This window comes from Anaerococcus sp. NML200537, from assembly GCF_026131715.1.
In the GTDB taxonomy this organism is placed as follows: domain Bacteria; phylum Bacillota; class Clostridia; order Tissierellales; family Peptoniphilaceae; genus Anaerococcus; species Anaerococcus kampingae.
The window spans coordinates 1-57,671 of sequence record NZ_JAMXSL010000004.1 but is presented as its reverse complement, the minus strand read 5'-3'; the positions used below and the strand labels follow the sequence as shown (position 1 = coordinate 57,671).

At 33.3% G+C, this 57,671-nt stretch carries 61 protein-coding genes, 3 pseudogenes and 1 CRISPR repeat array (1 of these 65 running past the window's edge); of the genes and pseudogenes, 5 read left to right on the top strand and 59 right to left on the bottom strand.

Translation table 11 applies throughout. The annotated features are described in order from the left end of the window. The 4 genes from NH288_RS01980 to NH288_RS01965 form a co-directional block, all read right to left on the bottom strand. On the bottom strand, window positions 1-421 hold the 5' portion of the coding sequence (locus NH288_RS01980; protein WP_265212675.1) for an isocitrate/isopropylmalate dehydrogenase family protein. Its footprint begins 578 nt before the window's first position; only the first 421 of its 999 coding nucleotides appear in the window; it begins with the start codon at window positions 419-421; its stop codon lies beyond the left edge, outside the window. A 2-nt stretch (window positions 422-423) separates the two neighbouring features. Then, the gene (locus NH288_RS01975) at window positions 424-2,355 is read right to left on the bottom strand and encodes an aconitate hydratase (protein WP_265212674.1); all 1,932 of its coding nucleotides are present in this window, start codon (window positions 2,353-2,355) and stop codon (window positions 424-426) included. Between the two features lie 152 nt (window positions 2,356-2,507). Beyond that, the gene (gene guaB / locus NH288_RS01970; protein ID WP_265212673.1) at window positions 2,508-3,959 is read right to left on the bottom strand and encodes an IMP dehydrogenase; all 1,452 of its coding nucleotides are present in this window, start codon (window positions 3,957-3,959) and stop codon (window positions 2,508-2,510) included. A gap of 151 nt (window positions 3,960-4,110) precedes the next feature. Continuing rightward, window positions 4,111-4,980, bottom strand: a complete 870-nt coding sequence (locus tag NH288_RS01965) for a DegV family protein (RefSeq protein WP_265212672.1) — start codon at window positions 4,978-4,980, stop codon at window positions 4,111-4,113. A gap of 191 nt (window positions 4,981-5,171) precedes the next feature. Here NH288_RS01965 and selD point away from each other — a divergent pair, with 191 nt between their 5' ends. Beyond that, window positions 5,172-6,185: a selenide, water dikinase SelD gene (selD, locus tag NH288_RS01960; RefSeq protein WP_265212671.1), complete on the top strand. Its 1,014-nt coding sequence runs from the start codon at window positions 5,172-5,174 to the stop codon at window positions 6,183-6,185. A gap of 9 nt (window positions 6,186-6,194) precedes the next feature. Further along, complete coding sequence (yedF, locus tag NH288_RS01955) at window positions 6,195-6,794, top strand: sulfurtransferase-like selenium metabolism protein YedF (protein WP_265212670.1); 600 nt, start codon at window positions 6,195-6,197, stop codon at window positions 6,792-6,794. Here the strand turns inward: yedF and NH288_RS01950 are convergent. The 6 genes from NH288_RS01950 to dpaL all read right to left on the bottom strand — a co-directional run bounded on the left by NH288_RS01950 (window position 6,781) and on the right by dpaL (window position 14,499). Further along, a complete protein-coding gene (locus tag NH288_RS01950) occupies window positions 6,781-7,107 on the bottom strand; it encodes a hypothetical protein (protein ID WP_265212668.1) in 327 nt (108 codons plus the stop codon). The two genes, yedF and NH288_RS01950, sit on opposite strands and share 14 nt — an antisense overlap. 9 nt (window positions 7,108-7,116) lie before the next feature. Beyond that, window positions 7,117-9,681, bottom strand: a complete 2,565-nt coding sequence (locus tag NH288_RS01945) for an FAD-dependent oxidoreductase (protein WP_265212667.1) — start codon at window positions 9,679-9,681, stop codon at window positions 7,117-7,119. Between the two features lie 63 nt (window positions 9,682-9,744). Then, window positions 9,745-10,677 carry a carbamate kinase gene (gene arcC / locus NH288_RS01940; RefSeq protein WP_265212665.1) on the bottom strand — a complete coding sequence of 311 codons (933 nt, stop codon included), beginning with the start codon at window positions 10,675-10,677 and terminating at the stop codon, window positions 9,745-9,747. Further along, complete coding sequence (locus NH288_RS01935) at window positions 10,677-12,014, bottom strand: YgeY family selenium metabolism-linked hydrolase (protein WP_265212664.1); 1,338 nt, start codon at window positions 12,012-12,014, stop codon at window positions 10,677-10,679. Before NH288_RS01935 ends, arcC begins: the two co-directional genes overlap by 1 nt. Before the next feature lie 18 nt (window positions 12,015-12,032). Next, window positions 12,033-13,229 carry a knotted carbamoyltransferase YgeW gene (gene ygeW, locus NH288_RS01930; protein ID WP_265212663.1) on the bottom strand — a complete coding sequence of 399 codons (1,197 nt, stop codon included), beginning with the start codon at window positions 13,227-13,229 and terminating at the stop codon, window positions 12,033-12,035. A 28-nt stretch (window positions 13,230-13,257) separates the two neighbouring features. Next, on the bottom strand, window positions 13,258-14,499 hold the full coding sequence (dpaL, locus tag NH288_RS01925) for a diaminopropionate ammonia-lyase (protein ID WP_265212661.1): 1,242 nt from the start codon (window positions 14,497-14,499) through the stop codon (window positions 13,258-13,260). A gap of 201 nt (window positions 14,500-14,700) precedes the next feature. Here dpaL and NH288_RS01920 point away from each other — a divergent pair, with 201 nt between their 5' ends. Next, on the top strand, window positions 14,701-15,393 hold the full coding sequence (locus NH288_RS01920) for a GntR family transcriptional regulator (protein WP_106460440.1): 693 nt from the start codon (window positions 14,701-14,703) through the stop codon (window positions 15,391-15,393). A 51-nt stretch (window positions 15,394-15,444) separates the two neighbouring features. Here the strand turns inward: NH288_RS01920 and NH288_RS01915 are convergent, their stop codons facing one another. From NH288_RS01915 to NH288_RS01725, 41 genes and pseudogenes are all read right to left on the bottom strand, one after another. Further along, window positions 15,445-15,924, bottom strand: a complete 480-nt coding sequence (locus NH288_RS01915; RefSeq protein WP_265212658.1) for a molybdenum cofactor biosynthesis protein B — start codon at window positions 15,922-15,924, stop codon at window positions 15,445-15,447. Continuing rightward, window positions 15,921-16,895 carry a molybdopterin-binding protein gene (locus NH288_RS01910; RefSeq protein ID WP_265212657.1) on the bottom strand — a complete coding sequence of 325 codons (975 nt, stop codon included), beginning with the start codon at window positions 16,893-16,895 and terminating at the stop codon, window positions 15,921-15,923. Before NH288_RS01910 ends, NH288_RS01915 begins: the two co-directional genes overlap by 4 nt. Beyond that, entirely contained in the window at window positions 16,888-17,319 is a 432-nt protein-coding gene (locus NH288_RS01905; RefSeq protein WP_265212656.1) for an MOSC domain-containing protein, read from the bottom strand. Before NH288_RS01905 ends, NH288_RS01910 begins: the two co-directional genes overlap by 8 nt. Further along, window positions 17,300-17,788 (bottom strand): cyclic pyranopterin monophosphate synthase MoaC, encoded by a 489-nt coding sequence (gene moaC, locus NH288_RS01900; RefSeq protein WP_158698375.1) that lies wholly within the window; start codon window positions 17,786-17,788, stop codon window positions 17,300-17,302. Before moaC ends, NH288_RS01905 begins: the two co-directional genes overlap by 20 nt. After that, window positions 17,789-18,727 (bottom strand): GTP 3',8-cyclase MoaA, encoded by a 939-nt coding sequence (moaA, locus tag NH288_RS01895; protein WP_265212654.1) that lies wholly within the window; start codon window positions 18,725-18,727, stop codon window positions 17,789-17,791. Between the two features lies 1 nt (window position 18,728). Continuing rightward, window positions 18,729-19,757, bottom strand: coding sequence for a sulfate/molybdate ABC transporter ATP-binding protein (locus NH288_RS01890; protein ID WP_265212653.1), 1,029 nt, complete (start codon window positions 19,755-19,757; stop codon window positions 18,729-18,731). Next, on the bottom strand, window positions 19,757-20,413 hold the full coding sequence (modB, locus tag NH288_RS01885; protein WP_265212739.1) for a molybdate ABC transporter permease subunit: 657 nt from the start codon (window positions 20,411-20,413) through the stop codon (window positions 19,757-19,759). The genes NH288_RS01890 and modB overlap by 1 nt, the downstream gene beginning before the upstream one ends. After that, window positions 20,413-21,264 (bottom strand): molybdate ABC transporter substrate-binding protein, encoded by an 852-nt coding sequence (modA, locus tag NH288_RS01880; RefSeq protein WP_265212652.1) that lies wholly within the window; start codon window positions 21,262-21,264, stop codon window positions 20,413-20,415. The genes modB and modA overlap by 1 nt, the downstream gene beginning before the upstream one ends. Before the next feature lie 200 nt (window positions 21,265-21,464). Further along, window positions 21,465-22,042: a CRISPR direct-repeat array (repeat unit 29 nt; unit sequence AGGATCACCCCCGCGTGTGCGGGTAGTAC). Between the two features lie 60 nt (window positions 22,043-22,102). Then, a complete protein-coding gene (gene cas2e / locus NH288_RS01875) occupies window positions 22,103-22,990 on the bottom strand; it encodes a type I-E CRISPR-associated endoribonuclease Cas2e (RefSeq protein ID WP_265212651.1) in 888 nt (295 codons plus the stop codon). A 1-nt stretch (window position 22,991) separates the two neighbouring features. After that, window positions 22,992-23,930: a type I-E CRISPR-associated endonuclease Cas1e gene (gene cas1e, locus NH288_RS01870; RefSeq protein WP_265212649.1), complete on the bottom strand. Its 939-nt coding sequence runs from the start codon at window positions 23,928-23,930 to the stop codon at window positions 22,992-22,994. Then, a complete protein-coding gene (gene cas6e / locus NH288_RS01865; RefSeq protein WP_265212648.1) occupies window positions 23,927-24,577 on the bottom strand; it encodes a type I-E CRISPR-associated protein Cas6/Cse3/CasE in 651 nt (216 codons plus the stop codon). The genes cas1e and cas6e overlap by 4 nt, the downstream gene beginning before the upstream one ends. Window positions 24,578-24,580: 3 nt before the next feature. Continuing rightward, the gene (gene cas5e, locus NH288_RS01860; RefSeq protein WP_265212646.1) at window positions 24,581-25,285 is read right to left on the bottom strand and encodes a type I-E CRISPR-associated protein Cas5/CasD; all 705 of its coding nucleotides are present in this window, start codon (window positions 25,283-25,285) and stop codon (window positions 24,581-24,583) included. A 9-nt stretch (window positions 25,286-25,294) separates the two neighbouring features. After that, complete coding sequence (gene cas7e, locus NH288_RS01855) at window positions 25,295-26,497, bottom strand: type I-E CRISPR-associated protein Cas7/Cse4/CasC (protein ID WP_265212644.1); 1,203 nt, start codon at window positions 26,495-26,497, stop codon at window positions 25,295-25,297. Continuing rightward, window positions 26,481-27,092 (bottom strand): type I-E CRISPR-associated protein Cse2/CasB, encoded by a 612-nt coding sequence (gene casB / locus NH288_RS01850; RefSeq protein WP_265212642.1) that lies wholly within the window; start codon window positions 27,090-27,092, stop codon window positions 26,481-26,483. Before casB ends, cas7e begins: the two co-directional genes overlap by 17 nt. Window positions 27,093-27,103: 11 nt before the next feature. Beyond that, a pseudogene (locus NH288_RS01845) lies at window positions 27,104-28,825 on the bottom strand (type I-E CRISPR-associated protein Cse1/CasA). Further along, window positions 28,818-31,577, bottom strand: a complete 2,760-nt coding sequence (gene cas3 / locus NH288_RS01840; RefSeq protein ID WP_265212640.1) for a CRISPR-associated helicase Cas3' — start codon at window positions 31,575-31,577, stop codon at window positions 28,818-28,820. The pseudogene NH288_RS01845 and the gene cas3 overlap by 8 nt, the downstream one beginning before the upstream one ends. A gap of 311 nt (window positions 31,578-31,888) precedes the next feature. Beyond that, window positions 31,889-33,352, bottom strand: a pseudogene (locus NH288_RS01835) (IS1182 family transposase). 200 nt (window positions 33,353-33,552) lie between these two features. Then, on the bottom strand, window positions 33,553-33,864 hold the full coding sequence (locus NH288_RS01830) for a hypothetical protein (RefSeq protein ID WP_265212638.1): 312 nt from the start codon (window positions 33,862-33,864) through the stop codon (window positions 33,553-33,555). A gap of 220 nt (window positions 33,865-34,084) precedes the next feature. Further along, window positions 34,085-34,237, bottom strand: coding sequence for a 4Fe-4S dicluster domain-containing protein (locus NH288_RS11375; protein WP_414731746.1), 153 nt, complete (start codon window positions 34,235-34,237; stop codon window positions 34,085-34,087). After that, window positions 34,234-34,305 carry a hypothetical protein gene (locus NH288_RS11370; RefSeq protein ID WP_414731747.1) on the bottom strand — a complete coding sequence of 24 codons (72 nt, stop codon included), beginning with the start codon at window positions 34,303-34,305 and terminating at the stop codon, window positions 34,234-34,236. Before NH288_RS11370 ends, NH288_RS11375 begins: the two co-directional genes overlap by 4 nt. Before the next feature lie 44 nt (window positions 34,306-34,349). Beyond that, window positions 34,350-34,871, bottom strand: a pseudogene (locus tag NH288_RS01825) (EFR1 family ferrodoxin); the annotation flags it as partial. 153 nt (window positions 34,872-35,024) lie between these two features. Further along, window positions 35,025-35,693 (bottom strand): hypothetical protein, encoded by a 669-nt coding sequence (locus tag NH288_RS01820; RefSeq protein ID WP_265212634.1) that lies wholly within the window; start codon window positions 35,691-35,693, stop codon window positions 35,025-35,027. Beyond that, the gene (locus NH288_RS01815; protein WP_265212633.1) at window positions 35,690-36,058 is read right to left on the bottom strand and encodes a hypothetical protein; all 369 of its coding nucleotides are present in this window, start codon (window positions 36,056-36,058) and stop codon (window positions 35,690-35,692) included. The genes NH288_RS01820 and NH288_RS01815 overlap by 4 nt, the downstream gene beginning before the upstream one ends. Further along, the gene (locus tag NH288_RS01810) at window positions 36,039-36,161 is read right to left on the bottom strand and encodes a hypothetical protein (protein ID WP_265212632.1); all 123 of its coding nucleotides are present in this window, start codon (window positions 36,159-36,161) and stop codon (window positions 36,039-36,041) included. The genes NH288_RS01815 and NH288_RS01810 overlap by 20 nt, the downstream gene beginning before the upstream one ends. A gap of 8 nt (window positions 36,162-36,169) precedes the next feature. Continuing rightward, window positions 36,170-36,913 (bottom strand): alpha/beta fold hydrolase, encoded by a 744-nt coding sequence (locus NH288_RS01805; RefSeq protein ID WP_265212630.1) that lies wholly within the window; start codon window positions 36,911-36,913, stop codon window positions 36,170-36,172. A gap of 12 nt (window positions 36,914-36,925) precedes the next feature. Then, complete coding sequence (locus NH288_RS01800; RefSeq protein WP_265212628.1) at window positions 36,926-37,405, bottom strand: ABC transporter permease; 480 nt, start codon at window positions 37,403-37,405, stop codon at window positions 36,926-36,928. 49 nt (window positions 37,406-37,454) lie between these two features. Beyond that, window positions 37,455-38,393, bottom strand: a complete 939-nt coding sequence (locus NH288_RS01795) for an alpha/beta hydrolase (RefSeq protein WP_265212626.1) — start codon at window positions 38,391-38,393, stop codon at window positions 37,455-37,457. 150 nt (window positions 38,394-38,543) lie between these two features. Beyond that, window positions 38,544-38,954 carry a hypothetical protein gene (locus tag NH288_RS01790; RefSeq protein ID WP_265212624.1) on the bottom strand — a complete coding sequence of 137 codons (411 nt, stop codon included), beginning with the start codon at window positions 38,952-38,954 and terminating at the stop codon, window positions 38,544-38,546. Between the two features lie 82 nt (window positions 38,955-39,036). Then, window positions 39,037-39,651, bottom strand: coding sequence for a hypothetical protein (locus NH288_RS01785; RefSeq protein ID WP_265212622.1), 615 nt, complete (start codon window positions 39,649-39,651; stop codon window positions 39,037-39,039). 8 nt (window positions 39,652-39,659) lie between these two features. Next, on the bottom strand, window positions 39,660-40,061 hold the full coding sequence (locus tag NH288_RS01780; protein WP_265212620.1) for an HIRAN domain-containing protein: 402 nt from the start codon (window positions 40,059-40,061) through the stop codon (window positions 39,660-39,662). After that, window positions 40,054-40,647: a molecular chaperone DnaJ gene (locus NH288_RS01775; RefSeq protein WP_265212618.1), complete on the bottom strand. Its 594-nt coding sequence runs from the start codon at window positions 40,645-40,647 to the stop codon at window positions 40,054-40,056. Before NH288_RS01775 ends, NH288_RS01780 begins: the two co-directional genes overlap by 8 nt. 6 nt (window positions 40,648-40,653) lie before the next feature. After that, window positions 40,654-40,863: a hypothetical protein gene (locus NH288_RS01770; RefSeq protein ID WP_265212616.1), complete on the bottom strand. Its 210-nt coding sequence runs from the start codon at window positions 40,861-40,863 to the stop codon at window positions 40,654-40,656. A gap of 23 nt (window positions 40,864-40,886) precedes the next feature. Beyond that, window positions 40,887-41,801 (bottom strand): carotenoid biosynthesis protein, encoded by a 915-nt coding sequence (locus tag NH288_RS01765; RefSeq protein ID WP_265212614.1) that lies wholly within the window; start codon window positions 41,799-41,801, stop codon window positions 40,887-40,889. Window positions 41,802-42,005: 204 nt separating this feature from the next. Beyond that, window positions 42,006-43,490, bottom strand: coding sequence for a hypothetical protein (locus NH288_RS01760; protein WP_265212612.1), 1,485 nt, complete (start codon window positions 43,488-43,490; stop codon window positions 42,006-42,008). Between the two features lie 199 nt (window positions 43,491-43,689). Next, on the bottom strand, window positions 43,690-46,095 hold the full coding sequence (locus NH288_RS01755; RefSeq protein ID WP_265212610.1) for an ABC transporter permease: 2,406 nt from the start codon (window positions 46,093-46,095) through the stop codon (window positions 43,690-43,692). Beyond that, on the bottom strand, window positions 46,088-46,768 hold the full coding sequence (locus tag NH288_RS01750; protein WP_265212608.1) for an ABC transporter ATP-binding protein: 681 nt from the start codon (window positions 46,766-46,768) through the stop codon (window positions 46,088-46,090). Before NH288_RS01750 ends, NH288_RS01755 begins: the two co-directional genes overlap by 8 nt. Window positions 46,769-46,814: 46 nt before the next feature. Next, the gene (locus NH288_RS01745) at window positions 46,815-47,675 is read right to left on the bottom strand and encodes a sensor histidine kinase (RefSeq protein ID WP_265212607.1); all 861 of its coding nucleotides are present in this window, start codon (window positions 47,673-47,675) and stop codon (window positions 46,815-46,817) included. After that, window positions 47,676-48,326 (bottom strand): response regulator transcription factor, encoded by a 651-nt coding sequence (locus NH288_RS01740; RefSeq protein WP_106460470.1) that lies wholly within the window; start codon window positions 48,324-48,326, stop codon window positions 47,676-47,678. A 29-nt stretch (window positions 48,327-48,355) separates the two neighbouring features. Then, window positions 48,356-48,760 carry a GNAT family N-acetyltransferase gene (locus NH288_RS01735; protein ID WP_265212603.1) on the bottom strand — a complete coding sequence of 135 codons (405 nt, stop codon included), beginning with the start codon at window positions 48,758-48,760 and terminating at the stop codon, window positions 48,356-48,358. A 519-nt stretch (window positions 48,761-49,279) separates the two neighbouring features. Beyond that, window positions 49,280-50,239 carry an aromatic acid exporter family protein gene (locus NH288_RS01730; protein WP_265212601.1) on the bottom strand — a complete coding sequence of 320 codons (960 nt, stop codon included), beginning with the start codon at window positions 50,237-50,239 and terminating at the stop codon, window positions 49,280-49,282. Between the two features lie 131 nt (window positions 50,240-50,370). Beyond that, a complete protein-coding gene (locus NH288_RS01725; protein ID WP_265212599.1) occupies window positions 50,371-50,757 on the bottom strand; it encodes a ferritin family protein in 387 nt (128 codons plus the stop codon). A 335-nt stretch (window positions 50,758-51,092) separates the two neighbouring features. On the opposite strand from NH288_RS01725, the gene NH288_RS11365 reads away from it, so the two are divergent. Both NH288_RS11365 and NH288_RS01715 read left to right on the top strand, forming a co-directional pair. Next, complete coding sequence (locus tag NH288_RS11365; RefSeq protein WP_414731745.1) at window positions 51,093-51,488, top strand: hypothetical protein; 396 nt, start codon at window positions 51,093-51,095, stop codon at window positions 51,486-51,488. After that, window positions 51,476-51,898 carry a hypothetical protein gene (locus tag NH288_RS01715; protein ID WP_265212598.1) on the top strand — a complete coding sequence of 141 codons (423 nt, stop codon included), beginning with the start codon at window positions 51,476-51,478 and terminating at the stop codon, window positions 51,896-51,898. Before NH288_RS11365 ends, NH288_RS01715 begins: the two co-directional genes overlap by 13 nt. Before the next feature lie 96 nt (window positions 51,899-51,994). On the opposite strand, the gene NH288_RS01710 is transcribed toward NH288_RS01715, so the two are convergent. The 8 genes from NH288_RS01710 to NH288_RS01675 form a co-directional block, all read right to left on the bottom strand. Further along, complete coding sequence (locus tag NH288_RS01710) at window positions 51,995-52,486, bottom strand: hypothetical protein (protein ID WP_265212597.1); 492 nt, start codon at window positions 52,484-52,486, stop codon at window positions 51,995-51,997. Between the two features lie 119 nt (window positions 52,487-52,605). Then, window positions 52,606-53,013, bottom strand: coding sequence for a hypothetical protein (locus NH288_RS01705; RefSeq protein ID WP_265212595.1), 408 nt, complete (start codon window positions 53,011-53,013; stop codon window positions 52,606-52,608). 24 nt (window positions 53,014-53,037) lie between these two features. Beyond that, window positions 53,038-53,658, bottom strand: coding sequence for a class I SAM-dependent methyltransferase (locus tag NH288_RS01700; protein WP_265212593.1), 621 nt, complete (start codon window positions 53,656-53,658; stop codon window positions 53,038-53,040). A gap of 264 nt (window positions 53,659-53,922) precedes the next feature. Continuing rightward, window positions 53,923-54,339 carry an arsenate reductase ArsC gene (locus NH288_RS01695; RefSeq protein ID WP_265212592.1) on the bottom strand — a complete coding sequence of 139 codons (417 nt, stop codon included), beginning with the start codon at window positions 54,337-54,339 and terminating at the stop codon, window positions 53,923-53,925. 1 nt (window position 54,340) lies between these two features. Beyond that, complete coding sequence (locus tag NH288_RS01690; protein ID WP_265212591.1) at window positions 54,341-54,733, bottom strand: thioredoxin family protein; 393 nt, start codon at window positions 54,731-54,733, stop codon at window positions 54,341-54,343. A gap of 86 nt (window positions 54,734-54,819) precedes the next feature. Beyond that, window positions 54,820-55,809 (bottom strand): permease, encoded by a 990-nt coding sequence (locus NH288_RS01685; protein ID WP_265212590.1) that lies wholly within the window; start codon window positions 55,807-55,809, stop codon window positions 54,820-54,822. A 2-nt stretch (window positions 55,810-55,811) separates the two neighbouring features. Then, window positions 55,812-56,885, bottom strand: coding sequence for an ACR3 family arsenite efflux transporter (arsB, locus tag NH288_RS01680; protein ID WP_265212588.1), 1,074 nt, complete (start codon window positions 56,883-56,885; stop codon window positions 55,812-55,814). Between the two features lie 61 nt (window positions 56,886-56,946). Further along, the gene (locus NH288_RS01675) at window positions 56,947-57,405 is read right to left on the bottom strand and encodes a metalloregulator ArsR/SmtB family transcription factor (protein ID WP_321161875.1); all 459 of its coding nucleotides are present in this window, start codon (window positions 57,403-57,405) and stop codon (window positions 56,947-56,949) included. Between the last annotated feature and the right edge of the window lie 266 nt (window positions 57,406-57,671).

The window sequence follows — 57,671 nt, the reverse complement described above, 5'->3', positions numbered from 1 at the left end:
TGATTATCTTTATAGAGTGGGCTTCATTTTCTGAAATTTGCTCTTCAACTCCTGCGTAGAGGTCTTCGGTATTTTCTCTAAAGATTACCATGTCTACACCATCAAATTTTAACTCTAATGGGCCTGGGGCCTTGATTGGTCTGATATTAGCGTAAAGGTCAAATTTCTTCCTTAATTCTACATTTATAGACCTAAAACCATGGCCAATCGGTGTTGTTATAGGGCCTTTAATAGCGATTTTGTTTTTATTTATGGATTCAAAGAGGGCTTCTGGTATATAGGTGCCTTCCTTTTCAAAGACGGAAAGGCCTGCATTTATTTCTTCAAATTCTAGGTCAAGGTCTAGGGCCCCAACCACTTCCTTCATAGCTTGGCTTATTTCTGGGCCTATACCATCACCCTTTATTAGTGTTACTTTCATACTTACTCCAATACTAAATTTTTAGCATAAGCTAGGTAGCCTCCTTCTAGGAGAACTTGCTTTTCTCTTTCTGAAAAATCTGATTTTAATTTTATCTTGATATTTTTTGTCAAATCTTCTAAGATATAGGAATCTTTTTCTATAGATTCTTTCATATTTACAATTCTAATATCATCGTATTCGTCGATTTTATCATAGTCTGCAAGGTCTTCAAATACTAGTGGAAGAATTGCGTTATTTATGAGGTTTGACCTGTGAATTCGGGCAAAGGACTTGGCAACAACTGCCTTTATTTCTAGATATAGAGGAATTAGGGCTGCGTGCTCTCTAGATGAGCCTTGGCCGTAGTTTTCGCCTGCAAGGATTACTCCACCGTCCATGTCTTCACATCTTTTCTTAAAATCATCGATTTTAGTTGTGAAGGCATATTCTGATAGGTAGGCAATATTTGACCTGAATGGCAAAAGCTTAGCATTTGAAGGACAGATATCATCAGTTGTAATCCCATCTCCTGCCTTAAAGACAATCTTTTTATCTATGTCGCTTGCCTTGCTTGCCTTTGGAAAAGGCTTGATATTTTTTCCTTTTATAGTTTCTTTAATTCTTTTGGTATGGTCATCTTCTGGCCTTATAAAATAGGCATCTGTATGGTTAAAATCTACGTCTTTTGGAAAATTTTCCTGATAGTCAAGCTCGCTAGGATCTGCTATATAGCCAAGGACTGCACTTACTGCACAGGTTTCTGGACTTGCAAGATAGATTTTTGCATCCATGGTGCCAGACCTCCCCTTAAAGTTCCTATTAAAAGACCTTAGGGAAACGCCGTCTGATTTTGGTGCCTGACCCATACCTATACATGGACCACAGCCTGATTCTAGGATTCTTGCTCCAGCTTTTATCATTGTAGCAAGGGCACCATTTTCTGAAATCTTTTCTAAAATTGTAGCAGAACCTGGTGATATAACTAAAGATACATCTGGATGGACCTTCCTTCCATCAAGAATTGCCGCTACCTTCATTAGGTCCATATAGGATGAATTGGTACAAGATCCGATAGCAACTTGGTCAAGCTTTATCTTTTCTAGATCACCCACAACTGCATATTGGTCCGGATAATGTGGCTTGGCTACAGCTGGCACTATCTTACTTAAATCTATGTCTATAGTTTCATCATAAAAGGCTCCTGGGTCAGCTGATATTTCCACATAGTCTTCTTCCCTATTTTGGCTCTTAAGATAAGCCAAGGTATTTTCATCTGATGGGAAAATCGAGGTGGTCGCACCGAGCTCTGCTCCCATGTTGCAGATGGTTGCCCTGTCTGTTACAGAAAGGCTTTTTACTCCTTCTCCTGTATATTCCATGATATAGCCTGTACCACCCTTTACGGTGAGCTTGCCTAGGATATAGAGAATTATGTCCTTGGCATTGGCATTTTTATTTAGCTTATTGGTTAAATTTACCTTAAAAACCTTAGGGACCTTTACAAAATAAAAACCCCTAGCCATGGCGACAGCTACTTCAAGACCTCCTGCCCCTATAGCAAGCTGACCAAGGCCACCTGCTGTAGGTGTGTGGGAGTCTGATCCTAGGAGGGTTTGGCCAGGCTTTGCAAACTGCTCTAGATTTACCTGGTGGCAGATGCCTGCTCCTGCCTTTGAAAAGGTAATACCGTATTTGTTGGCAGCCGACTTTATAAATTCGTGGTCATCAGCATTTTCAAAACCTGCTTGCAAAATATTATGATCTATGTAGGCAAGAGAGTTTTCTGTGGCGACATTTTCTATATCCATTGCCTCAAGCTGGAGGTAGGCCATAGTACCTGTCGAATCTTGGGTAAGGGTTTGGTCGATTTTTATTGCGACTTCTTCCCCTGTTTTAAGCTCTCCTTTTAGTAAGTGATTTTTAAATATTTTCATAGCTAATGATAAAGCCATATGAACTCCTTTTTACTTTAATGTGATATCGTATAGTGGGTATTATACTTTGAATTTTTAAAAATACCATCTAATATTTATCCATGAATTATTAAAGAAAAATCACCCCGCCACAAAAGATAGATCTTAAGCGACAGAGTGATTTATGAAAATTATTTTTTAGTATAGTTTGGAGATTCTCTTGTGATTTGGATATCATGTGGGTGGTTTTCTACAAGAGAAGCTGGGCTTATTTTGACAAATCTTGCTTTTTCTTCTAGTTCAACAAGATTTTGAGCACCGACATATCCCATACCAGACCTTAGGCCTCCTAGAAGTTGGTAGATAACATCACCTACTGAACCCTTATAGGCTACCCTACCTTCTACTCCTTCTGGGACATATTTTTTGGTATCATTTTGGAAATACCTATCGCTTGAGCCTGATTTCATGGCTGCAAGAGATCCCATACCACGGTATTCCTTAAATTGCTTACCTTCAAACATTATTGTCTCTCCTGGAGATTCTTCAGTACCAGCAAATAGGGAGCCTGCCATTACTACACTTGCTCCACAAGCAAGAGCCTTTGTAATATCACCAGAATATTTAACACCACCATCAGCTATTATTGGAATGTCGTATTCCTTAGCTGCCTTATAGCAATCTATAATAGCTGATATTTGTGGAACACCAACACCAGTTACAACCCTAGTTGTACATATTGAACCAGGACCTATACCTACCTTTACACAATCTACTCCAGCTTCTATGAGGTCTTTGGTAGCTTGGCCTGTGGCAACATTGCCGGCTATAACTTGTAGTTCAGGATATTTAGCTTTTATCTTTCTTACAGCATCCATAACTCCCTTAGAGTGGCCGTGGGCTGTATCTAGGGCAATTACATCGACTTTTGCCTCTACTAGGTCATCGACCCTTTCCATCATATCGCCTGTAATACCAACACCTGCACCGACTAATAACCTGTCGTGTTCATCACGAGCTGAGTTTGGATATTGGCGAGTTTTTTCAATATCCTTGATTGTAATGAGGCCCTTAAGTTTGAAATCATCATCAACTATAGGTAGTTTTTCAACCTTGCCTGATTCCATCTTTTTGACAGCATCAGTCATTGAAATACCAACATGACCTACTATCAAGCCATCTTTTGTCATTATATCATCAATAATTACACTTGGGTCTTCTTGGAATCTTACATCACGGTTGGTTAAAATTCCCTTAAGATACATCTGATCATCTACTATTGGCACTCCTGAAATCTTGTAATTTGACATAATTTCTAGAGCATCTGCAAGGGTATTGTATGGATGAAGGAAGAAAGGATCAGTTATAACCCCATGCTCACTTCTTTTTACCCTGTCGACTTCTCTAGCTTGCTCTTCTATGGACATATTTTTGTGGATAATACCTATTCCGCCTTGTCTAGCCATTGCAATAGCCATCCTAGATTCTGTAACTGTATCCATGGATGCTGACATGAGTGGAATATTGAGCTTGATTTTCTTAGTCAATCTTGTTCCTACTTCAACTTCATTAGGTAGGACCTCTGAAGGACCTGGTACTAATAGTAAATCATCAAATGTTAAGCCGTCTCCAATAATTTTCATAATAACCTCATTTCTTTTTTGAATTTACCTAGCCAGTACTGGCTAAATATAAGCTGGAATAATTATTTTTCTTACTATACTTTGATATAATTTTAAGTCTAGGGAATTTTAAATAAAAAAGAAGCTAAAAATAAACTTAGCTCCTTAATATTTATTCTCTTTCTTTTTTTGATGCATAGGCAAAAACAATTGTATCTGGTCCTGTGTGAGCACCTATAGTTAGGCTCATTTCGTAGAGATTTACCTTAGATATGCCTAAATCTTCTATTTCCTTTTTAATCATTTCTGCTTCTTCTCTATTTGATGAATATGACACATAGACTTCATCACAAATACTTGTGTCTATATTTTCTTCAATATCTTTTAGGACCTTGCTGATAGCCTTTTTTCTACCCCTAACATTTTTGTATTGGCTTATTTTTCCATCCTTATCTACAACTAAGATTGGGGCAATTTTCATTGCTTGGCCTATTATTGCCTTGCCTTTTGAAAGTCTGCCGCCTTTTTGTAGGTACATTAGATCATCAACCACAAATTCTACCCATATGTAAGGGATTTTTTCCTCAAGGATTTTTTTAATCTCAATCATATCCAGGCCCTTAGCCTTTAGCCTGTAAGCCATATCTAAAATTAGGCTTTCTTGAGTCGAACCAGCAAGGGTATCCACTACTTCTATTCTTCTATCTGGAAATTCTTCTCTTAGGTTTTCACAAGCTATAGATGCATTTGCAAAAGATGAAGATAAGCCAGATGAGAATCCTATATATAAAATATCCTTACCTGCTTCAAGTACTTGCCTAAAGTATTCTTCATAGGTTAAAGGATTGGCTGCAACTGTTGTATGCTTTTTACCTTCTTTAACAAGCTCGTAGAATTTATCTAGGCTAATACTCTCTCGATTTAGGCCATATTCAACCCCGTCTAGAACTGTATTTATAGGGATTAGTCTTATATCTTTATCGTTTATTTCTTGCATATCAAAATCTATACAAGAATCTCCTAGTAAACAAAAATCGTTCATATATTACCTCTATCTTTATATAATCAAAATTATATTCTTGGTTAATATTATACCATAATTTGCTTATAAAGATATTATTTGGCATAAAATTATTTATAATATATAGCTTATCTAATTTTTGTCTGCAAATTGTAAAAAGCTTTTCTGATGTGTTTTTAAAGATAATCGGTAAAATATTAGAAGGAGGCCTTATGAAAAATTTAGAAGTATGCGGTGGTTGCAATGCGAAAATTGCCGCTGGTAATTTAGATTCCCTATTAAAGGATATAAAGCCCTACAGGAGGGATGATATAATAGTTGGCTTTGACAAGAAAGATGATGCAGCTGTTATAGACATTGATGGTAAGACTTGTATAATTCAGACCTTGGACTTTTTCCCTACCATGGTCGAAGATTCATACCTTTTTGGACAAATCGCTGCAGCCAATGCCCTAAGTGATGTCTATGCCATGGGTGGAGAGGTGATTTCTGCCCTAAATATAGTAACATTCCCTCTGGAAGAGGACTTTGCTATATTAAGAGAAATCCTTCGTGGTGGCAATGATAAGGTTACTGAGGCTAAGGCAAGCCTTACAGGAGGCCATTCTATCCATGATAAGACCATAAAATACGGCCTATCTGTGACAGGCAAGGTAGAAAAATCTAAAATTTGGAAAAATAATACTCCACAAGATGGCGATGTCATCTTACTTACCAAAAAAATCGGCACAGCACTAGTCACTGCTAATTATGCCCAGGGCATTGTAAGTGAGAATGACTTTAAGGCTTGTGTGAGCCAGATGGCAAGGCTTAATAAGTATGCTAGGGATATATTTATAAATTACCATATCCATGCCGCCACAGATATCACAGGCTTTGGACTTTTGGGCCACCTGTCTGAAATGGCTGGAGATGATTTTTCTATCATCGTAAATAGCAAAAAAGTCCCAATCTTAAGTCCAGCTAAGGACCTTGCAGGAGAATTTCTCTACACATCAGGCGGTCAAAATAACAGGTCCTACCTATCAGATAAGGTCGAGTTTATGATTGATGACTTTGCCATGGAGGAAGTCCTCTTTGACCCACAAACATCAGGCGGCCTTTGTGTGGCAGTAGAGAAATCAGAGGCAGAAAAAATTAAATATGAATTTGAAAAACAAGGTCTAGATCTTTGGCAAATCGGCCAAGTGATGAAGAAGAGATCTTATGATGTTATTGTAAAATAAGGAGATATTATGAAAAAAATTGATTGTTTAGGAAAAGTTTGCCCAATACCAGTGATAGAAACAAAGAAGCTAATTAAGGAAAATCCAGATGAGACTGACTTTGAGATCCTTGTAGATAATGAAGTTGCTACACAAAATCTTGCAAAAATGGCCAAGGAATTAAAAATCGAATCAGCTTGCGAGAAAATCAAGGATGGGGTCTATAGGGTAAGTTTAAAGAAAAACCCTGAAGAATTTTGCGAAATCATGGAGGATGCTCCTATCATGAATACATCATCATATGTTGTAGCTATATCTGATGATAGGATGGGAAATGGCGACGAAGACTTTTCTAAGAGCCTACTTGAAGGCTTTATCTATGCCCTTACAGAGCAAGATGTCCTTCCAGAAAAGGTAATCTTCTACAATAGAGGAGTATTTTTAACAAGTGATAATGAGAAAACTATCGAAGATCTCAAAAATCTAGCTAGTAAGGGTGTGGAAATCCTATCTTGCGGCCTTTGCCTAGGTAATTACAAGCTTAAGGAGAAACTAGCTGTAGGAGAGATTACAAATATGTATAAGATTGTAGAAATCTTAAGAAGTCACCACGTTGTTAGCCCATGCTAGGAGAAGAATTTATCCTCTTCTCCTTCGCTAAATTTGAAGACCCCGCCAGGGCCCTTGATAAGGTCAAAGATTTCAAAAAGGCAAGGCTCATACCCCTAGCATAGGCTGAATAGCAATGAGAATGGGCACAAATAAGACCTGGCATTACTAGCTTATCTGAAAAATCTACTATTTCATGATTAGGATTTTCTTTTTTTATTTTTTCAAAATCACCGATTTCTTTTATAATCTTTCCTTCAATTAGGATCGCAGAATCTTCATAGAAGTTATTTGCTTCATCGTTGGTGATTATTGTCTTTGCCTTTATTATCATTGTTTCTCCTTAAAGGTAGTAAGAATACCTTGCTTCTAGGGCTTTTATTATTTTCACAAAGGTCTCATCGATGCTTGGGTCATCAATTTTTGCTTCGATTACATTTTTATTTGCAAGCCTTATCAAATACTTATCCTCAGATAATTTTAGAATTCCTATTTGTTCAGACATTTCAAAGTCTACTTTTTCTTTAAAGACTGTAAACTTATCCTTGTAAGGAGCTCCCTTGTGTGGGCAGAAGCTTTCGCAGTTGCCACATTCATTGCAAAGACCATCCAAATGGATAGTTTGTCTCTTGTTTCTAAAGCCGTCTACAATTATTGCTACATTTGCCCTGTTTGGACAAACTTCTGTACATATCTCACAAATATTGTCGCAAGATAAGCACCTAACTGCATCTTTTTCTTTTGGAAGCTCTAGATTGCCACGTCTTTTTATTATTTGATCAAGAGGCTTTTCATAAGAAACTTCTATAAAGTCATTTTCAAGCTTTTCTTTTTTGAGTATATCCTTGGCAATTATCTTTGCATCTGCTATTGCATTTACAATTGATTTTCTGCCCTTGGTTATATCTCCTGCAAAGTAGACATTTTCTATATTTGATTCTTTAGTATCAAGTAGATTTATCTTCTTATCAATGCTTACGCCTTGGTCTTTTAGATTTTCAACATCAATCTTTGATCCTGTTGCAATTATTAGGTATTTGTATTCTTCTTTTAACTTAGCTATATCTAAAGCTTGGTCATTGTTTAATTCGTAAGATAGACCGACTTTTTCAAGAAGTCTTATATCTTTTTCTATGACTTCTTCACTTACAAGTTCATTGGCATAGCCATAAAGCTTGTCTGATTTTTCTAAGACCTTAGCTTCAAGGCCATTTCTTCTAAGAAAGATTCCTACTGCTAGGCCTGCAGGACCTCCACCTATTATAATTGCCTTATTTTCAGTCTTTATATGGCTTGACTTAAGATTTTCTATATATGTGTCATAGTAAGCATCTACGACTTCTTTTTTGACATCTCTTATATTTACCCCTGCTTCATAGTCAACCCTGGTACAGGATTTCTTACAAAATTCATAGCAAGTTGTTGCAAGTATTGATGGGGCTGTGTTATCAATTGCAATTGTCTCCATTGCTTTTTTATAATCTCCAAGCTCTTCATAGTGAAGGTAGGCTGAAACTTGTTGACCTAAAGGACAGCCATCTTCCTTACAAGGTGCTAAGTAACAATCAACTAAAGGAAGATCACTTTGCCAATTTCTTGCTCTTAGTCTTTGCTTTGGATTTTTCTTATAAAGGTCGATTGAATCAAGCTTATCAACTAAGCCTTTTAGCTTCTTATTATCTATTCCTTGGTAGTCCCTACCCAAAAGCTCTTCAGTTTCCTCAGCTAATTCTTTTAGTCTATAATAACCACCTGGTTTTAGAAGTGTAGTTGATACTGTGATAGGTTGGTTAAAAATTTCAAATATTTCTTTTATATTAAGTCCATCGGCACCACCACAATAGCTCATTGGAAGCTTACCATCAAAGGCCTTTGATAATTTATAGGCTGCTGAAATTGTTAGAGGAAGTAGGGCCCTACCAGACATGTACATATCATCACTTGGTAGTTCTCCTCTTTTTTGGATAACTGGGAAGGTATTTGATAATTTGCAACCAAAGACTAAATTATTATCCTTACCTAATTCTAATAATCTCGTAAATATCTCTATAGATTCATCAAAGCCTAGGTCATGATCAAACTGGGCCTTATCAAAGTCTATGTATTTATATCCTAGCTTATTTAAAATTTCTCTTGCATAGTCATAGCCAACAAGGGTTGGATTGCACTTAACAAAGGTATTTAGGCCCTTATCCTTTATCAAATATGCAGCAATTTCTTCTATCTCACCTGCTGGTGTACCATGCATGGTTGATAGGGTCATAGAATTACAAACCTTACCATCTATTGCTTCTATATCTTCTAGATTAACGTTTTCAAATTTATCGATATTTTCCTTCAAATATGCAATAGCATCCTTAAAAACTGGAGTTTCACTTGCATCCATCAAGGAATTTATAAAATTATCCACCTTAGGAGATTTAATTCCCTCAAGATTGTAGCCAACAGACATGTTTAGAACAAAATCTTTTTTATCTGCTATGCCAAATTCTTTGGCAAGGACTCTTATGGCAATTTCTGCCTTTATGTATTCAGCTGCTGCATCTTCTATCTTAAGCTCTGTAGACCATTCGCAGTTGTAGGCCTCATCTTCTGAATTTATACATGGCTTTGGAATGGCTGCCATGAGCTCTTCCCCATCCATTATCTGACATGTCTTAAGCTCCATATACCTACCACCTGCAAGATATGATGCTATCAAGTTTTGGGCAAGCTGAGTGTGAGGACCTGCTGCAGGACCAACAGCCGAACCAAGTTCATCACCAAAAACAGTTTTTAGGCTTTTTCCGCTTGTATTTTTATAAAATTTTTCTTTAGATATAGAAAATACGCTTTCCTCATTTTTATATTCTTTCAAGGCCCATTCTATAAGCTTGGGAAATTCTATCAATCTCATGTATTCACTCATACTTACTTCCTTCCTAAAGAAATAACCCCATACAATTGTTTGAAATTATATGGGGTTTTCTCCTTAACCTATCCAAGTACCTGTCTTGCCGCTTAGGGCTTCTTTGGCATTTTCTAAGCTTGTTATCACTGCTTTCCTACCATCTTTGCTTGTTACAAATTCTAATGCTGCTTCAATTTTTGGTAGCATTGAACCTTTTGCAAATTGGTCTTCTCCTATATATTTTTGCGCTTCTTCTACACTAAGTTTATCAAGGTCTTCCTGATTTTCCTTGCCGAAGTTAATGGCAACCTTTTCAACAGCTGTAAGAATTACAAGCACATCACTATCTACTAGCTCTGCAAGTTTTGCTGATGAAAAGTCCTTATCAATTACTGCATCAACTCCAACATATTCATCATTTTCCATGATTACAGGAATTCCGCCACCGCCTGCTGCTACAACTACACAACCACTATTGTATAAGGTTGTTATAGCTCTTTTTTCTACTATATCAACAGGTTTTGGACTTGCAATTACCCTTCTATAACCACGACCAGCATCTTCCTTCATAACAAAGCCATGTTCTTCTTCTAATTTTTTAGCTTCTTCCTCGCTATAAAAATCTCCTATTGGCTTAGTTGGATTAGAAAAAGCTGGATCTTCAGCATCTACCATTACCTGGCTTACAAGGCTAACCACTGGATTTTCGATTTTCTCTTTTATAAACTCATTTTCAAGTGCATTTTGTAAATGGTAGCCAATGTAGCCCTGGCTCATAGCCCCACATTCTGCAAATGGCATATAAGGAACCTTGTCATTTATACTTCTTCCAGCACTCATGGCAAGTTTTATCATGCCTACTTGTGGTCCATTGCCGTGGCATACTATTATCTTATAACCATCTTTAACTAGATCTGCTATTGCAGATGCTGTTATCTTTACCGCTTCTTTTTGCTCAGTAGGGGTGTTGCCTAAGGCATTACCCCCAAGAGCTACTAATATTTTCTCACTCATTATTTATTTTCTTGTGTGTATACTAGTGGAAGAGCTGCGTATACTGCTGCACATGTTACTAGGTCTTGTTTAAATGTTACTTCGTTTGGTGCGTGAGCTTGGTCTTCTGCTCCTGGTCCAAATCCTATTGTTGGGATGTTGTGACGACCCATTATAGCAACACCATTTGTTGAGAATGTCCATTTATCTGTTAGTGGACGAGCTGCTCTTTTTTCTTCTTCTTTTGCTATTGGAGGAGCTATTCTCTTATCACCGTATAGGTTCTTGTAAGCATCTTCTAGTGCTTTTGTTACCTTGTGATCTTCTGGAATTACCCATGTTGGGAAGTAAGCTTCTTGTTCATATTCAAGGCCTGTCCAGCTAGCTCTCTTGTAGTCATACATTGATACTTTTGCACCATGTTTTTTAACTGATGGTAGATCTTCTATTTCTTTTATACAAGACTGCCATGTTTCACCAGCTGTCATTCTTCTATCTAGTGAGATTGAGCATGAGTCTGCTACTGCACATCTAGATGGTGATGTGTAGAAGATTTGACTTGTTGTTACTGTACCACGTCCTAGGAAGTTTGCTTCTTTGTATTCTGGGTTATATTTTTCATCTAACATTTTTACTAGACCCTTGATTTCTACTGAATCATCTGCTGGGTTTTCGTTTAATGCTTCGATTTCTTTAAGGATGTCAGCCATCTTGTAGATTGCGTTGTCTCCTCTTTCTGGAGCTGATCCGTGGCAAGATATACCTTGTACATCCACTCTCATTTCCATTCTTCCTCTTTGACCTCTGTAGATTCCGCCGTCTGTTGGTTCTGTTGATACTACAAATTCTGGTCTGATTCCTTCTTGTTCTATCATGTATAGCCAGCAGTTACCATCACAGTCTTCTTCTTGAACTGTTCCAGTTACTAGCACTCTATAATCTTCATTTAGGTAGCCTAGATCTTTAAGGATTTTTGCTCCATATACTGATGCTACAGGTCCACCTAGTTGGTCAGAACCACCACGTCCGCCTATAAGATTTTCATCTTCAAATCCATCATATGGGTCAAATTCCCAGTTATCTATGTTTCCGATACCTACTGTATCTATATGACCATCAAAGGCAATTTGTGTTTTTCCTTTGCCCATTTCACCAAGTACGTTTCCTTGGCCATCAATCCAAGCTTTGTTAAAGCCTACTTTTTCCATTTCTTCTTTTATTCTTTTTGCCTTATCGCCTTCCTCACAAGATTCACCTTTTAGTTTGATTAAATCTCTTAGAAATGCTACCATGTCTTCTTTGTATTCGCCTGCTTTTGCTTTTATAGCTTCAAAATCAATATTTTTAAATTCTGTCATTATATCCTCCCTTTATTCTTATTTATCTAATCTTTTGTTTGCTTTGTCTACTAATTCTCTTAGTTTTTCTTCTGGATTTTCTATCTTTTGTAGAAGAATCATTGCTGCTATGATGTATGGTTTGAAGCTTGCTTCTTTATATAGAGGAACTCTATATCTATCAAATACTGATTCAGCTACTTCACCATGTTCTGCAGATACACCTGTAATGTCTGCTGGTAGGCAGTGCATGTATAAAGCTTTTCCATCTTTTGTTAGCTTCATCATTTCTTCTGTACATTCCCAATCCATGTGGTCTTTGTTTTGTTCTAGAAGTCTTTGTTCTAGTTCATCTATTCCCTTTTGGTCGCCTTCGCCGTATAGTTTTGTTCTTTCTTCCATAGCTGCAAATGGTGCCCAAGATTTAGGATATACTATGTCAGCATCTTTGAATGCTTCTTCCATTGAGTTTGTTACTGTGAAGCTTCCGCCGTATTCTTCAGCGTTCTTTCTAGCTATCTCTTCTACTTCTGGCATGATTTCGTATCCTTCTGGGTGAGCTAATACTACATCCATACCAAGTCTTGTAAATAAGCCTGATATACCTTGTGGAACTGATAATGGTTTACCATATGATGGTGAGTATGCCCATGTCATTGCTACTTTTTTGCCCTTTAGGTTTTCGATTCCACCAAATTCGTGAATTACGTGGTTAAGGTCTGCCATTGATTGGGTTGGGTGGTCGATGTCACATTGTAGGTTTACTAGGGTTGGTCTTTGTTCTAGAACTCCGTCATCATATCCTTCTTGAACATATTCTGAAAAGTCTTTCATGTATTTATAGCCTTTACCTATATACATGTCATCTCTTATACCTACTACATCTGCCATGAATGAGATCATGTTTGCTGTTTCTTTAACTGTTTCACCGTGAGCTATTTGGCTTTTGCCTTCGTCAAGGTCTTGAACTTCTAGACCAAGTAGGTTACAAGCTGAAGCAAATGAGAATCTTGTTCTTGTTGAGTTATCTCTAAATAATGAGATTCCAAGTCCTGAATCAAATATTTTTGGAGAGATATTTTCTTCTCTCATTGCTCTTAGGATGTCAGCAGTTTTCCATATAGCTTTTAGTTCGTCTTGTGATTTATCCCATGTATGGAAGAAGTCATCACCAAATAGGTTCTTGTGGTCTAGTTCTTGTAGTTCGTCGATTAATTTTTTGATGTCTTGTGTCATTTTTCTCTCCTTATATTTATTATTTTTATTATCTTTGAATTGTGTATTTGTATTCTGCTTCGTTTGGATATATACCATCCCAAACAACTCTTAGATAGTGTTCGTAATCTGTATCTCCTTCAGTAGAGATTAAAAGAATTACTGAATTTTCATCAAGTTTTAAATCTTTTTTGATTTCTTCTAAGTCTTTTCTTTGTAGAATTTCTGAAAGAGGGCCCATTGTTGCAGCTCCACTTTCACCAGAGATTATTTTCTTATCGTCTTTTAGAGGATTGCCTAAAATTCTCATTCCTCTTGCTGCTGAATTATCAGGTACTGATAAAAATGCGTCTGCATAAGAATGTAGGACTGGCCAGCCAACTGTTACTGGTTCACCACAAGCAAGACCTGCCATTATTGTATCCATCTTGCCAGTTACATTGTGAATCTTGCCATCATCTGCCTTGGCTGTGATAAAGTTACAGTTTGCTTTTTCTGGTTCTACTACACTTATAAATGGCTTTTCTTCTCCCTTATAAACTGATGAGAAGTAACCGGTTACCCCAGTTGCAAATGAACCTACACCTGCTTGAGCAAATACGTGACTTGGTTTAAGTCCAAGTTCTTTTAATTGGTCATTAGCTTCTTTTGCTAAGGTTGCATAACCTTGTATTATCCATGTTGGGATTTTTTCATAACCTTCCCAAGCTGTATCTTGAACCATGACCCAGCCTTTTTCATCAGCATTTTTGCTTGCAAGACGTACGCAGGCATCGTAGTTTAGGCCTTCCATTATCTCACATTCAGCGCCTAGGGCTCTTATGTTATCTCGTCTTTCAAGAGCTGATCCATCTGGCATTAGTACAACGCATTTTTGTTTTAATTGGTGAGCAGTCCAGGCTACTCCTCTTCCGTGGTTACCATCTGTAGCTGTTACGAAAGTTATTTCTCCAAGCTTTTGTCTAACTTCATCTGAAATCATTTTCTCAAATGGTAAGTCTTCGATATCTACTCCCAACTTATCAGCTATGTACTTGCCTATAGCAAATGATCCACCTAAAACCTTGAAAGCATTAAGGCCGAACCTATAAGATTCATCCTTAACAAATATGTCTTTTACACCAAATTGCTTAGCTAGATTTTTTAGTCTTACAAGTGGAGTTGGCTCATAATCTGGGAAACTCTCATGAAATTTTTGCGCAGTGTTTACAACTTCCTCATTTATAAAATCTAGGGAAGCCTTTTCTCTTTTACTAATATCATTTAGTACTATGTTATATCTCTCTTCCAAAATTACATCCTTTCGATTATTTATCGATACATCCTTCACTTAGCCCTTAAGTCGGGATTTGCAAATTCCATATCTTAAGCCATAATAAATATAAGTGGTATGTGATATATCACTTATATTATAAAACCTATTTTACATATTGTCAAATAATTTATTAACGTTTTCATATTTATGGTAAAATTAATTAGGAGAGGGATTAAAATGACTAATAATAAAAATAATAAAATCAAAAGAACTTTTGTAAAAGATCAAGCCTATAATATACTCCATGAACAAATTATTAATGGAAATCTTAAACCATATACCCAGCTTAAAATAGCAGATTTATCTGAAGAATTAGGTATTTCTAGGACTCCAATTAGGGAAGCAATCCTAAAACTTGAAAATGAAGACCTAGTTATAAGCAAGGCCAACCAATGGACCATGGTAGCCCCTATCAAGGTAGAAAGGCTAAAGGATATCTACCACCTAGTTTATGAATTGGAAAGCTTTGCCCTTAGGGAAAATTTTTCTAAAATAGATGATAAATTTATTGATAAGCTAGGGGCTATTAATGAAGAAATAAAGATTCAACACATGAAGGAAAATATAATGGCAGTAATAGAGTTAGATGATGATTTTCACGATTTAATCATTTCTTTATCTTCAAATAAAGAAATAAAACCTATTATTGATAGGCTTAAAAAGCGTATTAAAAGATTTGAGATTGCTTTTTATAGGGTAAAAGATTTTCAGAAACCACCTTCAACTTATGATGAACACCTTTTACTAATTGATTGTTTAAGAAAAAGGGATTTAGAAAAATCACTAGCAGCCCTTAAGGAAAATTGGACTACAACCATTTCTGATAAGTCTATAGAAAAAATTAGTAAGTTGTTAAATGTCGAGAATTAACAACATATAAAAAAACCTCTCACCAAATTTGTGATAATGAGAGGTTCTCTTTTAATGCCTATCTATTCCTGCTATAGTCTCAAGCCCATGAATTAAAAAGCTTTTTATTATTTCAAAATTTTCCCTACAAGCCTTAGGACTTCCTGGGAAATTTATTATCAGACTTTTATTTCTTATACCCGCCTCAGCCCTAGAAAGATAGGCCATAGGTGTTATTTTTGCTGATTGATTCCTTATTGCTTCGCTTATACCTGGGCATCTCTTATCAAAGACGTCTAGGCTTGCTTCTGGTGTTATATCCCTTTGGGCAAAACCAGTTCCTCCGCTTGTTAAAATCAAAGAAATTTCTTCATCTGAATATTTGAGAAGTTTTTCCTTAATCTTATCAAAGTCATCTGATATTATCTCGTATTTTTTTACTTCAAAGTCAAAATCTTTTAATAGATCAACTAAGACTTTCCCGCTCTTATCTTCGTAGATTCCAGCTGATGCCCTGTCAGAAATAGTGATTACTCCTGCTGTAAAAATCACAAGAGTCCTCCCTCAGCCATTTCCAGGAAATCTTCTTTTTTAAGGTCAAGTCCTGCAAATATCCTAGGAAGGAAGAAGTCAAAGCTTGTTATCTTTGAATGGATACTTGCTCCTGGTACTCCCATTAGATAAGTTTTATCATCCTTTGCAACCATCAGCATATTGCCTGGTTGCATAGGGATTCCTTGAACAATGACCTCTGCTCCTGTTTTTCTTATTGCTCTAGGTGTTATATCATCAGGATCTACACTCATTCCACCAGTAAATATTACAAGATCTGCCCCAGCTTCTTTAAACTTTTTATAAGTTGCGACTAACCTATCTTCATCGTCAGGTAGAAATTCAAAACCCAAGATTTTAGAATCAAAGTGGCTTAGTTTTTCTTCCAAAACAGGCTTAAAAGCATCCTTTATCCTACCATAATAGACTTCATCACCTGTTATGATGCATCCTACCTTAAGCTTTTTAAATTCCTTAACCTCAAAAACTGGCCCTTCTCTTAAGATTTCCTTGGCCTTTTCTACCTGCCATCTATCTGTCCAAAGTGGGACAATTCTAGCCCCTACAAGCTTATCGCCAGTCTCTACTCTTTTGTAGGAATTTTTGCTAGTGATTGTGTAATCGCCAATTTCATTTATAGCTCTTAAAAGCTTTCTGTTAATTAGGAAAAGTCCTTCCTTCTTACTTGAAAGGTTAATTTTCCCCTCACTAACTTCTGATATTTCTATATTTGAACCTGCAAGAAGTGGGCCAATTTCACTTATGGCATCCTCTTCGTGGACTTGATCTTCTTCCAATTCACCCACATAAATATGGTCCTTGCCAATATTTTTAAGTTCTTCTATATCAGCTTCTTTTACGATGTGGCCCCTCTTAAATTTCACACCCTTAAAACCATCTTCCATGATGGCTGTAAGGTCGTGAAGAAGAGGCAAGCCAATTGCATCTTCAACTCTAATCTTTTTAATCATTCTTTATCCTTATTTTATCTTCTGGAAAGATTTCCCCTTCTTTTTTGACTATAGCAAAAATCCCCTCTGTCGGCATGATACACTCGCCAGTAAGGTTTCTAATCTCGCAACCCTTGTGGCACTCTTTGCCAATTTGAGTAACTTCAAGCTCACATTCACCTATCTCAAGAATTGTCCCAATAGGCAAGGTATGGAGGGTAATTCCCTCTGTCATTATATTTTCAGCAAAATCTCCTGGTTTAAGTCCAGGAATTTTCTCTTTCATTTTATTTAAAGACTCAATTGCTAAGAGCGATACCTGCCTATGCCAATTTCCAGCGTGAGCATCGCCGATTATTCCATGGTTTTTCTTAAGGGTAATACTTGGAACTGGAGTCTTAATCGTCCCCTTTTTTTCGCTGATATTAACCGATATAACTTTCATTTTTGTAGTCTCCACTCTTGCCACCTGTCTTTCTAAGTAGCTTGATTTCACCAATTTCTATATCTTTTTGAACGGCCTTACACATATCATAAATTGTTAGAGCAGTCACGCTTACTGCTGTGAGAGCTTCCATCTCTACCCCAGTCTTTGCATTTAACATAGCCCTTGCAAATATTTCTATGACTTTTCTCTCATCATCCATCTTAAATTCAATATCGACTGATGTAAGATTGATAGGATGACACATGGGGATTAAATTTGAAGTATTCTTAGCCGCCATAATTCCAGCAACCTTAGCAACTGTTAGCACATCTCCCTTTTGAATTTCTTGATTTTTGACCATGGTATAGGTTTTGTCATTTAAAAAAACCTTGCCTGTAGCAAGGGCAAGTCTATCGGTGGATTTCTTATTAGAAACATCGACCATCCTTGCCCTACCATTTTCATCTAAGTGTGTAAATTTATCCATCTATCCTCCTATCGAGCTCATTGTCCTAGCACTTTCTGAACCACTTTCATCTAGCTTGTGACTTTGGGGTTTATTATAAATTGAAGATTTGATTATTTTTTCCTTATCAGGCCTAGATAGGCCCTTAATTGAAATTTCATCCTTTGAATGCAGGCAGGCCTTAAGTTTGCCATCTGATGTAAGCCTAATCCTGTTGCAATCACCACAAAATTTATGGCTAAGAGGTGAAATTAGACCAACCTTTCCCTTATAGCCTTTAATTTTATAAGTCCTTGAAACCCCATCAAAGCCAAGGTCTTTCTTTTCATAATCTTTAAGCAAATTTGAATTTTCCTTGTAATTATTTTTATCAAAAGCAAGATCAGCACCAATTGGCATCAGTTCAATAAACCTTACTTCGATTGGCTTATCTTTGGTTAATTCTATAAAATCTGAGATCTCATCATCATTGAAAGCTTTTATAAGAACAACATTTATCTTAACCTTAAAACCTAAATCTATTGCCTTATTAATCGATCTAATTACCTCGTCAAATCCATCAGATTTAGTAATTTGCTTAAATTTTTCCCTATCTAAGGTATCCAGACTAAAATTAAGCCTTGAAATCCCTAATTCTTTGAGCCTTTCAAGCTTGTCATAGACCATTGATCCGTTTGTAGTTATGGCAAAATCCTCAATACCATCAATTTTTGCTAGCATTTCTACAAGGTCCATTAGACCACGTCTTGCAAAGGGCTCACCACCAGTTAACCTTATTTTCTTTATCCCTAGACCTACCATTATCTCCACAGTTTGGCAAATTTCTTCAAAAGATAGGATATCTTCATGCTTTAGAAGGTCTATTCCTTTATCACCCATGCAATATTTGCACCTAAAATTACACCTGTCAGTGACAGATATTCTTAAGTATGAAATTTCCCTTCCAAATTTATCTTTCATTTTATCCCTCTTTCAAGCAAATAAGAGCTTCCTCACTTATTGTTAAAAAAATCGGTCCGTCTTTAAGTTTATTATAGGCTTCTTTACTAATCTCAATCTTCAAATCTTCATAAATTTTATTGTCTTTATTGTAGACAATTATAAAAGAATTGATATTTTCGATTAAGCGATAAGTCTCAATTTTAATAGAGTCATCGGTTAATGGACCATTGCTTAATCTAAATACCTTATCTTTTATGCCAATAATGTCTCCATCAAATTTACGGCTCGTCCTTATAGATATACCCCAAGCCTTAAGGAAAATCTCATTATCTTTAATAACAAAAGTCGAAAAGTTCTTAATTCCAATAAGCTTAGACTCAGTAATATTTGTAGGATTTTCAAAAAACTCAGATTTATCCTTAATACAATTAGTCTTGCCAGAGCTAATACTTACGATACTTTCACATATCCTGTAGACCTCTTCCTTGTTATGACTAACCAGAATAGTTTTAAGCTTGTAGGTATCGATAAAATTCATGACTTCTTCTTCAATTTCTGACCTCAAATATTCATCCAAGGCAGAAAATGGTTCATCAAGGAGAAGGATTTCAGGGTTATTAACTAGGATCCTACAAAGAGCTGTCCTCTGTCTCTCACCACCAGAAATTTGGTCCGGATACTTATCCTTTATATGAAAGATTCTCATATCATTTAATTTTTCTTCAATATCAACTATATTTTTATCTCTAAGGCCAGTTCTTACATTTTCTTCTACTGTAAAATTGGGAAATAAAGCATAGTCTTGAAAAAGAAAGCCAACACGTCTTTCTTGAGCTTTTAGATTAATTTTCTTTTCGGAATCAAAAAGAGTCCTGCCATTAAGGATAATCTTGCCTGAATCAGGCTTAATAAGACCTGCTATAGCCTTTAAGGTCAGACTTTTCCCTGAACCAGAAGGTCCCAAAAGTCCAAGCCTTGAATCTTCCATAACAAAATCTGTATCTAGATAAAAATTTTTGAAAGTTTTTTTAATCTTACACTCTAACATCAGGAAGACTTCCTTTTCTCAAATAAATTTATAGAAATCAAAACAACAAAGGATATTAAAACATTGATCATAACCCACCTATAGGCCATTTGGTCTTGGCCAATCCTCCACAACTGGTAAACTGTGGTAGAAATTGTAGCAGTCTTATTGGGAATGAAACCAGAAACCATGCTAGTAGCTCCATATTCACCTAGAGCTCTAGCAAAAGATAAAATTATTCCAGCAATAATCTCCTCCTTGCAATTAGGAAGTATTATCCTCCAAAATATCCAGGTATTTGATTTGCCAAGGGTTTGGGCAGCAAAGCTTAAGTTTTCATCAAAGGCTTCAAAAGCCCCCCTGCTTGTCCTATACATAAGAGGAAATCCGACAAGGATTCCAGCTACAACTGCAGCCTGCCAATTCATAATCAGTTTGATATCAAAATTTCCTAAAAATTTACCAAAAAAATTATTTGGTCCCAATATTTTTAAAAGAAAAAAACCAAGTACTGTAGGCGGAAGGACTAAGGGCATAGTCAAAATTACATCAAGTACGCCCTTTAGAGTTTTTGGTAGGTCTTTGATCTTAAAAGCTAAAAATATCCCTAGGAAAAATATAAAAATTGTTGAAATCGTTGCAATTCTTATAGAATTATATAAGGGAAATAAATCCATCATTCAGCCTGTTTAAATCCATATTTTTCAAAGATTTCCCTAGCCTTATCGCTATTAAGAAAAGATATTAACTTATCAGCATCTTCCCTATTTTTGCTATCCTTAAGAACAGCCGCAGGATATATTACCTTCTTATCTAAAAGGCTAGGATCAGCCTTAGCTACAATCTTAAGACCAGCAGTCTTTGCATCAGTAGAGTAGATAATTCCACAATCAACAGCACCTTCGCTAATCCAAGATGTAACTTCCTTAACATTTGACCCAAAAGTAATTTTGCCTTTGATGGCATTCCAAATGCCCATGTTCTTAAGAAGAGATTCAGAATATTGTCCAACAGGAACATCAGCATTGCCTAGGGCAATTGTATCAACAAGGTCAGTATTTAAATCTTCAAAAGACATGATATCTTTACTAGAATCTTCCTTTACAGCAAGAGTCACTTCATTTTCAAGAAGATCAAAACGTGAATCAGGATCAATCTCAAGGTCAGAATCCTTCTTATCACTAGTTGGATCTAATTCATCCATTTGCTTAGAAGCTGCTGAAATAAAGACATCACAGGCTGCTCCCTCAGCAATTTGGCTTTTAAGAGTGCCTGAGGAATCAAAGTTAAAAACAAGGTTCACCCCAGGGTTTTCCTTTTCAAACTCATCCTTAATCTCAGTCAAAGACTCAGTCATAGAAGCCGCCGCAAAAACAGTCAAATCCTTCTTATCTTCCCTATTCACTTGGTCCAACTCAGTTTTAGCCTCATCTTTAACATCCTTAGCATTATTGCCCTTAGCCCCACATCCAACAAATGCAAGGCCGCAAAGTAAAGACATAGCCACAATTCTAATATATCTTTTCATAATCTCTCCCTAAATTAAAAAAATCGATTACCGTCTGATTTATTATATCATATTTTTTAAGTGAAAAATATAAGAAGATGTATTTTTAACTTAAATAACTTTCAAAAATTCAAAGCTTAATAAATTTAAAAATAATTAACTAGTTAAGGCCCGATTGAACTAGAAATAGCTAATCGTTCATAAGCACCAATATCAAAACTAGAATCACCCCCGCGTGTGCGGGTAGTACGGTTGAAAAGAAGATAAGCGATACCACCTCATAGGATCACCCCCGCGTGTGCGGGTAGTACTAATTTAAACTTTTATTAACCGGTAAATACTTAGGATCACCCCCGCGTGTGCGGGTAGTACTCATTTCCGCCACCTTGAGAAGCGTGTGCAACAGGATCACCCCCGCGTGTGCGGGTAGTACCACCAAATTTATAAACTAAAACAACTCCGACAAGGATCACCCCCGCGTGTGCGGGTAGTACGCAATGCACGTCCTAAGCTTAATCTTCACAGGGGGATCACCCCCGCGTGTGCGGGTAATACAAAAACATCTAGCTCATCATCAGGATCAAAATAGGATCATCCCCGCCTGTGCGGGTAATACTCATTTACTCCCCCTTGCTTTTATTAACTACTAGGATCATCCCCGCCTGTGCGGGTAATACTCTTTTTAAGAGTATCCTGGAGTTAAGTAAATAGGATCATCCCCGCCTGTGCGGGTAATACGCAAAAAAAGGAACAAAATAATAGGCTTAATTAGGATCATCCCCGCCTGTGCGGGTAATACACTAAAAAAACAGCTGATTTTAGCCTTTTTCAAAAATATTTCTCCATATAATTGACCACTTTATTTTTCTAATTTTTTTACAAGTTTATCTAGATTTAATATCAATTCTCCAATTATTTTTACATCTTCCAAGGCTCTATGAGGAACAGATTTTTCAATATTATATTCTTTTAAAACATTTTCTAATTTATAATTACTTAAAAACATTTTGTCATTTTTTACGTACTTCATTACATCGTACGTTTTATTTGTTAGCTTAGATTTTCCTTGATGTCTTAAGGCTTCGTTTATAAATTTTAAATCAAAATTTATATTATATCCTACTAGGATGTTGCCTCCTATAAATTCTAAAAAACTATCAATAGCAATTTCTTCTTCCACTCCTTCATTTATATTTTTTTCGCTTATTCCTGTAAGATTTTTAATTTTTTGGCTTAGTATTACTTCTTGCTTTACAAAAGTGGTAAATTCTTCAATTTCTTCTCCAATTTTTATAGCACCAATTTCGATTATTCTATCATTCAAAGGATTTAAGCCTGTTGTCTCTATATCTATAATTATATAAGGTTTGATAGGTCTCTTAGATTCTTTATTGCCGAATTTACTTATTTTCCTCATTTTAGAGACTTTACTAAAACCAAGTTTCTTATCCACTTTATCATTTTTAATTTCTCTAGGAGTAAATACAAGGGGTATTCCATCAAAATCTATTGAGATTTTACTTGAATTGTGCGTTTTGAAACTATAACCAATTTCATTTCTATAAGCATAAGTCATGGTTGCCTCACCACTTCCCACACTCCCTACGACTCTTTCCCTTAGTTTTTCCCTTATCTTGCTATTAAAATTTCCTACATATACTCCTGTAGATATTTCTTGCATCCGCTTTGTAAGATCTCCTCTTAAAGATGCTGGCGAATTTCTTAAAGTTATCACGGTTAATGGCATGTCATATCTCTTTATAGTTTATGCCGTGTTTGACATTGTTATCATTGTCATCCCAAAGTTCGATGATTTCCATTGATATTTTCTCTTCTTCATCAATTTCCATTAAATATTGAATATCTTCCACAATTTTACGCATAAGCTTGCCATCTACCATCTTATCTCTTAAACTAAGTCTTGAAATTTTACCTATTTCATCACCTTCCTCACAACTAGCCGCAATTTCAAATGCTAAAGGTATTGTTAAATCAGCTTTATAGAGGTCAGCTATATCATAAACAAATGAATTATCATGACCTGTATGAACAAAGCCAAGTCCAGGACACATTCCTAAGGCGACTATTATACTATGGCAGACTCCATATAAAGATACATTCAGTGCTGATAGAGCTTGATTTGCAAGATCTCCACCTTCAAAATTATCTACATCATAATTTCTTCCCTTCCATTCCACATTATAATAAGATGACCACTTTCTATAAACTTGTTTTAATCTAGAGCCTTCTCGTCCACGAAGTTGACGCATACTTAGGTTACTTACATCCTCTCCCTTAAATCGCATTGAGTACATTTTTCGTGCTACTTTTAGTCTAGTTCTACTATTCGTTACTAATTTAGCTTGTTTTTCAAGATACCTAGTCGAGTGGGCTAAACTTCTACCATGTGCATAATGTCTTACTCCTCTTTCACCTACCCAAATTATAGATGTTCCTACATCTCCTAATATTTCTACTGCCCTATGACTGATTTCGGTTCCTGGCCCTAGCATCAAAATACCAATCATGGAACAAGGAATATTTACAATTCCTCGATAATCGCTTATTGTTATAGCACTATCAATTCTATTGATTTTAGCATGTTCTACATAAATAAAACTTACCCTGTCAGAAATTCTTGGAAGTTCTGTCAGCTCAGTCTTTTTTGCTCCTGATATATTTTTCATTTTTCTGGTATTATTGTTAAAAACCCACACCCATAGGCTTTTTTCTTGCCAATACCATTTATGAGAGCTATTTTAAATTTTTCTAAATCTGTAATAGTGAGTAGGCCTTCATAGGTCACACTTACAAGGTTTTTTCTAGATTTTTTTGTTTCATTTTTATCAGTATGCATAAAATATTCTTTATCTATCTTCCTTATCTCAAATTCACCAAGCTTTACTTCAAAGCCATTTCTTGCTGCCTTATCGATTAAGAATTCGTTTAATTCCTCATTAGGAACTGGCATAATACGTCCACGCTTAGTAGGATTTTTCTCATCTTTATAGGCTCTTACCGTATTTAATTTTATTTTAAATTTCGCTCTCATTCCTTCCTTCAAAGAATCTAGAAATTCATCATAATTCTTAACACCTGCTGAGGACTCAATTCCATATTTTTCTAGCTTTACTATATCGGGCTTATTTTCACTTAGGACTAAGAGGTAGTATTTGTTATAAATATTATCTATCCTCCATAGTTTTCTAGGTCGATTTTCTTTTGATAATTTTGGAAAAGAATTCTCTACCCATGCGTGGTAGCAACCTAGATGAGTAAGGTCTTTCATCTTTCTCCTATTAGTTATATCTATTTCTACTCTTGATAAATACATATCTTAGCCCTCCAAACTTTCAAAAAAGTCAAGTGGATCATCATCAGCTTTTGCCATAAGAATGCTAGATCTTGCTTCAAATCTTGGTCCAAATTTACGTTCTTTTTGAGAAAATGAAACAACTCTGTCATTTCTAATTGTGTGAGGATTTTCTGGTAAAAGGTCTTTATCGGCATAGATATCTGCACGATAATTTTTATTTTTCTTTTTAAACCAATCGGCAGCCTGCCATTTAATATTTTCTAAGGCTTCAATAGGCCCTTCATCACTCACTTTCAAAATAAAATCTGCTGGGAGTGGACAAGAACGCCTACCCATGAAAGGTTGAAAATATGGGTGTTTTAAACCTTCATATATTTCATTCATCCATTTATCATCTTCGTGTGAAATTGCCACAATAAATACAGCATCTTCCATATAATAACGGTATGTTACATAAGTCCTGTCTATATCTCCATTTAGCTTTACTTTTCTTGCTATATGGTAATCTTTTTTTAGGACTCCTTCTTGGTCAACCCTCACGGCAAAATCAAGGTCATTAAGTTTTTGTATTTTTTCATCTTCATCCCTTCCATAACCTAGGCTTGCGGCTATTACCCCGATTATTCCCGATTTTGATGGATAATAATCGCTAGTCCTTGTTTCAAAACGAGATGAAGTCCCCCATGACTGCATAGGGCCTGTTAGTTTTAATAATATAGTTTTCACTAATATCACCTAGTCTTCTATATTTTTTGCTATCTCTGCTCCCAAATCTTCTAGGAGGTCATTTAGGCTTGATTCTGACTTTCCTATCTCATTTACTTCTGTGTCGCCTAAAATTAGGTAGGCTGTAAAGACTGGTTTATTTAGGATTTTGTCGTATTTTGTGTATTCGGCAAAAAGTTTTTCTATTGACTTATCTACATAACCATTGTCTGATTTGATTGGCTCTTCAAAGGCACTTACCATACTTAATGGCCTGTCAGACCTTAGACTTACAGCTATAGCTTGTGGTAGAGTTTGGTTAGCAAAGGTATTTATCTTACCTGTTGGCATGGATTTAACGAAAGACTTTACAAAAAGTTTAGTATATTCTATAGTTTCTCTTTTCTCACCAATTTGTTCGTAAAATTGATGGATAGCTATATTTGCATAACGATATAGGGTTGATGAGTTATACTCAACTGTACCAAGCATGCCAGCACCCGCATTATCTTCTGGAGCCAGGTCATCAACAGCTGTAAAAAAGTCAAATTTACTTTGAATAGCATGGGTTGATATAGCGTGAGCTACTTGGCTAGATGCGTCCACACTTAGGTCTTTTTTTGCTGCAAGCATTCTTCCGAATAAATAAGTCTCTACTGAATTATTAGTTTTTAATATCTGTTCTAAATTTTTATTTATTTCATTAATTGCTTTTTTATTATCATTTGAAATTTTTTTCCACGCTTCTTTTCTAATATCTTTTTTTTGTTTACTTTCTAGTTTTTGAATTTCTTCGTAATAAGCCTTGCCTAAAACAGATATTTTTTCTTTGTTGTCTATATAATAATCAATTATTTCGTTTATTTGCTTATTACTATACATAAATAATACATCCAATATAGTTTCGCCATTTGACTCTTTTATTCCAAATCCCAAAGATTCTATTAAAAAAATCATGTCATTTTCTACATCTTTATCAAAACTAATACCTTTATTAGTATATTGATCTTCAAATAATCTCAAAATTCTTTTTGTTCTAACACCTTGTAATTCCTTAGGAAATGATAATCTCATGGCTCTTTTCCAAGATTGAGAGCTAACCCTAGCCCTAGTCACTCCCCCGTATTGGGCAGTTTTTGGACTGCCTGTATCATCCCTATTGATATTTGCTGGTGGTACTGTTTGGATAGCGTGAATATCTAGAAATAGTCTGTCCTTAATTTTGTTTTGCATTTTTATCGTTCCCTTCTTTTTTATTGTTTTTATAATAAGATCTTGACCATTTTATTTTGAGCCCTTCTCTTTGATTTTTCAAAAACCAATAGAGGTCATCAGCAAGGCTGGCATAGTCAACTTTAGCATCTGATTTGGCCTTTAAAAGTTTTATCATCTGCCTTAGGTGGTGGCTTAATTCTTCAAAATTACTTGATGTAATCATGGCATTAAATCTTCTATCTATGGACTTATCTTCATCATTATTTTTTCTCATTGAGTTTAAAGAATCGCCTAAGTTTTGCCTTCTCTCACCTTCTTTATAATCAATTTTCAAAACTGAATCGGACTTGGCTTGTTGGTGGAGGGCATACATTTGAACAGCTGTTAGGATTGCCTTTTCATAGTCATTTAGATTTTTACTGAAGCCCAAAAGTTCTTCTGAAATATTTTGAAAAACAAAGGCCAAGGTATCCATATTAACAGATGAATCATTATTAATAGAATTTCTAATATTAGCAAAGATGGCCTTAATACTAGGATCTTCTCTATTATTGTCAAGTTTCCTTAAAATCTTTGCCGTTTCCCCATATATATATAATTTAGAATCTTCCATCTATACCTCCCTTATAATTTATTCAGTTTTATCATTAAATCATTTAAAGCTAGTGCAATATTTTTATTTTGTTTTTTATTATCAACTTTAATTTCCTGTATAAGAAAGTATTCACTAGTTAAATCTACACAAATCTGATTAACTTCTTTCATAACTATCTTTTTAAAAGTTTTAAACCATTCTTCTATTTTTTCATCTTTATTTACGTCATATTCAATGGAACTTAGCCAATCTTTAAAAGGCTTATCGATATTAAAATACAAAGACTCTAAATAGTTATTTAATTCAGATTTAACTATTTTGTTATCAACCTTTTTAAGCCTTAAAATTATTTCTACGAACTCAATGTAATCGTCATCTATAAATTTTTTTGTATTTTCTATTGCTTGATTAATTCTATAAACCCGGCCTTGATCAGAACAATCTGCTGATATTTCATAATTTATTCTTAGCTCATCGTACATTTCATTTTTCATAGTATTAGAAGCAGTACTATCACTCTTGATTCCTAGGCCAACTAATCTTACTTTAGAAGTATCAATTAATTCAGATATTTTACCCATCCAATCAATAATATATGGAGTTTTGTATTTATTATCTGACACATTTTTATTAAATATCATACCAAAGTTACGCCATAAAGATTCAAAAGAATTATTTTCCTTTGGGGCAAACTCATCATTACCTTTTTTGCCTATATTTTCCCAAATAGTCATACATTCTAAAAAACTATATTTTTTATCTAAAATCGGTACTTGAATTATTTCAAGATATCTACCATATTTATCCTCTTTTTCAGATATTCTCATAGCTCGACTATAATCTGTATACAATCTTGCTAGATTATCTATTTTTCTAGCACTTAAATAAAATTTAATATTTTCTTCTGGAGAATATTCCCATGCTGGGTTTTGTATAGCAGTTATAAACTTTTTGCTTGGATGAACTAAAACAAGATTTAGTAGTAAGGTTTTAAATAAATTATCAGTTTTGTAATGCAAGCCACCTATCGAATAAAGCCACCCCTTATGACCATCATATTTTTCAATGTTATTGATTTCTTCGAATGATTTTATTTTAATTTTGTCTGGAGTTGTTGTATAACCCATAAAGTTAATTATCCATCTGGTTAATTGGGCATTTGTTAACTTGTCTCTAAATGGATTTTCTTCATCATTAACCATAGAAAATATCGCTGTATTATCTTTAGTTTCAGATATTAAACGATTAATTGTTTTAAATGATATTTGACCTGTTTTGTCTGTAGATTGTTTTTGATTATATAACACACATTTTCCTACAAAATCTTCTTTTACTTGATAAAAAGGGAATTGATCATCAAAAAGATAAAACCTATCTTACCAACAATCTAAATAGTCTATTACAACTTTAGGGAACTCTCCTACCTTCCAAAGTTTTTCCCATGTTTCCATCAATTTTCTTCTATATTTTGATTCATCTTCTTTTAAGATAGGTTCTAACTGCAGCATCTTATCATTTAGTTTTATAAATTCATAAGAATTTCCATTAGCATCATATCTTGAAAAAACTGTGTGAAGGATTGCTAGTAAAAATCTCATTACTGCAAAATTTTGGCTTGGCATTTCTCCAGCCAAGTCCAAATAGTTATGGCAATTTTGGAAAAATTCCCTCAATCCTACAAGTTTCGTTGTTCCCTTATAATCAGTTACGACAGATATCCAGGCTTCATCAATCAGGTTAAATTCACTCATTTTGCTCCTCCTTTTTTACGAGTAGACCAAATTTTTTATCATAAAGTAAAACCTTATCCCCTAGACTAAATTCATTATTTAAATCAAATATTATCCCCAAAGAATTTTTAAGCCAAGCTTGGTTGTCCCGGTTAGATAAATTTTCAAGGTAATATTTTTCCAAATCTTCTATCACCTTGTCAATTATATACCCATTATCTTTATTATAATAAACAGAATTTGGTAATTTTATGGTTCTTTTTGCAATTTCTATAGCTGTATTATTGTCAGATGAATTTAAAAGACCTGGTTTATCAAAAAATTCATAACCACCTTCACATTTCTTTAATGCGATCACTTCTACAGAATCAACACTATCACGCACTTTTCCCCCAGCTTTTATATCAGAAAGCTCAACTATACTTTCTGAATTGGTAAACAATTCATGAATATTAAAGTCTGGTTCAATGTAATCAATTTCTGGTATGTCAATCCTATAATCACTCGCTTCTTCTACTTTATCTAATATTCTTTTATCGTTTACTTTTTTATAATTTTTATATATTTTTTTAAGCTCTTCTTCTAACACCAAATCCCCATCAGAATAAACCAGCTGGACAAGATGGGAGATGTCATTTGGCAGGTTGATCTTATCTGGCAAATAGTATTCAGTCCTAAATAAAATGTAAGGAGAATATATAAAACTACTTCCCTCATCAAAATCATAACCTCCACAATTTAAAACATAAACAATTGGATTTTTGAGGTTATCTGGTCTTTTTGTTTCATCATGCCTGTGTAGTCTTCCCATTCTTTGAAGGATCAAATCCATTGGGGCAAGATCAGTAATTAATATATCAAAATCTATATCTAGAGATTGTTCTATAACTTGGGTTCCTATTATAATTTTAAAGTCAGGCCTATTTCCTTTATTTCCAATAGTATCTATCAATTCTTTTTCTTTTTTGTACCTATCAGTTGCAATAAAAGACGAATGTAAAAGCTCAACCCTATCTTCGCCGAATTCTTCTATAGATTTTTTTGCAAAGCCCTGGGCCTTCCTAACAGTATTTACAATCACACCTACAACTCCACCTTCAGGTGTCATTTTTTTGATTAAGCCAACTATGTCTTCACTTTGTTCTTTAGATTTTTTTATTATCTGATAATCTTTTCCTGCTTCTTTCTTAAAATCAGCAAACTGTTTTATAGTTGATCCGTCATTGTAAGTTAAAAGTGGATAGGCTTCATTTGTTCCGAAACCAACTGGTTTTGGAAGTAGTCCATAACCGAGACCCGCACCAATCATATATTCCTCTAAGAGTGCATTTCTTTTTGAAATTGGTAAAGTTGCTGATAAAATAATAACTGGAACTTTATAAGCCCCCAACCATCTCAAAGCCCTATACATAAATACAGACATATATGCATCATAGGCATGGACTTCATCGATTACAACAACCTTATTTGATAGACCTAGATGTCTTAGCATTAGGTGTTTTTGCTTTAAAGCTGCCAAAAGGATTTGATCTACGGTTCCAACTGTAAAATCATCCAAAATCGATACTTTCCTACCAGCAAACCACTCATTAACACCAACTCCATCTTCTCCATGGATATTCCTAGACTTTGGAAGTTTCGAAAACTCATCATTTAGTTGGGCTTTTCCATGTATAAGTCTTAAAGATTTTTCACCTTCTATATGATCTAGCCAACCTCTAACACGACTGAAAATCCCGTTAGAAGTAGCCTGGGTAGGCAGACCAAAAAACATACCTGTTCTATTTGTTTTTTGAGCTAAATCTTCAACTGCTATAAGAGCTGTTTCGGTTTTTCCCAATCCCATAGGCGCCTCTATAATCACTATTCCAGGATTGTCAATCTTGTGTATTTCTTCTGAAATCTTACGCTGAGCGTCTCTAGGTTCATCAATAAATTTAAACCTACTTTTATATAAGCCATATTTATAAGGATCTGGCTCCCAATTTTCTGCCCTATCATTAATCCACATTGCAAAACCATTTTCTACTCTATCATCTTTTGTTTCAATTTGATCTACGAAAATTAGAGGGAAGAATTTTTCATTACTCGAGATCCAATCTGCCATTATTAGTAAGCCAGATAAAATCACTTGACCAGGTTGAGAAATTAAAGGTAAATCTGACGGGGTAACAAATTCAGCCTCAGAAAGTGACCAATTGAAAATGTTTTTTTGTATTCCATCCCAAAATTTTGCTTCATCTGAGTCTAAATTATCATATTGATAAATGCTTGAAGTAAATGATTTGCATATTTCTGCATCTTTCTCTAAGATAGGCTTGCCATGGTGAGCTCCAACAATATTAGATACACATAAGTTAACTCCAAATTTACTTAATAAATATTGACTGATTAAATTATGGGCAATATTCTCCTTATTTTCCAAAGCATACTTATCAAGATCTTTAAATCCAGATTTGATAAGATTTTCTAATATTAGATTATCAAGTTCCTTGTCTCCATTAAAAGATTTTTTCACTTGAAAAATAGGACTAGCCTTGCCAAGATCATGACTAGCCCCCAAAAACTTACATAGTTTTATTAATAGTTCATCCTTATCTTCCTCATCTGTTACAACTGCATTCATCAAAAAATCCTTAACTCCTTGAGATAGCCATCTATCATAAAGAAGTGCACATACCTTACTTGTATCCTCTAAGTGCACCATCAATGGAAGCCATGCTGGCTGGTTCTTCACTCTATTTTTCTTAGCCCATAAGTATTTATAATTCATAATTCACCCACTTAAACTATCAATTCTTAAAATAATAATCTTTACTTAATAAAAATTTTCAATTTTCCCATAGTATTTAGAGATAGGAAATCGTTATTTTATATAGAATCAATTATAACTTTCCCTTTATCTAATAAACAAATTTCAATATTATTATATCATAAAGCTTTAAAATAAATTATATAATTTGTAATAATTCTCAGTAATTTCTACCTAGCCTTAAAATATATTCTCCATCTTCTTTTTTCCTTTCATTATAATATAATTTATATAAGATATCTTATGTGTTATCTCATAGCTTGACAAATCCACTAATAAACTGGGCCTTTCGACGCTTTTTCCATCTTTATTCTAAAATATATTATTTTTTCAAATAATAGAGTGAATGTTTTTGTAAATGGAGGGAAATCACCTCCATCTACCTCTAATCTATCTAGCAATTTTGCTAGTTTTTTCATATTTAAACACGCAAAAGTTAGTGCCGCTTTCATACTCATTTTAGCTTTGCCCATCATGTTGGTATATCTGAAGCTATGGTATTCTTTTGCACTTCCGAATTGTCTTTCTATTGTTTCTTTTCTTTGCTTGTATTCAGATTTTCCTGCTTTGGTTAATCTGTACCATTCGCAATAGTCTATGTATTCTTGCCAGATATGTCTAATTATTACTTTTACTTTGCTTTTACTTTTTGTGCATTTACTTAAAGATGGGCAGTTTTCACATAAACTTTTCTTGCTTTGATATATTCTATAGCCTTCTCGATTGGTTGTTGAATAGATTAGGATTTTATTTTCTGGGCATATGTAGCAGTCATTTGTTTAGTCATATTTATATTGTTTTGGATAGAATGGTTCTTTATCAGCTTTTTCTTTTGGTCTTGTATATGGTAGGACTGGCATTATTCCTTTTTCTATTAGTTCTTTTGCTATTGCTGGTATTTTGTATCTTGCGTCCATTACTATTTTTTCTGGTTTATATTTTTCTAGTTTTTCTTTGAAGTATGATGGGAAAGTTGTGGAGTCGTGTAGGTTTCCTGGATAGGCTTTGTATCCTAATATCCAGCCATTTTTATCATATGATGTTTGGATTGAGTAGGTAAATACTTCCTTATGATTTCCTTTATAGAATAGTCCACTTTCTAGATCTGTTGTTAATTGGGTGATTTCTTTTTCTTCTATTATCTCACATTCTAGGTAATCAAAGTCATCCTTGCCATTGTTATTTCTATCTTCATTTACTTCTTTTTCTAGTTTTCTTTGATATGATTTTACTTTTTTCTTTATTTTTGCTTTTTGGTTTTTATATCTGTTGGCATTGGCTTTTACATGGGGTGAGTCTATAAATTGTATTTTTGTGTCTACAAATCCATAGGTCATTGCTTGGTCTAAGGTGTTTTCGAATATTTGATTAAATTTGTCTGTATTTTTCAATCTTCTTTAATAGTTTTTTCCGAAGGTTGAAAAGTGTGGGACTTTATCGTAGAAGTCAAGTCCTAAGAACCAACGATAAGCTATGCTTACTTCTACTTCTCTTATTGTTTGTCTCATGCTGTTTATGTTGAAGAAGTATTGTAGGATTACAAGTTTTATTAATACTACTGGGTCGATACTTGGTCTACCTGTTGTTTGTGAGTATTTATCTTCTACTAGGTCGTATATGAAGTTAAAGTCTATGTATTTATCTATTTTTCTTAATATGTGATCTTTTGGGACTAGTTGTTCTACTGATACCATTTGAACTTGCTCAGTATTATTCTTTTCGTTTTTATGTAGCATAACTTCCTCCATCTTTAGTATATTTATACCCACAGATGGCTTGATTTATGGGTTTATCGCATAGAAAAAGTAGATGAATATGTATTTTTTCATCTACTTTATCTAAAGTCTGAGCATCCAGTAAACCTAGATGCTATTTGTATGCCATAATTATTGGCTTAATATTCTACCATTATCTTATTAAAATTTAACAAGTAAATCTATTTAATATTATGTTTTTCCATCTTTTCCTTAAATATATCTGTAATTATCTTTCTTAATTCTTCACCTTCTTTTTCTGGAAGTTCGCCTGGCTTCTTGGCTACTTCGTAAAGGTCTGGATATTCAGCCTCAATTCTTTCAATAGTTTTTGTTGTAGAGTGGCTTCTTACAAAAAATGGAATTTTCTTAATCCATTCTTCTGGCACTAAGTCTAATATCTTTTGACCTGCTTCCTTATCGCTTATTTCTGCAGTTGATAGTCCTTCTTTAATCTCTTCTTGTTCTTTATTTGTAAAATCAAATAGTTTCATATATCCTCCTTGGATTAAATTAAAATTTATTATCTAAGTCTATCATAAGACATAATTAGTTATAAGTTAGATATTTTATATATACCCTGCGCCAGATAAATTAATCATGATTTGATAAAATTTGGTATTTTTTTGACAAACGGTCTTCTAAAAAATTCTAGTCTAGGAAGCTCTACCATAACTAAACATTGTTTTATATAAGTTAAAAATAAACATATAACTATTTACATTTTATATCGTTATTTTGATTCTTATTATCTAGTAATTTATTTAATAAATACCTTTTCTTTCCTCTAGTTTTCTTGCCATATTCTATAGCACTCCTAGGGCATTTTGAAATACAAGCAGAGCAATGAATGCATCTACCATTCAAACCGGTCTGCCATCCTTATAGCTTATATTATTTAAAACACAGGCCTTAGAACAAAGCCCGCAAGATATGCACTTGTCAGTCGCATAGAATTTCTTATCCTTAACAATAAACTTGAAAAAATAGGATTTATGATACTTGACTGAAATTTACCAACAAGGCCAACTCCCTTCTTAGGGAAGGCTTGCTTGGTTTTTATGTAAGAAGAAATTTTTCCTACTTCTCTAAGGCCATCAGCAATTATTTTTTTATTAAGATCATCAGAATCTAGGTCAAAAAGCATGATGCAATTTTCTGGCATCTTGATGCTATAAAGGCCCATAAAATTTAGGCCTAGCTTATCCATATCTTTTTCTATATACTTATAGGCATTTCCGCAAGAATCCCCATAATCCATAACCACATAAAAATCCCTAGACCCCTTAAAGGTGCAAGTAGTCAAAAATTCTGATAAAAACCTAGGTAGCCTCCAAGAATATGTAGGAGACACTAATACAAAAGGTTCATCACTGTCAAATATCCCACTCTTACCTTCTTTAATATATGTAAATAAATCTATAGCTAAATTATCAAGCTCAACAGCTAGGTTTCTTGCAATATACTCACTATTACCAGTTGCTGAAAAATATAAAATCATAAAATCTCCTTATATGTGAACTGACCTCCTTTAGTTAGTTTTTAGGTCTAACTATTGGGGGTCAGTTCAGATTCTGGGGATTTTTCTTTGCTTATTTTTAGATAAAAAAATACAAGACCTCATGCCTTGTACTTTTAAAAATTATTTTCTATTTTAAGCAAGCCACCAAGTCCCATCTTGTCCTTGGTGGAGATTTCCAACCCTTTCATCGATAATATTTGACTCCAAGTCTTTTATGATTAGCTTATCATAATAGGAATAATCTTCACTTGCTATATCATTTTCCTCATCCCAACCCTCTTCAATCCAAGCATTAATATAAACCTTACCATCATCTATCAAAAGAGCTGACTCGTTTTCGGCAAGTTTAAGAGTCTTCCTATAAGGATAATAAATGTCAAACTTGTCAGAATCTTGGCTTATTAGATGGAGGTCATTTCCTATAAGCTCAAGATTATAGGTTGATAAGTCTTTGATTTTGTAGTCAAAGATTTTTTCTAAAACTTTCCCCGGATTATACTTATAAATATTTGCAAGACCTTCATTAAAGTCTACTTGCAAGATGTAAAAAATATTTCTTATATAAATTGGCCTCCCGTAGGCTATATTTTCTTTTTGTTCAAACGGCAAGTAAACTTCCCCTGTTTGGTAATCATAAAATCTTATTAGAGATCCCTTATAGAATCCATCGTATTTGATGATATCTTCTATCTCAAAAAGGTCATCCATATCGGATATACCGTAGGCAAAACGGGCTTGCCCTGGGATTTCTTCAATGTAATCGCCATTTATTTCTGAAAATTCTTTAAAAAATTTTTTCATATTTCTCCTTCTACTATCCACTGTAATTTTATTGGATGAATTTCTATCACATAATATTCGCAAGCTAAACCAGGATCTGGGAAAGATTTTGCAAGGTCTATTGTTAGTTCGCCAAGCTTTGCCTTATTAAAATCACTTTTATTTCCAATAAGAATATACTGGGCTCCTAGATATTCAATCATACCACCAACAACCTCTCCTGGCAGAGTTTCCCAGGGCTTTTCTATATCAATTCCAAGCTTATCTAAGTAAGCATCCAGGTCTGGATAGGCTTTCTTTACATCTTTCATATAATTTTTGCAATAAGCACAGTCACATAGGTCATCATAATCTTTATAAAATTGTCTAGTTTCTTCTATAGTCATTTTCTAAACCCAAAGCCATTTTTTCTTCATCGTCCAATACAAGTCCCGATTCACTTGTCCTTATTGTTAGATGCTTATAATATTCTTTATTAAAATATTTCATAAATCTCCTTAATCTTTCAAAAATGCTTTTAATTTTTTCGCATAGGCTGCTGGATGCTCGTGTAAATATTGTCCGTGTCCCATTCCTTCAAATATTTCCACATTCATCTGTGGTAAATATTTCATTAAATTGTCCTGGCTAATTTCTGGGACTTGCTCTTGGCTTCCTCGCCAAAATAAGACAGGCTTATGAAAGTTTCTTAAATTCTCATTTATTTGATAATGGAAAATATACTTACACACATTTTTAATTGATTTTTTACTTATCTTTTTATAAGTCATTTCAATTACACTATCATTATCTTTTCCCATAAGCCAATCAATCATAAATTTAGGAATTGGAATTGATTTTTTGATCATGTATGTTCCTATAATAAATGCCTGAGTAAAAGGATATGCCTTCCGGCCCAATTCTGCGGTTATTGGAGCATCTAGTAAGACTTTTTTAACCCTGATATTTCCCCTACTAATTAAATCTACTGCAAGAGTCCCTCCCATAGAAAAGCCACAGAGACCATATAAATTTCCCTTTAGGTCTTTTAGTATATAATTTTCTATTATAAAAAGCTCTTTTTCCATACTTTCTAGGTCATTTAAGTCACTTTGACAATGCCCATCAAGTTCTACTAAAATCACATAATATTCTTTTAAATAAGGCAAAAGTCCTCCAAAACACAAGTTAGCGCTTGATGCTAGACCATGGATAAATAGGAGTGACTTATTATCTTTATTTCCGTAAGTAAGGAATTTCATACTTCCACCTTTTTAAAATAAAGTCAAAATATATCCATCTATTAGGGATATAAGAAAATACATAAGCAAGGCCCTTAAAAAAGCTTCTATGTGTTTCTTTGGGTTTTGATAAAGACTTTTTTCTGGGATTTTTGTAAATCTAATTCTTTTTGTATTTCTCCACCACAAGAGGTCAATTATGATTAGGTCAAAAAGATTCAGACCTTGACCTAAAATTGATAAGGCTATAAAGTTTTTCATAAAGCTAGCTTGTCGTATTTTTAAGCCAAGAATGAAAAATAAAATAGAAAATATTATAAAATTCCCTATAAATGTTGATACTTTACTTCTGTCCTTAAATTTTCCTTGATAATCAATTATTTCTTTAACTTTTGCTTGTGCCTCATCTGGATAAGACATATAGTTTTTTAAATTTTTCTCATCTGTACCCGTCCCTAAAAAACATAGGCCAAAAAATATTAGGCATAGGATAATTAATTCAATTACTAACATTAAGACACTCCTTAAAGACTTCCGTAATCGCCTTTGTACTAATATAAATTCAATACTTCAGTAATTCTATTATTTCATCCTGGGCCTCCCTACCTTCTTTAAAAAATCTCACCAAAGGATAGCAATGGCACATGCCCTCGCCAACAATAATTTCATAGGAGGCTCCATAGGCATCCATTACTTTTTTAAACTCATCTGCATAGGCATATAAGCATTCATCTGACCCATAATAAAAATATATCTTTGGAAATCCAGAAAAATCTCCCTTAGTCCCATCAAGCATATATTCAGGCAAGTCTTTATCACCCTTTAAGATTTCCCTTGCAGTTATTAGATATGTAGGCTCTACCATTACGTCTTTAGACTTAAGCCCATTTACTTTTTCCCATATTTCCTTATTTTCAGGTAAGTTTAGGTCAGGAATTCCTCCTGGAGATACAGATATTATTTTCCCTGGCATAGGGTAAGGCCTACCCAAAGCATTATTGTGTAAAAAAATCCCAATGGCAAGATCAGCCCCTGATGAAAACCCGAGAACACTTATATTTTCTGCCTTATAAGTTTTTGTCATTACACCATAAGCCCTTAAAGATACCTCATAAGTCTTATCTACTTTTACATCTTCTGAACAAAGAGGATAAAATAAAAACCACACATCCTTATTAGTTTTTTCCATGATTCTTTCTGCCAAATAAAAATCTAATTTATTAGGCTGAGTAATCATTCCCCCACCAAACAGATAAAGAACAGCATCTTCAGCAGGATTTTCATTTTTTTGATATGCAATTAGCCTATAGCCCATCACCTCTTTTTCAATAAGATGATAATTTTTCCTATGAGCTCTCTTCAATGCCTTATCTAATACAAATACTTCCTTTGCATTTTCTCCCCTTGCATACTCAAGCATCTGTTCTTTATTTTTTAAAAACATTTTTTTAACACCAAGCATCCTTACAAGGTATGCTGCTAATTTATAAGTTATACTCATATCACAACCTCATCACATTATAACATCTTATAAACTGATACTTATTATCAACATTATTATACCTTGATTTTAGTAAGGTAAATTGGTTTTTATTAAATTCTAACTAAAAATGACTCTTAAGATTTCTCATCCTAAGAGCCATTTCTAATTTTATTTACCATATACAAAATAATTTTTAATAAAAACAATGCCAGCCAAAGCTAGTGCAAAGCCCAATCCAGTATAGAAAAATCCTATAAAAAAATCTGGGGCTAGACCAGAAGCCCTAAGCCCAATCCCAAAGGTCATCATAAAAGCCATAATCAAATAAGATTTCTTATCAAAAAACTTCCAAAAAGGCATATAAGCATCATAAGCCATAATTCTATTCGTATGATTTTTAGTCATTTTTAAAAACATACTACCAAAAACCATAAAAACAACAAGACTTAGGCAATATAAATACCAAACATGATCGATAGACCTATAAGCAATAATCCCAATTCTCGCAACATTAAAACCCGCCATAAACCAAACTAGGCCTGCTATCAATAATAAATTTCTTTTCCTAATCTTAACCATCTATCTCTCCCTATTTTAAATTTATAAATTATGAGTTTCTTTATTATTTATTTGCAAAAATTATTTTAGTAATTTAAGTAAATTATTTAGCCATCTTTGAAACTTCTGGCCAGATTTCTGCAAAACTTTTTCCATCAAATATGTCAGATATGATGCTTTCCCCTAGAAGATCAAATACTTTTTCATCCCCTAAATAACCTAGCATAATATCATTATCAACACTAATTATAGCATCCTTATTATTGTATGTAAATTCAAATCCATCTCTAATTTTTTTCCAATTAGAAGGAGTAAATAGACTTTTGCCTGAAAAAATATTATCTAAATCTTCTACTAGGTATTCAGTAAAATATTCATCATCTGATATCACATGGTTTATAGACTTTGGTTTTAGACTTGATATCATTGCAAGGTCATATACCATCTTAAGCCTATCTATTTGGCTTGACTCTATTTCTATTTCTCCTTTTGCCTTTTTAGAGATTAATCTTCTCCAAATATTTGCTTTCTCTCCAAATACATTAAAGTATCTATAATTTGTGCTTAAAATTTTATTTATTAACTTTTCTAATAATTTCTTATCTTTTATATGATGGCATATTATAAAGCAGTGATCTCCTTTAATTAATTCAAAGTCAAAATTATGACTATCCATAATACATATATTAGGCCAAAGCCATTCATTATTGCAATACATCTTATCCTCTATGATTCATGTAGAAATATCTTAATACTCATCTTAAGCCACTTACCTCTCATTTCTTTATCGATTACTCTTGCAAAAAGTTCCTTGCCTGCATCCATCAATCTAGAAAAGATGACATTATCTTGGCGTGGGACATAGCCAATTTTTTCCTTATTTAAAGTTTCTATACGTATTGCTTGAGGATCTGCTTCATTTTCAACCTCACGATAAAATACCAAGCGATCATCCTTTTCTAATTTTGAGCTTATGGCTTCGATATCTGGAATATGACTTGTTCCTGCCACATAGGTTTCAAAAAGATAAATGTCTCTTTCAAAAGGTTTTGGTAAGTCTAGACCCGTTTCCTTATTTATAAGATAATCAAGAAGGCCAGCCTCATCTTTTTTTATTAAATCACTCATGTATATCCCTCATTAAATCTTTTATATATTCTTCTTGAGTTCTTATAGCTTCTTCATAAGCTTCTAGATTACTTTTCAATTCTTTTAGCTTATCTGCTCTTTTATTTTTATCTTCTACAAATTCTTTCCAGGTATAAGGCGGCTGGGACTTGATTAAATCTATATCTTTTTGAATTTTTCCTATAAGTCCCTCTAGCCTTTTTACTTCATCTTTCAAAGCTTTATCAGACAAGGCTTCTTTATCTGGGTCTTCATTAGAAATAACAATATCATAAATTATTTGAAGAGTCATCAATTCTCCGTTTTTATAAGCATCAGTTGCCTTATAGAAAAACTCTTTTTCCTCTTCTGTAATAGCGGGATTTATATCTGGATGAATCTTTTTTACAATCTTCTTGTATAGACTTTTAATTAAAATTTCTTCTTCATCAGTTAAAAAGTCCATTTCTGAACGTTTTAAGGCTTCTTTCATGTCGGATATTTTTCGATCTAAGACCCTTTTATATTCAGCAAATTCATCGTCCAGGTCTTTTTCAATAGTTTCAATATCTATGCTTTCTTGGCGGTTCTTTTTTGCTTGAATCATCTCTTTCTATCTCCTTAGGCGGTGGTATTTGCAGTAGGCCTTATAAAGATTGTATTCAAGACTTCCAAAATTAAGCATATATTGAGTTTTGATATTTTCACAGATTACAAATTGTAGATTGTCTTTCTTATAAACTAAATCTGCTAAAGTTTTTTTAAGTTTAGTGATTTTTTCCTTTGCTTCTTTATAGGCTGGAAACTCTATAATTTCTCCCATTAGATCCTCCATTTAAAACCATATTATTTTAAAGCTTTAGACTTATCTTTTATTTCCACGATTGCTAAAACAATTGTCAAAATAAATAAAATAAAGGAAAATATTCCATAAAGTGGAAGCTCCTGTATTATCCCTAGTTTAAATAATCCACCAATACAATAGGTGTAGATACAAAACCAAAATATGATTACAGTCCAGTCTTTTTTATGGCTTATGATTATATCTTTTCTTTTATTCATTAGATAAGCTAATAATTTCATTAAAACAAATATCCATATAGCTAGAAAGGCTAAATAAGCAAACCATTCATCAGTGATTTTATTTAAAAGTAATGAAATATAGCTACTAACTCCTACAAAAGCTACTCCTCCAAAGCCGATTAAAATTGACCTTGATAACTTCATCTTCTCATCTTTATGATCTTTCTCCCAACTTTTTAAAGTCATGTAAATAATTGAAGGCACTTCGAACATATAGCCCAAAAAATTTACCCAAATTACAGACATAAACATATGATGGTTGATATCTAGATTTATAGGACGACCATCCCAAACCCAGAAACCTCCATCTAGCCTAATTGCCACTACATCTAAAAGCAAGTCCATGCTCACAATAAGCCATCCGCTTAATAAGGCTGTCATAATGTTACTAAGTGAAAACTTCTTGGCTATCCTTAGGGCAACGACACTTATCCCACCCCACATGAGCCCTCCAAAAAAAGGAAATTGGTAGGGTGAAAACCCAATGCTTATGTAAAAATCATTGCTGTAATGGTAGATATCTGTAAGTCTCACTGCCAATAGCTCTAAGGAAAAACCAGCTAGGGCTCCAGATATCAAGAGTCCAAGTTCCCTATAAGATTTATTTTTAATAATATCTAAAAGTAAAATTAAAACTATAAAATAACAAATAAGTTCAAAAGAATTAATCCAATTCATAACTTTCTCCTAAAAATCCCTTATATTGCCTGCATTGTTAGCTTAATGAACCTCTATTATCTTAAAATTATCTTACCTTAAAGATTTAATTTTAGTAGAAACAAAAAAAGGCGGAGGGCTTTATTTTATTTAAAACTCCTCCGCTTATTTTTTAATAATTATTTACTTTGCATAAATTTATACTTTTGTTTGAAATTTGATATATTAACCTACCCTTATCAAAGATCGCATTATATCATACATCGTAGGTGAATATGCTTCATTTTGTATTTGTTTAGACCAATCAAATACTTCTTCTCCATTTAAAACTTCATCTGGAAGAATCATTGTCCCATCCTTCATACTAAGTGAAGGCGAAAACTCATAGACATCATCCCTATATCTTATGGTAATTTTTCCATTTGGACCTAGGTCACTCATATTTTGGCAAATAAAAGTTGGGCCGCAACAAGCATTTGTGTCTAGGTAAATATTATCCACTTCTTTTTGTTTTCCATCTTCTGATATTTCTAGCTCCTTAAGAGCAACTGATGCATTTTTATATTTAGGGATTAACAAATAGCACTCTTCACCTATTAGGTAAGGCAGATCGCCTACTTGGCTCTCTTTGATGGTTACAAGCATACTTGGATCTTTATAATTAAATAAGTTACTTGTCCAAACATCAAGCTTTTCTAAGGTATCTTTTAAGCTATCCTCATCCACAGCTCCTCCGAGATAAATCATAAAGGCCTTATACTTATCATCATTTGGGTCTATTCCAAACTTTCTAGCCATCTTTATATACTCGTCAGAAATAGGATTTTGGTCAAAAGCATTTGTAGTTAGCTTTAAAATTGGTGAGCAGTATCCCATTTGTGAGCTTTTATATTGATCAAAAAGAAAAGTAGGTTTTCCAACTTCATCTATATAGATTTGACCGTTCTTATTTTCGTAATTGTCCCATAAGTCATTTAAAACCAAACCTGTGTAATTACTTGGGTTATAAATGTAGGAATAATCGGTTGTATCTCTATAATAGATGCTTGTATAAAGGGCCTGGTCTTCTCGCAAGGAATTTTCAACCATAGGTAAAATCTGATCCTTACTCACTCCCAAATCTGCCATTAACTCATCATCGCTAATGAAATTGCCATCAGGAAGGGAAAAGTTAAAGACCTTATAGCGTATAAATTCCCCACTCCAAATATCGTAATTTTCAATCATTATGCTTAGGACCTTCTCATCTTCATAAACAGAAAATGTGGCATAAGCCCCTATCTCCTTACCTTCTATATCATTCTTATGGTCCTCATATTTTTCCTTAATTCTAGCGGCTATCTCATCGATTTCCTCGTTGGCTTTCTTTGCATCATCAGATTCTAAAAGAATCCTTGGTAGGTGGATGCCATAGTCATACAATTTGGCATATTCTATATGGTCTTTATCGATAAAATCATTCCATACTTGCCTGTCCTCAACATAAGAAGAAACTGAGCCTAACCTTGCCCCCTCAACTTGTTTTAATTTTTTTGAAAGCTTTGACTCAGAAATTTTATCTTGAGTTCCCGTATTATCCTTCTTATTTGAGATATATGTATCATGTTTTACTTCTGCGTCTGGCTTAACCTTATCATTACCTTTCTGACAACCAGTAAAAATAAAAGTAGCCAGCCCTAGTATTACAAAAACCTTAGACATTCTTTTCATAATATCCCTCCTTATAATTAATACCCATAAAAAGCCCATATTCCCACTTTTCAATGATTTTAAAGAAAATATGAAGGAGGAATTTAGCCAAGAAAAAAATAATTTATGATGAGAATTATTAAGAAGAAATCTAAAAAGGGGTCAAAACCGAGCCCCTCTTAATTTCGAATCAATCTACCCTTATCAAATCTATTGTCTGTCAGTCTAAAATTCTCTTTAATGAGAAATGATAGATTATTAGATTAATCCCAAAGACGACTAGTGAAAATACTAGGAAGCTTTTGTAGTCATAATATTCTATTAAAGTACTCATTCTTAAATCAGAAGCGATTAATGATATTATAAACATAACACCTAAGCTCACCATAATAGCAGTTATAAAGGACTTTACCTGTTCTCCAATAAATTCTCTTTGATAGATGTTCTTTAATTCATCTACATCCATTCCACAAGAGTAAAGACTGCCGATTTCTTTTTTTCTGCTCATAAGACTTAAATTAATGGACGAGTAACCGTTGGTGATATTTAATACAAAGATGATTGAAGCAATACCTATTGCAAATTTTATGAAACTTTTCACGTCCTTATATTCATTTTTTGCGATTTCTTCACCTATTGTGATATTAAATCTATCTTCAGGTGAAATTTGTTCTCTAATCATGGCCTCTACATATTCCTTTACATCTTTGGTATCAGGGTCTTTTACCTTCATATTCAAAGTATAGGCATATCCTGTATATTTCTCATCACCTGATTCTTCCATAAGTTTAAAATAAGTGTCAAAATCTGTATAAACTTTTACATCAAATGGCATTGTTCTCGACTTATATTTTCCCAAATCTGTTATAGTCTTTGAAATTTTAATAGTCTTATTATAATCATTTTCAAAGTTAATATCCAAAGTCTGTGGATTTTCAAAATATGGAATTCTCTTTGCCTTAGCTATTGGAATAGAAGAATCTTCTTGAATTGTATTGTAGAGGACAAATTCACCCTTCTTTCCTCCAAGTTCTTTTAAGTCTTTTTCTTCCAAGGCGATGATAAATCCATCCATACCCTCTGACTTATATTTTTCTATATTCTTTCTCGCTTCCTCGTCTAAACCTGCTGCCTTTGCTTCTTTTGAAAATTCATTTGTATTTTCCACTTGAACATATTTATCTTTTGAAATATATGACTTGTCGTTAGGAATTTTATCTACAATTTCATTTAATATCTTTGGGACTTGATTCTTTTCACTAAAATAATCAACAGAAAAATTATAGCCATTATCGTAACTAGAATAATCTCTGTAGTATGTTGATATGCCTATAGTGATTATAAATACTGAAATAATAATTATCCCTATTGCAGAAATATATCTCTGTGATTTTATTGAAGCTAAGTTGTTAAGTTTTAATTCCTTCCAAAAATCTTTGGCTCTTTTCTTCTTTGATTTTGAAAAATCTATATTCCCTCTTATGCCGTCTATAATGTTTATTTTAGAAATCTTTTTCGCAGGGGATTTAATAGCTAGTGCCACAATTGTAAAAGAAACCAAAAGTATTGCTAAACTTAATAAGGGATTAAACTTTACTAGATTAAATTCACTTAATTGTTTATCTATTTGAATGTATTTGTACAGATAATATATAGAGAAAAAGCCTACAAGATGTCCTAAAAGTATTGGAATTGCAGTTGTAACAAGTCCTTCCTTTAGAAGTAACAGATATATTTGTCCATTGCTAGATCCTATAGACTTGTAAATGGAAAGCTCTCTAATCTTCCTTAACCCCCAAACCCAAAAGATATTTTTTATAAAAAACACAAAGATTGCTATACAGCCAAGAACTGATAGAACGGTAACAGCCTTGCTCTTTATATTTTGTAAGGGTTCGTGTTCTACTCCATAATAGTTTATAAGACTTTTAGAAAATTCTAAATGAACATCTTTACCTAGTATTTTGTTTATTTCACTTTGTATCTTATCTCTATTTTTGTAAGCTTCTTCAAATGAATGAAATTTTACAAAGGTTCTAAAAGTGGTCATTTTATCTTGTAACCCTAGAGCAAAACTTAGTTTACTGTACTTATTGTATACATCTCCGTAAACACCGACTAAAGTAAAGCTTTTAGAATCTTGGCTCTCAAATTTTTCCCTGCCAGTATTTGCACTTGTTGGACCTATCTCTTCTCCATCTAAAAACCTTTTGCCTAAATCAAGTTCTATCTTGTCGCCTATTTTAAGTTCATTTTCCTTTACAAGACTTTCAGATAGTACAATTTCGTCTTCCTTTGTTGCAAATCTGCCTTCAATAAGTCTCGAATACTCTCTCATTTTATTGATTGCTTTGTCTTGATAGTTTATAACGACTAAATCGTCTCCAAGATTTCCGTTGTCAGGATCAAGAGACATTTTCCCAGCCAAGTCAATATCTTTAATGGAATTTAACTTTTCAACATCCTCATTTGAGAGTTCTTCTTTAATCTCCCCATGATAAAAGCTTGAAGCCATATAATTACCATAGTTGGATCTCAAGCTTCTATATCCAAAATAAAAAATAAAGGTGAAAAATAGACTTACAATAAATAAGGAAATAAAAATGGGAAAATTCTTCTTATTCATGTTTCTCATCTCCTATTATTTTCCCATCAACTATAGTGACAATTCGATCTGCCTCTAGAGCGATTTTTTCATCGTGGGTTATTAGGATTATAGTTTGTTTTAGGGTCTTATTAAAATATTTGAAGATTTCAATTATTTCCTTAGAATTTTTCCTATCTAGGTTGCCTGTTGGTTCATCTGCTAGGATGATAGATGGTCTATAAATTAAACTCCTTGCTATGGCAACTCTTTGCTGCTGGCCACCTGATAATTCGCTTGGGAAGGAATCTAGTTTATTTTCTATGCCAAGTTTATTTACAATATCTAAGAAATCTTCCTCATTGATTTTTCTTTTATCTAGCTTTAAAGGCAACTCAATATTGTGCCTGACTGTCAAATTTTGGATCAGATTATAAAATTGATAAATGAGCCCTACCTTCCTCCTGCGAAATAGGGCAAGTTCCTTTGATGTATACTTAGAGATGTCATTGCCATCTATGTAGACTTTGCCAGAAGTTGGGCTATCTACTCCTCCTATAATATGTAAAAGAGTAGATTTTCCTGACCCACTTGGACCAACTATCGCTACAAATTCACCTCTTTCTATACTAAGGTCTACCCCATCTAGGGCTATTACCTTTGAATTTCCATCACCATATTCTTTTCTTAAATTTTCTACTTTTAATATTTCCATACTTTCCTGCCTTTCTTAAGCTAAGTATATAAAAGTAAAGTGATTTTTAGGTGACATTGTAGAATTTTATTTCAAAGCTTGCTCCTTTGTCAGAATTGGTCACAGATATTTCCCCATTATTTTTCTCTACAATAGTCTTAGCCATGGCAAGACCAATTCCAAAACCTCTAGAATCAGGAGTCTTATAAAATCGTTTGAATATCTTTTTTATATTATCTTCATCGATTCCTCCCCCATCATCTTCAATAATCAGATTTGTGTAGAGAGGGTTTTTGTAAGATGAAAGGCTGATTTTTTGGCAATTTGGCCTATTATCAGCATTTTTAAAAATATTGATAAGGGCTTCAGCCAACCAATAAAAATCTCCATAGATTATATTTTCTTTTAAATCATTATTAATTTCTAATTTAGTAGACTCTTTTAAAGATAAGGTATCAAGAGCGTAGGCCACTAATTCATCCAAACGAATCTCTTCCTTTTTCATTAGATCCTTATTAGCATCTAGGCTTGATAATTTGAGCAGGATATCCGATAGAGAATTTAATCTTAGGGTCTGCCTTTTTAAAATTTCAATATCTTCATTTGCAGGATAATCCATTTCTAGATTTTCTATAGAAAAAACCATGGATGTGATAGGAGTTTTTATCTGATGGGCTATGTCTTCTAGATATTCCACTTGCTTTTGGCTATTTCTAGCGGACGTTTCCTTAGCCTCAACTATCTCTATAAAAAGTTTATATATCTTATCCTCAATAAGAGAAAAATCATCCTGCTTCATGGGTATAGAGTAATTTTGATTTCTCATATTTTCTATCAAATTAATAAGGTCTCTTATCCTATTTTTCTTCCTTTTTTCCAAAAAATAATAAAGTAGGCAGAGGCTTATTATCCAAAATACATAAATCATTTAGTCCATCCTATAACCTATTCCTCTGACAGTTGTAATGACTTCCTTGTCTAATTTCTCCCTGATTCTTTTAATGGTCGATGTGAGAGTATTATCATTTACAAACTTATCCCTGTCTTCCCAAAAGGTTTCTAAAAGCTGACTCCTAGTGTAGACCCTGTGGGGATTTTTGATAAATAAAACTAGGATTTCATACTCAAGTGGAGTGACCTCTATATTTTCCCCCTTATAATAAAGCTTTGAATCATTTAAATCTATTTTCAAATCCTTATAGGCAATAGCTTTATCTTGGCCAAGGGGAATAGTCCTTAAAACCGCATCAATCCTAGCCCTTAAAATAGCAAGGGAAAAAGGCTTTGTAAGATAGTCATCCGCCCCTTGATCAAGGGCGGCAATTATAAAATCCTCATCATTTTTAACAGTTGTAACAAGAACCCTAATATCTTTTTCCTTCAATTTTTCTATCAAATGTTGGCCATCCTTATCAGGCAAATTAATATCGAGAAGAGCCACATCAAAGTCGATATTTAACTTGAAACTAGCCTCATAAAAAGACCCAGCTATTTCTACCTCATAGCCATTTTTAGTCAGATATTTTTCCATCTGCAAGGCGATATCTTCATTATCCTCTATAATTAAAATCTTTGGCATTAGAAAACTCTATATTCTTTTAATTCTTATTACAATAATCTCATAAATCCGCAACAGCCTAATTCAGAAAATTCTTCAAAGCCTAAAGAAGAATAAAATCCTATTGTTTCTGGAGCTATATCTGTTGTTAATTCAATTTGTCTGACATTTGGATATAAATCCATCATAGAGTCAAGGAGGGCTTTGCCTATTCCCTTTCTTTGGTAGTCTGGCAAGACTAATATATCTTGGATAAAGATAATAGTATATCCATCCCCAACCGCACGAATCACGCCAAGAAGTTTTTCATCTTCAAAGGCTGCTAATATTTTTAAGGAATTTTCATATCCCTTAATCAAGGCATCCATATCATCAGTATAAGAAGTCCATCCAACCGCATCATAAAGATCTCTTAGCTCATCAATCTTAAAATCTGTATATTCTCTAATTTCCATATTTTCCTCACTTATTTATTATAGTTTTCTTTATAATTTCATATTAGAAGTCTAAAGCTTTCAACTTTATAAATTAACATCAATCTTAACACATGTTCTCTTTTGTCATACTATATTTTTTGTCTTCCGTTTTGCTATAAGAAATATTCATAAATTTCAAGACAATTATTTACAACTTCTGGTTTTGATAAATATTTGTATAGAGCAATCTAGCTATAAGAAAAAAACAAACACTTTAATTAAAGTAACGGACCCTATTATTATCTTCAAAGTTTATTAATATTTTTTCTCATAATATCTATTTACGAAAAAGCTAAGTATAGGGTAAGAAAAAACTCCAAGAGTAAGTATAGTAGCAGGCAAGTATTCCTTTATGGAAAAACAAATTACAGCAACTAGGCCCATGATAAGCATGAGAATAGGTGTCATAGCAGCATTTACCTTTAAATTCTTTATTTAAAAACTTATGAGCGATGGAGGTATAAACTCCTCGCCTTTAATATGCTAAAACTTAACCCTTTAATTTCTAGGAATATTGCTGATAACCTTGCTTATATCTATAAATTGGTTTAGACTTCTAAAAACTTGAAAAATTGATGATTGTATTATAAAATCTTCGTGAGTTTCTGGAAGTTCCATCATATGAAAATGTTCTTGTAAAAATTCTATCCTTTTTTTGACCTTAATTATATCTCCATTATCACTAAGATTGTTTGCAGTATCAATCATTAAATCAGATATCAATTTCCCATCGGCAAATTCTTTAGGTATTGATTTTAAATCATCATACATCTCCATCAAAAGATCCATCTCCCTTTCCCTATGGCTAAGACCTATCATTAGATTCTTGCTATTTTCTATACGATTATCATTTTCAATAATCGCAAGATCAAGGGCCTTGTTTATGTCATCTTCAAGCTTTTTGATCTTTCCTTCATATATTTTAACATCTAAATTATTTACAAGAGTATCACCAAAAAATATCAAGATATCCTTGATATCTCCATCAATATCCTCTATCCATTTTTTCAACTCACCCTGACTTTCTGGTGCATATAAGTTAGTAAGCATGGCAAATCCTATTCCTATTAGAATAAGACCGAGTTCATTAAAGATAATTGATGAATTAATTTCTCCATAGCTTAATAGATGTGTAACTACCACGCTTGAAGGACCCAGACCTAGTTCAATTTTTAATAGGAAAGATATGGGCACAAATAATAGTAAATATAGGCCAAATGCCCAAGTTTTGTAGTCAAAAATTTCAAATACCAAAATCCCTAAAACAAGGGCTATTATGGCAGATAAGCTTCTTTTAAGTCCACCCTTAATAGTGGCCTTTCTAGTCTCAAATATATCAAGGATGGTAATAATCCCTGCTGAAGATGAGAATCTAAGTCCTAAGGCTTGGGCTACAAGTAAGGATAGGGTAGCTGCTATAGCTGTCTTCATAGTTGTGCTTATTAATGTTTTTTTCATAATGATTCCTAATTGTAAAACTTATTTTTATATCTTTATATATTTTAATTTAATCTTTGCTTTACTGATCGTGGGTATTTCATATAATACTCAAATATTAACCTAAGCAAAATATTTAAAGCATTAGTTTTTTATAACAAGCTTGCGACCATATCGCCGTGCCTTTTCTCATCATCCCTAACGCTTTCGATTTCTGGAAACTTTTTTGCTACTGGAGCATAATTTTCAGAAGCTTTATACTCTCCCCTTGCAATTTTTGGATACAATCTTTTTTTACCGACTAGCTTATAAAGGATAGGCATAAAGAAAGCCAAGGCTTTCTTTGGTTTTAAATTTTTCCTTGTAAGTTTATGAAATACCGCAGCATGGTGACCCTCCTCTGCTGCAAGCTTTCTAAAAGTAGCCGCATCATTTTTATCCTTAACTACATCAGCAAGGGCTTGGTACATCAAAACTACATCTAATTCCCCTTGTTGAGATTTTAATAATATTTTCATATCTTCTTTACTTATAGTCATATTCTCTCCCCTAGTTTTTAATTTTCATTTTATATTGTTAAAAATTTTGATTTATCTTCGCTCTATTTATTATATGAATTTTTAGATAAAATGACAATAAAAAACCCGACTTAAACCACTTTATAACGTAAGTCGGATAATTTTACTAGTTATTGTTTTTTATTGAATGAGCAACTGATTTTACATGACTTGAGTGGTCAGTATGGATAAAATTTTAATTCTTAAAAAGGCTCGCATGTGGAAATATATACTCAATTATTCCTAAATTCTATTAACTTTTGTATTAGGGGTATATAAAATTATAATCTCTTAAATTTTTTGTATCCGAAAAGTACATGGATGACGCGCTGCTTCAAAAGACCTATACCACGGATTTCCTGACAAAGAAGCGCATCAAGAACAATGCTCAATACTACGATGAAGTCGACCACGAAGCAATCATTACAAAGGAGCTATTCATGCATGTGCAGGCAGAGCTTGTACGCCGTCGGGTAGTCCATGTCAGCCCGACAGGAAAGAATGGTATGGATACAATAAATAATAAAGAAACAAAGGCTGAAGAATCAATCTATGAAAAATATAAAAATTCAGCATTCTATAATAATAGTAAAACTAAAGAAGCCTATTTAAAACTAAGTGATGATAAAAAAGAAAAGCTTGATAATGTGAATATAGACGGAAAATATCCTTTAACCATAGAGGAAGTCAAAATTCAGGCATGTTTAAATTGACAATTCATAAGAGTGAATGGATATATTCATTTATGATTGATAAGAATAACAGCGGAGAAGTTGGTGAATATGATGGACAGTTCGAAGATGCCCAACCTAGTAAAAAACAAGCAAGTAAAAAGCCAAATGCTAAGATTATAACAACTCAAGAACAAGCAAATCAAGATCAATCTAAACAAAGTCAACAAGTAGACCCTATCCAAAGCCAAGAAAAAGTAGTAACTGAATCTAGCACTAAGACAGTTGACCAGCAAAGCTTAGTACAAACTAAAACAAGCCAAACTTCATATAAGACAATTGCAAATACTAACGTAAAAACTGGTATCAAAGGACTGGGGGCAATAGTGCTAGTATTGATAATCTCAACTATAGGATCCCTCTTGTTAAAAAGAAAGAAATTTGAAAAATAAATAAGAAGATATTATGATTTATATAAGATAAATTTAATTTTTTACCAGAGTTAGAAAAGCCCTAGCTCTGGTTTTTGTATTAAATAAATAATTTTTTTAAATATACCTTCGCAAAAAATCAATCTTGGCAAAATCTTTATTGTTATTATTATCATTTCTATAGGAATCTTTTGAAGATTCTTCATATATTTTTAGAAATTGTTCCTTGCTCGGTATCCTAAATTCTATTCCATTAAGATTAACAAGGTCTATATCCTCTTCATAGATTCCAGCAAAATCATGAAGGGAACTAATGCTTCCATATTCTACACTGATTTCACTTTTTTGAAATTCATGTTCATGGATGTCAATAAGATCGTATCCTAGGACTCCCATTATTTTTAATATCTTATCCCAGTCATAAATCCTATCCTCATCAGGAGCCTGCCAACCTCTTGGGTCTCCGGGCACATGGATATCAATATCTGATGGATTCCATTCGTTCTTTGTAATAAATTCTAAACCTAAGGACCCCATTAGGGTTGGCCTTATGCCAATTTTATTTAATTGTAAACATATGATTTTAAATTCATCAAATAACTTACTCATTTATTTTCCATTTATTTTTATAATCGACAGCTTATATCTTAAGATTTCAAAAAGTACAATTAGTTAGAATATAAAATATCAAAACATTAAACATACAATTATGATTTTAGATCCTAACTTTAGTCCTTCAAAATATATTTCTCCATCCTATAGCAAATGTATATCATGCCTAGAATTGAAGGTATTTGTATAATAAACAAACCAATAAGCCAGTCATATAGGTTAAAAACCTCACCTAATACCATTGTAATCAAGCTAATAACAAGGCCTACTAAACCTAACTTGATGCAAGACCTATACCAATATTCATTTCCATTTATCCAATTTGATTCACTTTTAGCAAGTCTTGGAAGAATGTAATGGGATAAGCCCACATACTTATATGAATTTAATCTTTCTCTTCCACTCTTAAAATCCTCTGCAATTTCTTTTGGTGGGTAAGGTTTTGGATTTTTTAAAAGATTGAAATTTACGATAATAATTAAAATATTTATTCCTAACAATAGTAAATATAATTTATTTGTCATTTTCCACCCCTAATAGAAAATATATTAAGATACCTTCTCGGCAATCATAACACCAATCGGTGCAAGACCTCCATATACTAGTCGCATATCAAGTACTGAAAATCCATATTTCTCAATGAAAGCTTCAAATTCTTCTTTATTCCATTCTTGATACATCCTAAACCCAAAAATAGACATCAAAATCTTTTTGATTTTTCTTTGTTTCCCCTCTTTCCATAGAAAAGTTGGAGCGAGCAAAATTCCACTAGCTTTTAACACCCTATATATTTCTTTCATTGCATAATCTGGATTTGGCATGATATGAAGAGCATTAGAGATTAACACACAATCAAATTTTTCATTTGCATAGGATAATGCTGTTGCATCGGCTGTTTCAAATGTAAGATTATCGTATTGCCCACGCTTTTTAGCTTCTATAATCATCTGTTCTGAAAAGTCCGTAGCAAACCAGCTTTTCGTATGCTTTGAAAGACTAAAAGATAATTGACCAGATCCACAAGCTAGCTCAAGCACTTCCATGTTTTTATCCAAATAAGGACAAATATATTCACAAACTTTATCATATACTGCTTCATCTTTTTTCATAAAAGGTGCATAGAGCTTAGCAAATTTATCCCAAAAATATTTATTGCTTTTGTCAATCACTTGCAATCCTCCTTTTAATATAAACTATCCTAATAAATCTTTATATTAATCTTATACTAATATTATACCTTGTGAAAATTAATAATAGCAGTTCCTATCCAATTAGGAATATTAAAAATGAGATCTTAATTGGAAGGTTTTAAAATTGAAAATATGTAAAAAAGCTATATCTTCCTACTGGCATTATAATGATAAATCTCTACCAAATAGGAATTATAACTATTAAAGAACAATTATTGGTTTATTCAAAATCAACTTCTATTTTTAATTCCAACTAATTTCATTTTTCTTAATTCTAAGGCTTAAATCTTTAACATTTTTTTCTATTTTAGATATAATTTTCCTAAAAAAGTCATCGCCTTGACCTGTTGGATCTTCTAAATTCCAATCCTCTGTATATTGATTTTCTACAATAGGGCAAATTACATCACAGCCCATAGTAATTGATATATCAATATCTGGCAAATCATCAATGAGCTTTGAATATTGAGTTTTCTCCATGTCAATATTGTATATATCTTTTATTAGCCTAACAGCATCATGATTTATTTGGTCTTTGATTTGTGTTCCAGCTGAATACGAGTCAAACGCATCTGAAGCAAATTTTTTCCCTAAGGCTTCTGCAATTTGGCTCCTACAACTATTATGGACACATATAAATGCAACTTTTGGCTTTCTCATTTTAATTTACACCATTGTCTTCTAATAAAGCTTTCACTTCATCCTTGTTTAAAAATTTGCCATAGGATATAACTTTACCATTTACAACTAAGGCTGGAGTAGACATAACTCCATAGCTTGCTATTTGAGAGAAGTCTGTAATGTGGTCTATTGATTCTTCAACATTAAGTTCAGCTAGTGCTTCCCTAGTTGATCTTTCTAAAGCAATACACTTCGCACAACCAGAACCTAATATCTTTATCCCCTTTTCTTTTTTCTTTTCTTCTGCTTTTTCTATATTCTCTGACGAGTAATCTACATCACAACAACTTGATTCTTTAACATCCTTATTATTAGCAGTCTCACAATTGCCTCCACAAGTACAGTTTTTCTCTTTTTTACCAAATAATCTCATTTTTCCTCCTTAATCCATATATATTTTTACCAAGAGATGTATTTTTTGCTTTCTTGTTAATAATTTCATTTTACTGCCCCGTCATATTAAAAAGGGCTAATAATGTTAAATAAGTAACCTACAACAATTATACCAAAAATACAAATTCCTATAAATAGAAATAAAAGCTTTGGTTTAACTGCTTTTTTTAACATAATTAATGATGGTAGGCTTAGTGTAGTAACTGCCATCATAAAAGATATAACGGTTCCTAGTTGGGCGCCTTTTGCCAATAGAGCTTCTGCTATTGGAATAGTTCCAAAAATATCAGCATACATTGGTATTCCAACAATAGTTGCTAAAACTACTCCAAATGGATTATTACTGCCCAAGATATTTTCCACCCAAATTTGAGGAATCCAATTGTGTATCAATGACCCTATACCCACACCTGCTAAAATATAAGGGAAAACTTTCTTGAAAGTGTCACTAACTTGAGTTTTACAAAAATCAACCCTATCTTTTACTGTTAAGCTTGGAGAGCTAATATCAACTTGACTAGCATTTTTTATAAAATCTTCTACATAACTTTCCATATGCATGTTTTCAATGAGACTACCACCAATTACAGCAATAATTAGCCCAAAGACTACATATGCTAGGGCTATTTTACCTCCAAAGATGCTCATTAGTAAAATAAGGCTACCCAAATCAACCATTGGAGAAGATATTAAAAATGAAAAACTCACTCCAATAGGCAAACCAGCACTTGTAAAGCCCATGAAAATAGGGATTGAAGAGCATGAACAAAAAGGTGTTACTGTGCCTAGTAAAGCAGATATAATATTTGCCCACAATCCATCAAAACGTCCCAGAATTTTTTTGCTTCTTTCAGGTGGGAAATAGCTTTGTATATAAGAAATTATAAAAATTAACACGCAAAGTAATATTGTAATTTTTATAACATCATATACGAAAAATTGTAAACTTCCTCCAAGTTTTGTGCTTATATCAAGGCCAAGATTTGTCAATATTTTTCCTATCAATTCATTGAGCCATTTCATACCTAGAATTTGATCTTGAATAAAACTCCACATACCTAAACTCCATAAACGTTAGATTCTTGATTTTCTAAAAACCAGTGTTTTGTGTTATTAGCAATATTTACTAAGAATAACATAACTGGGACTTCAGTAAGAACACCTACTGTGCAAGCTAATGCAACTGGTGAATCCATCCCAAATATTGCTATTGCAACAGCTACAGATAATTCAAAGAAATTTGAAGCTCCAATCATGCCTGCTGGTGCAGCTATTTCAAAAGGTAAGCCTACTTTTTTGCTTACACCATAGGCAATAGTAAAAATTAGGAAAGTTTGAATGGTAAGTGGAATAGCTATCAATAAAATATGAAATGGGTTTTCTAAAATTACATTTGCTTGTGAAGAAAATATAATTATTAGAGTCAATAGTAGTCCAACTGTTGTCATTCCATCAAATTTACTTAAAAATTGTTTTTCAAAATAATCCTTTCCTCTTTTATCAATTACTGTTTTCCTTGTGATAACACCTCCTAATAATGGAAAAGCAACAAATAAAAACACACTAGTAAATAATGTGCTATATGGTACTACAACATTAGACACACCTAATAAAAACTTCACTATAGGTACAAAAGCAATTAAAATTATTAAATCATTTGTGGCTACTTGAACCACAGTGTAAGCAGGGTCACCCTTTGTAAGAGTCGACCACACAAAAACCATAGCAGTGCATGGCGCAGCTCCGAGCAAAACAGCTCCCGCTAAATAATCACCTGCCAAATCATTAGGAATGATATTTTTAAACATAATAAAGAAAAACAAATAAGCTATTCCAAACATAGTAAATGGTTTTATTAGCCAATTAACAGCCCATGTTACAAACAAACCTTTTGGATTTTCTCTAACTCTTTTAATACTTTGAAAATCTACTTTCATCATCATTGGATAAATCATAATCCAAATTAATATCGCTATCGGCACAGATATACCAGCAATTTGAATTTTACCTAAAGCAGATGGGATTATAGGTATATATTTTCCTATAAGTACCCCAACAATCATGCAAAACAATACCCATAAAGTTAGGTATTTTTGAAATACATTAATTCCTTCATTCTTATTTTTTTCCATAGTTCATCATCCTCCTTTAGTATAGACATATTCAAATATTTCTATGTATTGTACAAAAAAATTACTTATCCCAATTGTGACAAATACATCCCTCTCCGTTATCAAATATTTCCTTTAAGTCGGATTGCATCTCATTTAAAATCTTCTTATTGGCAATGTAATATATGTTTTTTCCTTCTCTTCGACTAATAACTAGATTAGCCTCCTCTAATCTTTTCATATCATTAGATAGGGTTGGTTGTGTTATATCAAATTTCTCTAATATCTCACAGGCACAGAGCTCATCGCAAGATAACATGTCTATAATTTCTAATCTTTTTGGATCACTCAAAACTTTTAATTTTTTTGATAGATCTATATATTTATTCTTCATGTAACCTCCTTCATCTTTTCGTATAAAATTATACAATTCATATAGAAGATTGTCAATGTGTTTTTTCCTATCTCTTAAATAATTTTTATTCTTCCTTTCCACCATCTCAACCAATTTATCTCTATAAACTTGTGTTATTTTCTTCATTTCACTTAAAATATTACAATTTATTTAGACTTTGTAAAAATTTACCAATGTAATGTTCGACCCAAGTAGAATTTAAAGCAAAAAATTAGGCCTTTAAGATTTCTTATAAAGATCCTAAAAGCCACCTGTTTCAACAGAATTATAGCCTATCAACTAAATTTCTTGACATTAATACTACAGTCTCCACATGTCTTTAATTATGGGATAGAAAAAAGGAATATAAAAAATTGAAAAAATAATTTTTTCTGGTATGAATATTATTATTG

Coding starts and splice junctions, on each gene's coding strand:
- NH288_RS01695 (WP_265212592.1), bottom strand. CDS start 54,339: ATGAGAAAGCCAAAAGTTGCATTTATATGTGTCCATAATAGTTGTAGG.
- NH288_RS01755 (WP_265212610.1), bottom strand. CDS start 46,095: ATGAATAAGAAGAATTTTCCCATTTTTATTTCCTTATTTATTGTAAGT.
- NH288_RS01725 (WP_265212599.1), bottom strand. CDS start 50,757: ATGACTATAAGTAAAGAAGATATGAAAATATTATTAAAATCTCAACAA.
- NH288_RS01800 (WP_265212628.1), bottom strand. CDS start 37,405: ATGTTAGTAATTGAATTAATTATCCTATGCCTAATATTTTTTGGCCTA.
- moaC (WP_158698375.1), bottom strand. CDS start 17,788: ATGGATAAATTTACACACTTAGATGAAAATGGTAGGGCAAGGATGGTC.
- NH288_RS01905 (WP_265212656.1), bottom strand. CDS start 17,319: ATGAAAGTTATATCGGTTAATATCAGCGAAAAAAAGGGGACGATTAAG.
- NH288_RS01710 (WP_265212597.1), bottom strand. CDS start 52,486: ATGAGTAAGTTATTTGATGAATTTAAAATCATATGTTTACAATTAAAT.
- NH288_RS01790 (WP_265212624.1), bottom strand. CDS start 38,954: ATGGTTAAGATTAGGAAAAGAAATTTATTATTGATAGCAGGCCTAGTT.
- NH288_RS01690 (WP_265212591.1), bottom strand. CDS start 54,733: ATGAGATTATTTGGTAAAAAAGAGAAAAACTGTACTTGTGGAGGCAAT.
- NH288_RS01735 (WP_265212603.1), bottom strand. CDS start 48,760: ATGGAAATTAGAGAATATACAGATTTTAAGATTGATGAGCTAAGAGAT.
- guaB (WP_265212673.1), bottom strand. CDS start 3,959: ATGAAAATTATTGGAGACGGCTTAACATTTGATGATTTACTATTAGTA.
- cas3 (WP_265212640.1), bottom strand. CDS start 31,577: ATGAATTATAAATACTTATGGGCTAAGAAAAATAGAGTGAAGAACCAG.
- NH288_RS01810 (WP_265212632.1), bottom strand. CDS start 36,161: ATGAAATATTTTAATAAAGAATATTATAAGCATCTAACAATAAGGACA.
- NH288_RS11365 (WP_414731745.1), top strand. CDS start 51,093: ATGGATGACGCGCTGCTTCAAAAGACCTATACCACGGATTTCCTGACA.
- NH288_RS01830 (WP_265212638.1), bottom strand. CDS start 33,864: ATGAAACTATTTGATTTTACAAATAAAGAACAAGAAGAGATTAAAGAA.
- NH288_RS01675 (WP_321161875.1), bottom strand. CDS start 57,405: ATGAAGAAAATAACACAAGTTTATAGAGATAAATTGGTTGAGATGGTG.
- modA (WP_265212652.1), bottom strand. CDS start 21,264: ATGAAAAGATATATTAGAATTGTGGCTATGTCTTTACTTTGCGGCCTT.
- NH288_RS01965 (WP_265212672.1), bottom strand. CDS start 4,980: ATGAACGATTTTTGTTTACTAGGAGATTCTTGTATAGATTTTGATATG.
- modB (WP_265212739.1), bottom strand. CDS start 20,413: ATGGATTTATTTCCCTTATATAATTCTATAAGAATTGCAACGATTTCA.
- NH288_RS01950 (WP_265212668.1), bottom strand. CDS start 7,107: ATGATAATAAAGGCAAAGACAATAATCACCAACGATGAAGCAAATAAC.
- NH288_RS01750 (WP_265212608.1), bottom strand. CDS start 46,768: ATGGAAATATTAAAAGTAGAAAATTTAAGAAAAGAATATGGTGATGGA.
- cas7e (WP_265212644.1), bottom strand. CDS start 26,497: ATGCAAAACAAAATTAAGGACAGACTATTTCTAGATATTCACGCTATC.
- NH288_RS01715 (WP_265212598.1), top strand. CDS start 51,476: ATGTTTAAATTGACAATTCATAAGAGTGAATGGATATATTCATTTATG.
- selD (WP_265212671.1), top strand. CDS start 5,172: ATGAAAAATTTAGAAGTATGCGGTGGTTGCAATGCGAAAATTGCCGCT.
- NH288_RS01785 (WP_265212622.1), bottom strand. CDS start 39,651: ATGTATTGCAATAATGAATGGCTTTGGCCTAATATATGTATTATGGAT.
- NH288_RS01760 (WP_265212612.1), bottom strand. CDS start 43,490: ATGAAAAGAATGTCTAAGGTTTTTGTAATACTAGGGCTGGCTACTTTT.
- moaA (WP_265212654.1), bottom strand. CDS start 18,727: ATGAAAGATAAATTTGGAAGGGAAATTTCATACTTAAGAATATCTGTC.
- NH288_RS01795 (WP_265212626.1), bottom strand. CDS start 38,393: ATGAGTATAACTTATAAATTAGCAGCATACCTTGTAAGGATGCTTGGT.
- cas6e (WP_265212648.1), bottom strand. CDS start 24,577: ATGTATTTATCAAGAGTAGAAATAGATATAACTAATAGGAGAAAGATG.
- NH288_RS01705 (WP_265212595.1), bottom strand. CDS start 53,013: ATGACAAATAAATTATATTTACTATTGTTAGGAATAAATATTTTAATT.
- yedF (WP_265212670.1), top strand. CDS start 6,195: ATGAAAAAAATTGATTGTTTAGGAAAAGTTTGCCCAATACCAGTGATA.
- NH288_RS01820 (WP_265212634.1), bottom strand. CDS start 35,693: ATGAAAAAATTTTTTAAAGAATTTTCAGAAATAAATGGCGATTACATT.
- NH288_RS01685 (WP_265212590.1), bottom strand. CDS start 55,809: ATGTGGAGTTTTATTCAAGATCAAATTCTAGGTATGAAATGGCTCAAT.
- ygeW (WP_265212663.1), bottom strand. CDS start 13,229: ATGACACAAGACATCAAAAAATTAATCGACGAACTACAAGAACTAGAC.
- NH288_RS01740 (WP_106460470.1), bottom strand. CDS start 48,326: ATGCCAAAGATTTTAATTATAGAGGATAATGAAGATATCGCCTTGCAG.
- arsB (WP_265212588.1), bottom strand. CDS start 56,885: ATGGAAAAAAATAAGAATGAAGGAATTAATGTATTTCAAAAATACCTA.
- NH288_RS01920 (WP_106460440.1), top strand. CDS start 14,701: ATGACTAATAATAAAAATAATAAAATCAAAAGAACTTTTGTAAAAGAT.
- NH288_RS01745 (WP_265212607.1), bottom strand. CDS start 47,675: ATGATTTATGTATTTTGGATAATAAGCCTCTGCCTACTTTATTATTTT.
- NH288_RS01770 (WP_265212616.1), bottom strand. CDS start 40,863: ATGGGAGAAATTATAGAGTTTCCAGCCTATAAAGAAGCAAAGGAAAAA.
- cas2e (WP_265212651.1), bottom strand. CDS start 22,990: ATGCCATTAACCGTGATAACTTTAAGAAATTCGCCAGCATCTTTAAGA.
- NH288_RS01780 (WP_265212620.1), bottom strand. CDS start 40,061: ATGAGTGATTTAATAAAAAAAGATGAGGCTGGCCTTCTTGATTATCTT.
- NH288_RS01765 (WP_265212614.1), bottom strand. CDS start 41,801: ATGAATTGGATTAATTCTTTTGAACTTATTTGTTATTTTATAGTTTTA.
- NH288_RS01775 (WP_265212618.1), bottom strand. CDS start 40,647: ATGATTCAAGCAAAAAAGAACCGCCAAGAAAGCATAGATATTGAAACT.
- NH288_RS01935 (WP_265212664.1), bottom strand. CDS start 12,014: ATGACAGAATTTAAAAATATTGATTTTGAAGCTATAAAAGCAAAAGCA.
- NH288_RS01815 (WP_265212633.1), bottom strand. CDS start 36,058: ATGACTATAGAAGAAACTAGACAATTTTATAAAGATTATGATGACCTA.
- NH288_RS01730 (WP_265212601.1), bottom strand. CDS start 50,239: ATGAAAAAAACATTAATAAGCACAACTATGAAGACAGCTATAGCAGCT.
- NH288_RS01945 (WP_265212667.1), bottom strand. CDS start 9,681: ATGAGTGAATACATGAGATTGATAGAATTTCCCAAGCTTATAGAATGG.
- NH288_RS01890 (WP_265212653.1), bottom strand. CDS start 19,757: ATGTTAGAGTGTAAGATTAAAAAAACTTTCAAAAATTTTTATCTAGAT.
- NH288_RS01805 (WP_265212630.1), bottom strand. CDS start 36,913: ATGAAATTCCTTACTTACGGAAATAAAGATAATAAGTCACTCCTATTT.
- NH288_RS01910 (WP_265212657.1), bottom strand. CDS start 16,895: ATGATTAAAAAGATTAGAGTTGAAGATGCAATTGGCTTGCCTCTTCTT.
- arcC (WP_265212665.1), bottom strand. CDS start 10,677: ATGAGTGAGAAAATATTAGTAGCTCTTGGGGGTAATGCCTTAGGCAAC.
- cas1e (WP_265212649.1), bottom strand. CDS start 23,930: ATGAAAAATATATCAGGAGCAAAAAAGACTGAGCTGACAGAACTTCCA.
- casB (WP_265212642.1), bottom strand. CDS start 27,092: ATGGAAGATTCTAAATTATATATATATGGGGAAACGGCAAAGATTTTA.
- NH288_RS01975 (WP_265212674.1), bottom strand. CDS start 2,355: ATGGCTTTATCATTAGCTATGAAAATATTTAAAAATCACTTACTAAAA.